The sequence below is a fragment of the Flavobacterium sp. UBA4197 genome (genome assembly GCF_002379575.1).
Classification (GTDB): Bacteria; Bacteroidota; Bacteroidia; order Flavobacteriales; family Flavobacteriaceae; genus Flavobacterium; species Flavobacterium inviolabile.
This window is the reverse complement of record NZ_DFUB01000018.1, coordinates 124,344-181,475: the sequence shown is the minus strand read 5'-3', so window position 1 is coordinate 181,475 and position 57,132 is coordinate 124,344. Positions and strand designations below refer to the sequence as shown.

The window sequence follows — 57,132 nt, the reverse complement described above, 5'->3', positions numbered from 1 at the left end:
AAGGATGGCTATCAGCCATGAATAATATCCGCTCTTTGTTATATTCTAGGACAAAGGCAATGCTAGAACCATTTTCCACTGAAGTGTCTTTCAATTCTTTACTGAGATCGAAATCTTCGATTTTTTTCTTATAGTCGTTCTTTCTCCCATCCTTTAAGTCCGATTCCTTTCTCTCACGAATTATTTTTTCTTTATTTTCCCATGATTTCAGCAATGCCTGCTCACTAATGTGATCAGGGGAAAGGATAAACGCTGTTGCTCCCCACAGGTCGACTTTATTTGAACTATCAGTGATGTTATTCACTACGTTGGAGTTTTGCATTAGGTACTCCCTGAGGGTGATCGCTTGTGCATAACTTTTGAGATTGTCACTACGTAAACCACTGTCATAATCCCAAATAGAATAATTAAACCAGAATTTCGTCCGTGAAAGATCAGTAGCAAGTAAAAGTTCAGTATCCTTCAGCAGTCGCAGAACACCTCCAATGTGGTCGTCATCAATATGGGTAATGATCCATAGATCGATAATTTCCTTTTTAATATTTACTATTTCGTTGATCCTAACTCGCAAAGAAGTTTCATATATATTACCTTTTTCACTACCCCCATCTATTAAAATATTATGGGGGTTGCCGTCATTCCCAATAAACCTGATATGTATGGCATCCGCACACCCAGCATCTAAAAAATCTATATCCATTGAAAGCGTTTTGATTAGTCTTGCTATGAGCTAAAATTACAAATATTTGGCATCAAAAATACTTTTTAAGGTTGATTCTTAGATAACCTATTAGATATTCCTCGCTATTACGATCTATGCTTTAGGAACCATTTAATTAACCCCAGATTCTTTCACTGTCAAGACCACTAAAAACGGTAAACTTTTCCAACAGAAAAGGATAAAAAGGCAGCTAAGTTACTACGGGCGATTTCCCACGCACCAGCCGCAAAAACAAAATTACTTGAACAGTTCACCCCCCAAAGGGTCCCCCCCATTAAATGCAATTTTCTTTTTGGCCAGGCTACGCCCGTAAACTAGGTCGCTTTCTTTTTTTCCTTTTTTTCTTTTGGAAAAATTCACAACAAAAAAAACAGGGAGCTGAGAAAAACAAGCGAAACAAAATTGTACAACTTAAAACACAAAAAGATGAACATTATCGGACGAGTGACAGCAGATGCAAGCGTGCAAACCCTGTCAAATGACAAAACAGTGGTGAATTTCTCAGTAGCTACCAACGAAAGCTACCGTAACAAACAGGGCGAAAAAATCGAACAAACTACGTTTTTCGATTGCTCGTATTGGCTAAGTGCCAAAGCTGCAAAAATCTTAACAAAAGGTGCATTGGTAGAACTTACCGGAAGGATAAGTGCAAGAGCATGGACAGGCGCAGACGGACAGGCAAAGGCTAGTTTGAATTTTCACACCTCCAATATCAAACTGCATCATAACGGAAAAAAAGCCGAAACAGGGCAGCAGCCCGCAAAAGAGCAAGCCGCTCACGAAAACTTTGCGGAGGATGACATCGACGATGATATGCCGTTTTAATAACCCTAGTTAGCCTAATATAAACCTATTTAACATTAAAAGCCATGACAACAATAAATATAGCAGATGCCGCAATCTACGTAGGAACGTATAAAAAATACAATGAGGGTTCACTTGGTGGAAAGTGGTTAAAACTTTCAGACTACGCAGACAAAAAGGAGTTTTACAAGGCTTGCAAAAAGTTGCATAAAGACGAACAAGACCCGGAATACATGTTTCAGGACTACGAAAATATACCGGAATCACTAATCAATGAAAGTTGGATAAGCGACCGCTTTTTTGAGGTTAGGGATGCAATAGAGAATATGGGAGAAAATCTAAAAGAGCCTTTTATGATTTGGTGCAATAACGGGTGCGGTGATTTGTCAAAGGAAGATATAGACGACTTAATTAGTGCTTTTGAAAGCGAATACATCGGCGAGTACGATAGCGAAGAAGATTATGCACGTGAACTTATCGAACAAAGAGACGATTTAACAGACTTCGCAAAGCAGTACTTCGACTACGAAGCCTATGCAACAGACCTTTTTTGTGGGGACTATTGGAGCAATGGCAGATATATTTTTCAGAATCCTTAAAAACATTTTTTAATCATCGGTAACCGCCAAATGGCGGTTGCCATAAAACAGTATAAATCAAAATTTAGCTTATGAAAACTTTAAATACGAAGGCAAAAACGATCTTTTGTGAGTTGATAGACAAAATGGAATCTTTAGATCACCTTAAAATCACAAATGAACCAATGATCCCATTGGTAATAGAATACCTACACGTAAACATTTCAACCCCTATCGGCATAGGAAAGCAATACAGCCTTTGCCACTATTTCAAACAAAACGGTGATCAGATGCAAGACCCGGAAATGTGTTTTATCGTTGTAGATAACCGAACGCAAACCAATTGCAACATTGATCTCGTTTCAATTGTACCCTATATGTTTCAACAAGCATCGGGCGGGATTTATCAGGAAAGCATTTTTTTTGAAAATTTCAAAATCGCTGAAATAAACCATAAGATACAACGAGATCACACGCTGTTCGCTGATTTTTGGCTGTCGAATATTCAACAATCAGGCTACCTAGATGAACAAATGTAAAAATTATGGGTAAGCCATTCACAGCAGAAAGATTGGAAAACATCCGTAGGATTCGCAAGGCAAGACGACTGTTTAAGCAACAACCATTATTTGCCTTTTTGATCATGCTCGAAAGTTATCCCTACTATAGCTATGAAAAATTCACAGACGATTTACGAATAAGATCAAAGAGGAAAAAGCGGAAAGGCAAGAGCAATCTCCAACGTTACGGGAGATACTTCAGAATGATGGAATTGATCGGATTATACAATAAGACAGGCAATGTAGACTTCGCAATTCAGTCAGCCAAATTACGGGAGCGATTAACAAAACCATATAGGGTACAATTTAAATTGAATAATGTTCGATTGGAGTACAGATTTGCGGCAACAATACCAATTCACCGGATTGAAGAATTGGTAAACAAGTTAAACGACTGCAAACAGGAGGAACAAGCAAATAAGATCGTAGCCCTTTTTCGGGAAACACTACACATTAACTAATACAAACGGATATGAAAGTAACAGACTTGAACGGTTGCGACCTTGAAGTAACTGACCTTGAAAATGCCATCGAAAAAACAGGATGGTACAAAGAATATGAACACATTCCGCCTGTAGAAAGCGACAAGCAGCGCAAAGCATACTGGTCGGATTTACATGATAAACTATTAAAACTAAAAGAGCAACAAAATGAGCAATCTAGCAGATAAAACGCAGTACAAAGCATTGAGCATCATCGCTAATATGGTCAGGGAATTTGAAAGGCTTCATTATTTAGACATGACCAAAACTGACGATTACGATGCCTGTCAAGCCCGCAACCTTTTAGAGGGCATCATTCAGTCCAACGGCTATAGAATAAATTATGACAACAAGATCAAACACCCACTTTTAAAAGATAGAGACAATGGAAAATGAAAAAGCACTCACCGATTGGCTTTACAATCGATTTGTAGAAGCATCCCGCAAAGGAAAGCATGAACAGACGGACATCTATTTAGAACTATTAAACAAATGCGTTAACACCATGACACAACGCAAATTCGGCACTTTAAGACGGTTTGCGCGGGGACGGTTAAAAACCATTTACACCGCACTCAAAAATGGAACAGTAAAAAAACTGCTCCTAACAGGTGACGAGGGAACAAAGGAATTTGAAAAGACGATTTCAGACTATGAAAAAAGTCTCCGGGAAATGAATTTCCCGGAAGAAACAATAAAGGAATTGGTAATAGAAAAACGAATTAACTATGGCAACGACTAATTTTTTCAGACAAGTAGCAAGATTAAATATAACAGGCTCCCTACTATTAAATATTGCTAAGGGCGAGGATGACAAGCTGATCGTTTCGGTACTGTTACAGAATCAAGGTTGCGGAGATAAGGCAAAAAGCCTTATCCCTCCTTTGACCTTTACCGAAATTCCTCAAAAAATTGATGAAGCATTTTTTGAGGACATAAAAAGCCCGATGGAACTGACTTCTGCCGTAATGGTTGATATGGAAAACTACTTAAAGCAAGTAGAAGCCGCCAAATCACAATCCGCATTGGAAAAATCAAAAGCTTCCAAACCTGTAACTGCACCTAAGACCGAAACCAAACAGGACAAATACAATGCAGCAATGCAAAAGGTGGACGAACTCGAAAAAAAAGGAGAATTTAAAGAAGCTTGGATTAAAGTCCCAATGGCAGAGGAATACCCGGAACACGCAGAGGAAATTCAAAACCGGAGAACCTCCCTATCTGCAAAGTTTGCCCCTGACCTATTTAACGCTCCGGCAACACCCAAACAACCGTTAGAAGAACCTAAAAAGGAAAATGACCCATTATATCCGGCTTATGCAACAGGCGAAATTGAGCAAGAATGGGAAGAAGAAGATCAAGATCAGAATAATTAAAACCGAAGATTATGTTATTAGCAACGCAATTAAAACGAGTTTTCATCCTAACAGAAAACGGACAGGAAATTAAGCTATCTGACCCCGAACCTCAATGGAGTTGTGAAGCGGTCATGAACTTTTACAGCAATATGTACCCTATTCTAACCACCGCCAAAATATCCGCTCCTCAAATCATAGGCGATGCCGTACAGTACCATTTTGAGAGTGCTATGGGGACAAAAGGTTAAACCATTAAAACAAATACGATGAAATATGCACAAACAAATTATAGCGGGAACAATTACCATACCCACACAACAGCAACAAAAACAGTTACACCGACAATTAAACGAGTTCGCAAATTGGATGCAACGACCAAAAGATGCAAACGAGGTTCTGCGGGACAAGCAGCGATCTGTCCCGATAGCAATGTTACCAATGGTTTTTTAAAAAGTTCATTTTTACCAAAATTAGAAGCACCCGAAAATTTTAAGGCTTGTAGTGAAAGCCAAAAAACAGAAAGTGATTTTTACTTGTCGCTCGACCACTTGGCTAAACATTATCATTTAACGCCAATGCAATCTAAACAGTACGGCTATCCATATAATATTGCTTTGGCTTTGAATGACATAGAAACGCAGTTATCTAGCAAAATCCGGGATTGGGAAGAACTCCGGTTGATACAACAGGATAAAAAAACGTATTTCACAACCGAAGAACGTTACAATACAAGAGCAACGCTTTATTACATTCCGGTAATACCACTTTTTGAAATGCTCAACGATTCCAAGCGAAAAAAGGCAGCGCAATTACTCCTTTCTGTTTGCTCCTATTTATACCATATTGCAGCCATTCCCTATTACAGACAGGAAGATAGTTATTTGTATTCCATGTATGAAATGATGACCGATTGGCTACTATGTGATGACCAGGACGAGAACATTTCAGCTTATGGTACTCAGATCACTCAAGCAGAAATAATTGGTGATCGTATGGAACAGAAAATATACAATCATCATAACCTGAGCCGATTTTCTGCCCGGCTGAATAGCTTTAAAATCACAAATCAATTTGAACGGGACTGCTTTAAATTGGCTAATGAATCCTTTGCCATTTATGAGCAATACCCTGACCAGAACATTTTTCGAAATGTTCCATCAGGCAAAGAAACAGAAGATGATGACGAGGAAAATAGTATCGGTATGGAAAAATATGTCTCCTTTTGTGCCGATGACAAAGGTTTACTTTTCGATACACTTTTTGAAAGTGTAAATACCGAATTCCAAGAATACGCGCAGACCGAAGAACCTATCATTTTCAATCGCTTTAATGGAAAAAATGCCAACATCAAATCCTTAGATTTTGAGACCCGTGTTTTTGCAATAATTGATGACCTAATTTATTTATTGAACAATTTTCAAACATGAAAGATATAACAGAAGCATTCGGAACACTTTACCACCCTTTATCGGCTTTGGTTTTTTATCAAAGTAAAGGAAAAGATAAACATATCTATGTTGAGCATTTCGACATGGACAAAAACGGCAATCCCATTAATGCCCACCCTTTGACAACCAAGGAAGCCAAGATATTGAGCAAGGCATTAAACACCGAAAAGGAAGAGAGCAGCGCATTTTTAAATCCAAAAGGCATACTCCCTACTAATGTTTTACATATCAATGCGAGCGAAAACGGCACTGTACTTTGGTTCACTAAAAAAAAGCAAGTCAAAATGTTTTTTACTGAAAATTTGGGAATACAGGATGGCATAGCTGAAATCCCTGCAATGCTTTGGTTTGCCAATAAGCAAAATCTTATGGTTTTTGCACTTGGAAAAGACCGCAGACCTACCGAAAAAACATCATTGTACCATGCTCCTTTTTTTAACATTTATGAGGATGGACACGTATGCATGGGAACAGTGGATATAAACATCAAAAATTCCGCTTCGATAGAGGAATTTATACAGGCATGGGAAAAATATTTTTTCAATAGCTATTTCAGTCATTTGTTGGACAAGCACAATCCAGTCAATGGAAATTGTGTAAGCCTTTGGAAAAATCAAATAGAAACGGGCTCTTCCTTTCCGAAAGAAGCATTAAAAAAGACAAACAGAACCCTTAAATATTTAATAAAATGAACACAGATAAATTAAAAGTTCACTTCACGCACAAAGACCTGATCAATCCAACTAACCCTGTTTCCGTAAATGTAATAGGTGCAGGAGGAACAGGCTCTAAGCTAATGACAGCTTTAATGGAAATGAGCCACAGTTTAATAGAATTGGGACATCCCGGTTTGTCTGTAAGACTGTGGGATGATGATATAATTACTTTGGCAAATCTGGGCAGACAACGTTTTGCGCATAGCGAACTTGGCTTACATAAGTCCGTTGCAATTATAAACCGTATAAATCGTTGGTCAGGGACAAGATGGAAAGCCGAAGCAAGGAAATTTGAAATAGGTAGTTTAGGCAAATTACCCGAAAGAGCGAGTATTTATATTTCTTGCGTCGACAATGTTAAGACAAGGTTTGAAATTGCCGACATACTGAGTAAGCAGAATAACGATAAAGCCTATTCAAATCGCCCTCTATATTGGTTGGATTTTGGAAATAGTCAAAATACGGGACAAGTTATTTTATCTACAATAGCGAAGATCACACAACCTGATTCCGAAGAATTTGAAACAGTCGCAACTATGCCATTTATTACCGATGAATTTGGAGAGTTATTAAAGCAGTCTGAGGAGCAAGACAACACTCCGAGTTGTTCTTTAGCAGAAGCATTACAGAAACAGGAACTGTACATTAATTCAACTTTAGCTCAAATGGGCTGCTCCCTGTTATGGAATTTATTCCGCAATGGGCTAACACCCTACAAAGGTTTTTTCCTAAATCTTAAAGATTTCAGAAGTACCCCTATACCAGTCAATTAATCAAACCTCCCAGTCCGATTTCCTAAATCAGAAAATCGGGCGCGAAAATCGGAACACCCCTTTCCACCAACCTCATCAAGCCGGAGGATTGGAACGAGGGGCTGAGCTGTTTGCGCTTCTTTTTTCATGAGCCTTCTGCGAAAAAAAAGAAGCAAAAAACCAGTGTTGAAACCTTATTTTAGTCAGTTTAATACTATTTACGTTAACGAAATCTGACAAAAGAGAAAACCCTATTCTATATTCGTTTTATTCGGGCGAAACAAGACTATCAGTCCGGATTTCGTTATGTCTGATTTCTCCGCCGGTTGTGCCTGTCTGCTTGGCAAAAAACAACACCACCAGAGCGAAAATCACTGTGATACCAGTAACAATCATATTAAAACTTTTTTGTTTAAAGCTTGACCATAGTCCAAATATGGAAAAGCCCCCCAATATATAAGACAACAAGGCAAAGGTCTCGGCAGTCTCTTCATGCCGTTCGATATAATCTTTGGTAACCCCACTTATTTTTTCTGCAACCTCTTCAGCACCATCACCTGTAGCCATAGCAGCCAGGACAGACAAAGCACCAATAATAAAGATTAAATAAGCAGTTCGCTTAACCGCTTCAGATTTGGATATGAATCCTGTAAGTATAACCACCAGCCCTGCAACAGGAAAAACGATCGGTAAATGATTTACCACTAAATGCCAATGTGCTCCGTTCATATTGTTTGTAATTTTATATTAAACATTGACTCCAAAAAGAGATCCTACAAATGCTGATAATCCCATCGCAATTGTACCCCAGATCGTAATTCTGACAATTGCTTTTAAAGCACTTGAACCACCTGTTTTTGCAGCAGTAGTACCTAAAATCATTAGAAAAACAATAGTAAAACCATATAACCAGTATTCCATACCTTTTACTGGTGCAAAAAGAATGACTAATAACGGTAACAGCCCTCCAACTGTAAAAGCTGCGCCAGACGCTAATGCCGCCTGAATAGGATTTGCTTTACTGATTTCATTGATACCCAACTCATCTCTGACATGAGTACCAAGGGCATCTGATTCAGTCAACTCAATCGCCACCTGCATAGCCGTTTCCTTCTTTAAACCTCTTCTTTCGTATATCTGTGCTAGTATTTTAAGTTCTTCTTCAGGCATATCTTTAAGTTCCTGTATCTCTCTTTCAATATCACCTCGCTCAATATCAGTTTGAGAACTCACAGAAACATATTCACCTGCAGCCATTGACAATGCACCAGCTACAAGCCCGGCCACTGTCGCCAAAACAATTGGCTCCCTTGTCGTACTTGCCGCGGCTACACCAATTGCAAGACTTGAAATAGAAATAATTCCGTCATTTGCCCCAAGAACAGCCGCCCTTAGCCAGTTGCTCTTATGGATGTAATGATTATCTAAATAGTTGTCAATTGTGATCATATCATTTGTATTTATTTAAAAATATCCAATTATTTCCTTTAAAATACCCCCTAATAAGTTAGTCTTATATTTTATCCATTCTACATGAATCGTTCAAATGATCTCCAATATTTGTCTTTGTAAATATCATAAGTCAAACTTATTCTACCATCGTATTTGTTTTTCAGACCATCAATAACCTTTGATGGCTTCCTAAAATCTTGGCAAGCAAAATAAACTAGCCGTTCATTATCGGCAGTCTGTCTACCAATATTAAGATAACCATCGGAATCTTTGAGTTCCAGCATTATTTCATCTTCAAATATATTAAGCAACTGATATGTTTCGCTGTCTGGCATTCCATTATTATCATCCCCCTCGTATTTGATCACCACCTCTAAAATCCACGGATGAGAGGCTTTACTATCCCACTCCAGTAATGTTGTGTTGATCACAGCGAATAGAGGTTTGCCGTTATTAAGTTCGGCCTCAAAACTGGAATAGGTATCATTTTCCGTATCATGTCGCTTCCCGTCATACTTCTCAATAAACTCTTTCTCCCTCCAAACCAAATAGTCATAAAGCTTATCTATTGAAATCAAATCCTGTTTTGCTTGCTCTTTAGGAATTACCGATACCCTGTCAATGATTGTTACTGATTTTAATTCTCCAAGATAATTGTCCAGGAAGATATAGGTCCCGTTTGTTATCATTGATTTATTTTCTTCACTATAATTTATGTGAACAATCTCTATTTCAATTTCATCCGGATAGTTTTTATGCTCAATTGGATAGAAAAACATCGTTTCACCATCAAACGTATATGGTTCCATTTCTATTCTTGCGCTATCCTTTCCAAGAGCAGGTTTTAATGCAGTAAACTTCCAATTTGGCATCACCGGGGCTGACTTCACAAGATCTTCTACAAACGCAATATTTTTTATGACTCCATCCGGTGTCAAAATCAGTTCCGCTGTATTATCATCAAACATTCCTGTCAAAAAATAAATACCATCTTTAAGCACTGATAATTTAGGAGACAATTCATCAAAGAAATCTCTTTCTATATTACTTCTATTCTTAACAACTTCAAAGAATTTTCTCTGGTTTTTTTGAAACCAGTCCCAGAAATCAATCTCAGTTTTTACAAAATCTTCTTTCTTTTTAAAAATGCTTTTTAAAAAATTCATATTTTCAATTACTGTTACTTATTAATATCAATTGCAATGATTTATGAAAGAAATACTCACCATTTCCATATCTGAGGTTCGTCTTTCCAAACTAAAAGCCTGAATTCTTCATAATGATTCCCATTACCAATAGTGTGGTTATCTCTATGTCCTTTTCCCAAAATGAGTTTATGTAAAATCCCACTTGAAGATCCCACCCATAAAATTTGCTCATCATCAGAAATTGTCATCCCACTTATTGTTGAACCTAAAAAATGTCTCCATATCTTATTCCCATTTTTATCAAATGCTTTTATATAGCCATAAGCATCACCAAGTATATAATATTTGCTTGTTGCTAAGCCAGTATACACCCGCATTTCTTCATCAATTATTTTATAGTCATCACTTTCAACATAGGCTTCAATACATATTCCATTTAATATATCAGAATCAACCCCAATAGTAACGCCATTATAGAAATGACAGGAATTCGTTATTAACTGGTCATCATCGTTTGAGAATAGGCAAAAATGAGGATAAGACGATTGCGGACCAATACTCCCTAAAAAGTTACCGTCTGAATCTAATACCCTATGGTCATACGTTTGATCTCCAGCCACAATGTATCTGTTATCATTGGATAATGTAGCATTTTCCATGCTCATATAAGGAGACCAGTCTTCTTCATTGTCTTCATTAACCGGATGAATGAGTTTCTCCCCATTTTGAGATAAGAGAAAAATCCCCTCTTCTGTCACTACTAAGACTTTATTTCCGTCATTGAATGGAATTAATTCCGTGATCCCAAGTTGAGCAATATAATGTAGCTTAAATTCTTGTATAAGCTCTCCATCCCAACCTTTAAAAGTTGATATTTTGTTTTCTGTAGCAATTCCAAAAATATTATTTTTCTTAGACTTACCAATCGCATGAATGCCCTCATCGAGTATTACTATTTCATCATTATTTAAGATATATGCTTGTCTTTTTTGATGTGCAGTGCCTGTTAAGAAAACAATTTTCTGCCCATCAACAAAATGGAATTGTTCTATGCTCTGTGCTTGCTTTTCCAAAAAAGATATTATGGGAGAATGTGATGGTGGAAAACGATTCCTGAAATCTTCCACACTATTATCAATGTTAGCTTTCTTTAACTGGCGAATTACTTCTTCAGCTAAATGTTCTCTCTTGTCTTCTGGCTCTTTATCCTTCCAATTTTCCCAACCGATTTTTTCGCCAACTTCAATCATTTCATTGATTTCTTCAGCATATTTCGATCCTTTGGAGTTCCATTCATCCTGTATGCTTGATTTATTCTTATTAAAAAGGTTCATTATCAAATTCATAAAATCATTTTGCATTAAACTTACTATTCAAACTCAGTTCTGTTTCTTATCCATTCTCCGCCCTGAGAATCCCGATCCGCAGCCTCTCCATATCCTAAATCAAACACATCATTTAAGGAGCAATCACGTTTTATCAGTTCTTCCAATGCTACTATTTTTATGTCTTCAGGCATTTGATCACCAGTTAGAAATTGCCAGTCACCATCCTCATCATGAACAACCCTTACTATCACCTTTTGTTCTTCAAGCCACTGACGAGTAGTAAAAACTGTCAAGTTTTTTGGTTCATTAAATTTAAAATCAGCATTTCTGTCAAGCAAAGGTTGTTTGTATAAAAACTCTTCTTCAAACCCTTCTTCCCAGGGAAATTTATCGTTCCGATCAGTCCATACAAGTTGTAAAGCTTCAAAATTCTTATCGCCATAATGGTTCAAAGCTGTACCAAAATAATCTTGAATATTTCTCTTATCGACTTTTAAAAATACTGCCCGGTTATCCTGAAATATTTCATTATAAATATTTTCACTTTTAATCTGCTCTCCCTTCTTAATCATAACCGCAACATCATTAATTATCTCATGGGCAATTTCATTAGGAAGTCCAAAGCAAATGATCTCCGGATGATTATAGGTCTCTGTCAGACCAATGCTGTAAGCAAATGAAGGTAAATAGCTGGTTGAACTGACATGAATTACCTGAAGTCCGAATTGATCGACATTTAATTTAATTTTCCGAAGAAGTTCCTTGTCTTCTATACAATTGTATTTTTCTTTTTTAGTCATCATTTAATTCCTCAATTGATTGCGCAATCTTTTCTGTTTCCCCGTTTTCATGGAACCATAAATATATTTCTCTTCCTAACACCTTTCGGTCTTGCTTTGATGGTAATAACACCAAAAAGTCACCACAACCGTTAGAAGCGATCGCTATCCCATTTGATGGAAAATTCCCCCAAACCTTCTCTACATATTTTACCTGTTACCAAAACTTCCACCAAGGCTTTCCACAAACGATAGTATTTATTTCCTGCTTATTTTTATTTAGCATCGTTTCTGAAATTTTTTCATATCTGTACCCCGATAATATTGTTTCAAAAAGTGAATCATCAGCACTATCTAATTCCTCATCAAAATATCGCTTGCAAATAGAAAACACAAAATTTTCACCTACTTGATCCTCACTAAATACCTCATCAGGGGAATCATCAAAAACATAAATTCGTTTTCCGCTGTCATCCAATCTAGACTTACTCAATAGATCTTTTTCTTCATCAAGAGGATTACCCTCTTCTATAAATGTTCCATCGTTAGCACTTCCTGCTCTCGTCCTAATTTTTTTTCCATTTTTTATCACTGAGTACCCCCATAAGTTTACTACACTATGAAGTACAAACGAGCAAATTTCGGAATTAGGAAAAAGACGGTTAACAGCATGTTCTGCTTGAGTTTCATAATCTTCAAAAAAAAGCATAGGAATTTCAGGGGTACACACCAGTAAATTGTCTTTGTATGAACCTATATAAACCGTATTATCGTCCGGATTTATAGCTACATCAAACTGCTCATCCTTAATTTTTGTTATACCTTCAAAGCATAACTCATTTAACAATATTTCATTGTCAACTTGTCTTGGTTTATTAATAATTATCGCAAATGCTTTCCATCCCATATCTTTTCTTAATTATTTGTCAGTTGCAACTCCGTCATTTGCTCCAAGAATAGCTATTCTTAACCAGCTCTCTTATGGATGTAATGATGTCTAAATAATTGTCAATAGTGATCATGACCTCTGTTTTAATATATTAAAAGTACTGATTACTATTGCGCCCCCACTAAAAACAGCTAATAAAACGTGAAGAAAGTTCAAACCAAGTGTCCAACCGCCTTTTCACAAATCACTACTGCAATATTTAATTGAAAATCTTTTTAAACTTGTCCCAAAATGTTTTTTCTGAATGTGTATTTGCTTGACTTACCATCGCAATCTCTTGAAGATTTTCCTTGCTTTGCTTGCTTAGTTCCTCCATATATTGTGGCATTTCTCCGAGCAACATTTCTTTTGTATATCTCATTTTATCATCCATATAGTAAACGAAAGCATTACTTAGCTCAATCAACGCAACTGAAACAAGCCCTATGCATGCACCTGCCACAAAGTCTCCACCCCAAACAAAGGAAATCGCCGTTTCCTGATTCATTAAATCAGACTCAATCCACTCTGCTTCGTTTTCCGATACTACATTCCTTGCAGCATCAACAAATGTTTCAAAATATACCTGCTTTCCGTTCAGACTACACATAATTCCCTCCTGATCTATTTGTTCATCAAGTCCGTTCAATATCTTGAAATCATACCCTAGTTGTTGTATAGTATACTGAATCTGTGCTTTGGTTGGTATAGTTGCTTTTTTTACAAAAGCTATTTGTGTCATAGACATAGTTGGTCTATTTTAAAATTAAAATAATGTTTTGTAAACTTACCACTGGTTAATCAAATCAAGCAAAAGCTACATTAAGGATTAAGTTCAATCGTATTAAATTTAGATAACAATTCATCTTCACTGTCCGGTTTATCATACGCATCGGCTTCTGTTAGATGCCCATCTTGACCGCTGATCCTGGTTAATCGCTTTCCTTGTCTAAAAACAAGTTGAAGTCCATGTTCCTCCTCCCAATCACATTCACAAGCAATTTGAAGGTAAATATCATTATCTCCAGAGTGCCGTCTTGAAATATAAATTTCTGTTGGCTGAATAAATTTCCAGATTTCATTTTCGTTTTTGATTTGCCTTAAAGCCTCATCAGCCTCATCAAATCCCACATCTGCCAAAAAGTTCATACAATTGTTAAAAACTAGTCCGGAAATTGATCTTCTATCGTTAGTTGTAAGTTTTAAAAAATTTGTCAAAGACTGATCTGCCTCTTGAATAAATGTTCTATCATATTCAGGCTCAAAATCCATAAATATAATCTCTAACTTAAGATTGTCTAAAAATGGAATTTCAATCGCAGAACTTTTCCACCAATCAGAAAAAGTTTCATCCTGTTTAAATTCTCCTATAATATTTGATTTAATTACATTTTCCATAATTACTGATTTTTACCAAAATTTCCACCAAGGTTTCGCTTTATTATGATTGATGTTCTTGTTCTGCAAATTCCTACTCCGGTATATCCAAGTTAATATTTTACCATTTACAATCTTATATATTCACAAAATATCACATTTTTTATTTTTTTGTTGTTTTTTTAAAGCGAAAAATAGAAATACTACCAATTCTCAAATATTTTCACATCTTTGCCAATCTCCCTATATCCCTTGATATTTAATAGCTAAATCGTTATATTTAGACTAAGAATACAACAATTGAAAGCGAAAGCCCTATATGATGAAAAGGAACTTCTAATTAAATTAGGAGAGGGGAAAGAAACTGCATTTAATACCTTATATGATCTTTATTCAAACCGGATCTACAACCGCTTATTAAAGCTTACTCAATCAGAACAACTGGCAGACGAACTCTTACAGGACACTTTTGTTATACTTTGGAATAAACGAGATACCATTAATCCCGACCTATCCATAAAATCCTGGCTTTATAAAGTAGCGGAAAATGAGGTTTATCAACTTTACCGAAAAATTGCACGGGACAAAAAGCTTCAAGAACATATTGTTTCAACTTTTTTAGAAAGTTACTCCCACACAGAAGAAGGTATTTACCTGAAAGAAAGCCAGGAACTACTTGACAAAGCTATGGATCAGTTATCACCACAACGCAAGCAAGCTTTTAAGTTATGTAGATTAGAAGGTATGAGTTACCAACAGGCAGCCGAAATTATGGGCGTATCAAGCTCTACAGTTAGTAACCATTTGGTACAGGCGACTAGTATGGTTCGTGACTATATCTTTAAATCAAAGGAAAGAATAGCGCTAATTGTTGTTGCACTCCTTTGGAATCCATAAAGCATTGATAAACAGCCAGATACCTTTAAACAACTCAAACTCCTTAAATAAATCGGGATTATTAAAAATATTATTTAGAATAATTCCGTCAAATGAAATCTTTTCAAAACCTAAATTTTGAACAGCATAGAATTGATTTTTACCCCATATCGGATAAGCTACTAAATGAAATGATTTATCACCAGGGTTATTAATATCAGTTTTATCGAAACTAACAAATCCTTTTCGAGCTTTATCAACAAAATCTTCTATATACAGTTCCCGATGGTATGCCGATTTGAAACGCTTTATCTCATTAAGGTTCGGATTAATCTTGCATTCAAATTGTTGCCTCGCTGCTCGAAATTTTGAAGCATTACCATTTAAAATATTGTCTAATTCCATTAATCGTTCAGGTAGTATGCCTCCGGCACTTGCGACATGTATTGCACATACATCAATCCTATTATCCAGAAACGGATAGATTATTTCGCCAACGATTGATATACTTTTTTCGCTCCGAATTATTTTATTAAGAGCGTTTTCGATTGGTATAAAAATATCCATGTCCGCCGTGAGTTGATCTTCAATAGAGAATGCCATAATTAAATAAATGTTTTTTTACAATTTTCACAGGTTTCGATTATTTCTGAAGTTCTTGGTCTATAAGGAGTACTAAATTTTATATCCGAAACTTCATAATTAGATCTACAATTCAATAGAAGATAATTTGCACAATCTACTTCCGCGCATTTTCCGACTGTATTTTCACCAACTTTCTTTCCAATTACACCAACCTTATTTAATGCTTTTTCTAATTTTGGAGCAATTGGAGGTTTTAAAAACCGAGTAATACCAATTTTTCTTTTGTTCCAAAGCAACCCGCCTATAATCACCGCTGGTAATTTAATAGCTTCTTCTAAAGAAATCTTGTTGCGTTTAATGTGCTTAGCAATTGTCTTACATTTCAAAAATACTTCTTTATCAAGATTCTCTATATCTCGGCTATTGACCCTGATTGCTTTTCTCACCAATTTTCTGAGGTCTTTTCTGAGGTCTTTTCTCATATTATACAAGTTTTAGTTCACAATCCATTTCACTCGCCGAACTCCCGCACGAATCCATCCCAGAATTAATATGATTTAACAGATCAAATAATTATCCTATTCGCTACAAAAACCTTCTATATTAGGTTGACCCAATTTAACAAATTCCATCTCCTCAACATTACGCATTCCCATAAAATCACATTTTTAAAATATTTTTCATTTTTTATCACATTTCACTAGTGTGTTTTTCTTTCCCAAGCATATAAGGAAGAAAAAGGCGAGTGAAAACATCACAAAACATACCACAACTATATAAACAGTTCCTATCCGGCAGGTGTACGCCCGAAGAGTTACAGGAACTGTTCCGGTACTTCGGAACTACCGATGAGGAAGTTTTACGCAACCTTATTAGTCAGGTTCCGGACGAAGAGGACGATCATGAGCCAATCACTGTAGCTAGAGCAGAAAAATTAGGTTACCTATACCAGAACATAAAGGCAAGAACTCATACATCGAAAGCCTATAAATGGAAGTATGCTGTAACTATTGCAGCTACATTGTTTATCATTTCCACATTTATCATTTACTTTTTAAAACGCTCCGATAACACAACAGTTCAACAAGCTCAGGTCTTAACTGAAGATGTTAAGCCTGGCAAGCAAGCAGCCACCTTAACTCTTGCTGATGGTAGAAAAATATTCCTTTCTGATGCCATCAACGGAAAAATTGCCGAAGAATCCGGTGTACGGATTACAAAGGATAAAAACGGACTGATAACCTATGAAATTTCCGGTGATCAGTCCGAACCAAATAGTACTAATACACTCTCGACTTCACGTGGGGAAACCTATCAGGTTATTTTACCTGATAAAAGTAAAGTATGGCTAAACGCCGCCTCTAGCATTACCTATTCCACTTCGTTAAAAGAGCGTGGCGAAGAAAGAAGAATTCTGTTAAGCGGCGAAGCCTACTTTGAGGTAGCGAAAGATAGAACCCGTCCTTTTATTGTAAAGACAAATGCTCAGGAAGTAAAAGTATTGGGTACTCATTTCAACGTGAATAGCTATGCAGATAAAAATCGCATTGTAACGACTTTGGAAGAAGGTTCAGTACAGATAAATCCTTTGGATAAAAGAATAAACCCGGTTGTTTTAAAACCCGGCCAGCAATCCCAACTTAGCGCTACATCACTTTCTATAGAACCGGCAAATATGGAGTCTGTATTAGGCTGGAAAAATGGATTGTTCGTTTTTGAGCAAGCAAGTGTACCTGATGTGATGAAAGAGATTTCCCGCTGGTACAATATTGATGTGGAATACAATGGCAAAATACCTGATGATAAAATTGGAGGTGGTATCTCCAGGCAATCAGACTTATCAGCCGTACTGCGAATGTTAGAACTGGTGAATGTCAAGTACAAAATTGTAAGTACAACATCCAGTGGCAGCTTAAAAATAGTGATCAACCCTTAACCTATAATAATTGACTAAATGTTTAACAAAATCCAAATCATGAAGTAGAAGAGAAAAAAAATCTAGGTAGTTAATAGCCCCTGCATAAAAAAGCCGGTAGCGTTGTTCAGAACGCTGCCGGCAATGTCTGGGGTTGTAATCATCCGTGTAAACTGTTTATCAACTAACCCAAACTATTCAAAAGTATGAAATTTTTCACATACGGGAATCTCCGTTCGCATCAAAAAATGCAGACAGTTTCCTGGCTAAAGGGACTTGACCCTGCAATCAAGAGAATGATCATCATGCGCATCAATTTATCGGTATGCTTTGTAGTGATGTGTATCATCAATGTTTATGCAAAAAATGCCACCGCACAAGGTATTTCACTAAAATATAAAAATGAATCTATAATCAATGTTATAGATGCTATAAAGAAGCAAAGTGGCTACCAGTTCCTTTACAATTACAAATCATTGAATAAGGCTAAAAAGGTTACTATTGAAGTAAAAGCTAAATCCCTACAGCAAACCTTAGAATTACTTTTTTCAAACCAGCCGTTCACCTTTGAAATTGTCCAAAAAACAATTGTCATCAAAGAAAAAGAGAACACCGATGAAAAAAATCCGCAGCAGACAAATATTGACGTTCGTGGCTTGGTCGTTGATCAGGACTCAAAACCTATGATTGGTGCTACAGTCAAGGTTAAGGGAGCTGCAAATGGGGTACTAACCAATCAGCAAGGAGAATTCTATTTAAATTCCGTAACTGAAGGTAGCATTATACAGGTTATATATATTGGTTATGCCATGCAAGAACTAACTGCACGAAAAGAACTTGGAACAATTCAAATGCAGGAAGCTGTAGGCGAGTTAAGCCAAATTGATGTAACGGTTTCCACCGGTTATCAGAATTTACCAAAAGAACGGGCTACTGGAGCCTTTACACAGGTTGATAATAAGACATTAAACCGTAATGTGGGTATAAATGTTCTGGATCGGTTGGAAGGTGTAACAAGTGGTTTGTTATTAAACCGAAACTTACCAACGGGAGAAGGTGCAAACAGTTCAAAAATAGCTATACATGGTCGTAGCACGCTTTTTGCATCGCCAGAACCACTCATTATTTTAGATGGTTTCCCTTACGAGGGCAACCTTGACCAGATCAATCCTGCCGATATTGAAAATATTACTATACTGAAAGATGCCGCAGCAGCCTCAATTTGGGGTACACGTGCCGGTAACGGAGTAGTCGTTATAACCTCAAAAAATGGCAGACAAAACCAACCACTTGCTATAAACGTAGCCTCAACAATTACCATCGGTAATAAACCAGATCAATATTATTTATTGCAGATTTCACCTAGTGACTACGTCGACCTCGAAACCTTTATGTTCTCAAAAGGTTACTATAACAGCGCCATAAACAGGCAATACTCTCCTATTTCTCCAGCTGTTGAACTACTTAAACAAAGACGAAACAATCAGATTACTGATACAGAACTCAATGAAAAGCTAAACCCCTTACGTAATCACGATGTACGCGACGAACTGGAAAGGTATTATTACCGTCCATCAGTATACCAACAGTACCAACTAAACCTAAACGGGGGTAGCACAAATAATTGGTATTACCTTTCTGCCGGTTACGATAAGAATTTACAAAACACCATTACCGATAAGTATGATCGTTTAACATTAACAGCCCGCAACACCTACACTTTTTTAAACCAACGCCTGAAAATTTCAGGTGATATGACGTACAATTCCAGTAATATTTTTAGCAAGTATGACACTTACCAGCCATACACTCCTTATGACCGTCTTGCTGATGAAAATGGTAAGGCACTATCTGTAGTAACATCATCTACTTTAAGCGAAGCTTACACAAGTTCGGCAGCGGTCGCCAGTTTATTAGACTGGAAGTTTCGCCCTTTAGATGAATTTATACCTAATCAACAAAGACAATTTAGTCAGATTAAAATTAATACTGCTGTAAATTTTGAGATTGCTAAGGGATTAAACCTAAGTGGAAGTTATCAATATCTTAAACAAACTTCGGATATTGACCGTAACAACCCACTAAGCAGCTTTTACACCCGCAACCTTATTAATACCTATTCTACCATTACAAACAATGTAGTTAATCGCGTAATTGAGCTGGGCGATATTCTTAATCTATCAAATTCAAAAAATATTTCAAAAATTGGCAGGGTACAACTGAATTTTAATAGAACCTTTTCTACCGATCATGAGGTAAACGCCATTGCGGGTTTTGAAGCAAGCGACTTGAGGTATAATTTATATAGCCAAACACTATATGGCTATGTTGAAGATACACAGGCAAACAGGAATTCCATCATTGATCCGCAGAAATTATATCCATATTTTTATGCTCCTGGTAGCAGTAGCCGTATAAATACAACACCTGGAACAGGTAACAGAACCGATATATCACAATCGCTTTACGCAAACGCTTCATATTCGTATAAACAACGTTATATTTTATCAGGAAGTGCCAGACAGGATAAATCAAATCTGTTTGGGGTAAATACCAACCAAAAGGGTGTTCCTCTTTGGTCAACAGGTTTCGCCTGGCTAATCAATAAAGAGAAATTTTACAATCTTACTTTGTTACCATCACTAAAATTACGTGCTACATTTGGTTATAGCGGCAATGTTGATCGTTCTGTATCAGGTTTACTAACCTCTCGGCAAAGTGGAGTGACAAATGAGTGGGGCAGTTTATATACTGACATAGTTAACCCGCCTAATCCTGATCTACGATGGGAGCAGGTTAAAACATGGAATGCAGGTATAGATTTTGGTTTAAAGGGCAACCGTGTTTATGGCAGTATTGATGTTTATCAAAAGAACGCTTTTGATTTAATTGGCAATAGTCTTATTGCAATGCAGAGTGGAGTAACACAGTTTAGGGGCAACAGTGCCAATCTACGTACACGAGGTGTTGATATTCTTTTAAACTCCCGTAACTTAACTGGTTTATTTGGATGGAACAGTAGTTTACTTTTCAACTATAATACAGATAAAGTTACCAGTTACAAAATTAAACAAGGTACTAATAATAATATTGTAAGCCGCAATTATGATAATCCGCTAGAGGGCTATCCCTATTATGCCATATATAGTTACCCTTCAGCGGGCTTAGATGCGACGGGTGCACCACAGGGCTACCTTAATGGCCAGGTTAGTAAAAGCTACTCAAACATCATTAACCTGTCAGACCCATCCCAAATTATCTATCATGGTTCTGCCTCGCCTAAATACTTTGGTAGCCTGCTCAATACTTTTAGTTATAAAAACATCGAATTATCTATAAATATCGCTTATAAACTTGGGTACTACTTCAGAAGAAAAGGAATATTTAATGGCACATACAGTACCAATTTGACTTTTTATGGAGATTATGACAAACGCTGGCAAAAACCAGGTGATGAACAAAATACCATTATACCAGCATTAATTTATCCTGCATCATCTGCTATATCCTCATTTTTCAATAATAGTTCTGATTTGATTGAAAAAGCCGATCATATTCGTTTACAAGACATTCGTTTAAATTATAACCTGACCAGCCTAGTATCTAAAGATTTACCTTTCAAATCTATATCTGCTTTTGCCTACCTAAAAAATACTGGTATCATTTGGCGGAAAAACAAATTAGGAATTGATCCCGATTATGGAACAAGATCCATTCCTGAACCTTTAAGTCTTTCATTTGGTGTTAACCTTAACCTATAAAAATTATGAAAAAGTTTTTTTTGATATTGGTACTAGGTATTGTTTTAGGTTGTGGCCAAAAACTTGATCTAAAACCCGATAGTGCGATTGTTATTCCTACCTCCATTGAGGATTTTGAAAAAATATTGGATAATAGTGATATAATGAACCGATCACCAGCTTTGGCCCAAATATCGGCAGATGAATATATTATCCCCACTATTCTCGATTATAATTCATTGTATGACCCTATTAATCGTAGCGCCTACATATGGCAAAAGGATATTTATGAAGGAAAAACGCAAGTTGCAGATTGGGTAAGACCTTACGCAAAAATATTTTATGCAAATAGCGTTTTGGGGGAAGTAGCAAAACAAGATATTAGCAATAATGCCGAACTAAAGCGAATTAAAGGTTGGGCTTTATTTGTTAGGGCTTACAGCTTTTATGAACTGGTAAGTATATTTTCAAAGGCTTACAATGAAAATACAGCCGCAACAGATCTTGGTATACCTTTAAAACTGAATCCAGCAATTACCCAAATTGTACCGCGAAGTACCGTAAAGCAAACTTATGATCAGATTATTGAAGATGTAACCCAAGCAAGTAACTTATTGCAAACAAATGTTATTCTAAACAAGCGTAATCGACCATCCAAAGTTTCCGCATACACACTATTAGCCCGAGTATATTTAAGTATGCGTAAATATACTGAAGCTGAAACAAATGCTGATAAAGCTCTGTCATTATTTTCTACGCTCACTGATTATAAGACTTTGCCAATAAGAGAATACACTTCTTTTGACTTTAATACTTCTGAAATCATCTACTTTTCAAACACCACCGATTACGGTGATACAACACTACCATACGGAGAACTATATACTATCTTACCTTCTATTGTTAACCTTTTTGACACTAACGATTTAAGGCGAACAATTTGGTTTGCACAAAATGACAACAGCAATTGGTACATAAAGGGGATAAATAATGGTTATGGCTATCCTTTTACGGGTTTAGCAACAGATGAACTACTTTTAATTAAGGCAGAATGTTTGGCTCGACGAAACCAAAGTCAGGATGCAATGGATCAGGTTAATCGTTTGCTTATTACACGCTGGGATGCTAACGCAAGTATACCTGCTAAACCTTATCAAAATGTTACAGCATCTAGCTCTTCCGATGCCCTTGATAAAGTGCTTTTGGAACGTAGAAAATCGTTGCTATGGCGAAGTGTAAGATGGACAGACCTGAAACGGCTGAATCTGGAAGGCAGAAATATTACCCTAACCCGTAACCTAGAAGGTACTATCTATACGCTAGAACCCAACAGTCCGCGTTACGTACTACCAATACCTGATGATGAAATCGGGTTAAGTGGCATACCTCAAAACATTAGATAAACAAATGAAAAAGCGAATAATTTTTAACCTGGCTATATTACTGTGTTTAACACTTAAAATTGCAGCACAAAATACTGTAAAATTAACAGGACATATTGATACTGTAATTATGAATAAATATAAGGCACAGGAACTTATATTAAGAGCAAAAGAAAACGCCAGTAAAGACAACGAGGGAATTACCTATAAAGTGCCTGTCACTGCAAACGGTAATTTTAAAACTGAAATTACCCTAAAAGATAGCCTTGCTTATTTTGCATTTGAGATAGCAGATCATAAAATTTCAAATTCAATTGGTAGGTATTATAATGTTTCGGATCCTGAACGCAGTACCACATTAAGCGAAGTTTACCTGTTTGAGCGTGGCGATAGTGTAAAGATGCAGTTAAAAAGTAATAAATCTATGTTGTTCTCTGGTAAAGGGAGTGAAAAATTAAATTGCCAATTTCAACTATATAATATTCCCTTATCCTTAAAAGCAGTTGCAGATAGAGTATTGGCGCTAAAAAATGAAAGCAAGTTAAAACAAGCAACTATGTTAGAGGCAGAAGTCGTAAATGCACAAATAGCACAAAGATTAATACTGCTGAAAAGTTATAAGGAAGTACTAAAACCTTATATATACGATTTACTATATCTCGATGCAGTAAACGGCTTACTATTACAGGCTTATTCCAGATTGCCCAACTACCTACTAATTTATACCGCTAAAAATGAGCTTTTAATTACACAGGAGTATTATAACACCCTTGTTGGTTTGGATTATGGGGAGAGTTTAATTCAGGATAAACTTAAAGCAAAATCAGCATTTTATCCGAATATGCTTTTGGAAAGAGAATTTATTAAGCTCATTGTATTTGAAAATAGCTTAAAGGATCATTGGGACTCTACTTTTACAAAACTGTATAATAGCTTAAAAAGCAATTTTATAGGCAATTTACGCGATAAACTGATATTACTTTGTTACGAGAATTTTGCTGCTCAAAGTACAGACAGTGCAAAAAAACTTTATACGGATGCAATTAATACAATGAAAAGCGATATAGATCAGCAGCAACTAAAACAATTAATGGTAAAGTACACCAGCCAAGCATATCCCTTTACTTTTTATGATGCTCTTGGAAAAGTTCATAAATTGAAAGACTATTCTGGTAAACTCATTGTAATAGACTTTTGGTTTACCAGTTGCGCTGCCTGCGCCATACTTGCCAAAGCTATGCATCCCATACATGAAAAGTTTAAAAATTATACAGATGTTGTTTTTATAACGGTTAGCACAGACTTAAAAGATAAATGGTTGGCAAGTCTTAAAACCGATTTATACACTACTAACAGATTGGTAAACTTAAATACCAATGGTAAAGGTTTTAATGACCCCATGATTGCTTATTATAAATTCAAAGCTTTTCCGCAACAAATTATTATTGGTAAGCAAGGACAGCTAATCACTGCATCACCACCTCGACCAGATGAAAGTAATGAGAATATGATTTCCTTTAGTAAACTAATTATAGATAATCTTTAAAATTATATAAGGGGAACTTAAAAAAGTTCCCCCTATTAAAACTCGTTACTTCCAAGAACTGTTAGGGTCTTGGAATGTAACTGTGTAATCTCCGTTAGATTGCGGCAAGTCATCTTCAGAAAATTGACCTGGTAAATTATTTCCGGTGATTGTTATTCGACAGTAAAAATCATCGGGCTTACAAGTTTTTCCTGACGGTGGACTTCCCATTGGAATGTAATCATTGCCTACGTGATAATACACTTGTGTCGCTAATACCGGTTTTTCAACTTTTTTTTCACCGTTAAAGAATGCGAATGCGCTTCCTGCTACCAACACGATAGCTAGTGAAGCAAATGATGTCATTTTTTTCATAATATAAAAATTTTGTGGATAGTCATGCCTACTCTGTTAAAGGTTTTCGGCTTCCCCTATTATTTTTTTGCCATAGGTATGGCTGTTCGGTGATGGTATGTTCTCACCAAAATGGTACTTTGAAATATTAAAATTGGCTGGTATAAGGCTATAGAAAATAGCGCTTCAGGAGTTGGCTATCTGCGATACAGATAGTTTTAGGTTTGACTTAGAGTTAACTATTTAAACGCTTTCTCTGTTTAGAGAAGCTTTTTTGCTGAAAAACTACTTTTTAAAACTCTTAAAAAGTTCATCGCGCCAATAATATTTTGGCGGGTCAACTACTCCTATCTCCATCAGATAAAACAAAAGAGAATAATAATAAAACATAGCGGTAAAGACAAATAAAAATATCAAAAAAGTCAAACTTGGTATATCGTCCTGTATACTGTCAAATGACCTGCATCTAAAATAAGCAGTTAACCAGGCGATAGATAGGACTACTGTACTAATGGCTATATAAATTTCCAGACTGGCTTTTTTAGTAATATCCAATGCCATAAGATTGAAACAGATGGAAAACACCATAAAAGAGACAAAGATGGCAAATAGCAAAATGCCCCTATTTTCCCTTAACCACCCTAAACCCAATATAAGGTTCTTGTTAAGTACCAAATTCATCATTAAATCAATTGTTTTAAATTTTATAGGTCACTTTATAAAAAGATTTGGGATTGTTATGGATATAGTCTAACCATTTGGTTAGTAATCCCGATACAGACTCTCATTTCTGAAAGTTTTAGTTCTATACTTGATCGCATAAAAGCCACCAAAAACACAAACGACTGATTTACAAATCATTGTAGCATTGTAAAGATATAATCAAATTGCGATAAAAAGCAAGGGGTAAATCCGTAAAAAGTCTCAAAAAATCGCATTTTGTTCGAAACATACATTTTTATGTATCGAAACATACACTTTTATGTATCGAAATGACAAAAAAAATTTAGCGGATGTCAAATTTTGACTTAAAATCATCGATATTTTCCCCTGTTACGGTCAAATTTGGACGCTTGTCTTCGTCAATTTCGTCGAGATCAGTAACGATAAACAGTTCTAACGTATTTCTTTTTGCTCCTATTTTATATCCTTTTACCGCTTCAAGGTTGACGATTGTACTGCGGTTGATCTGACAGTATCCTTTATCTTCAAGTTGCTTAATTAGGTTTGCCAGCTTATCTTTTACAGGATAAATCTTTCCTTCCCGGTCATAGACACGTAACTGTCGGTTGATATAAGCAAATAGAATAATATCCTTTCTCAGGTCGAGATTAACAGTAATACCGCTGTTACTCACTTTGAAAATTTCTTCATCGGAGTTGGTCTGTTCCGGCTTGGAGTACCAAAGATTGTAAGCGAGGTAATACAAATTGATAATTACCAGAAAAGCAGTGATCAGGTATATATCGAAGCGGAGAAAACCATTAGTACGGATGTCCTGACCGATGCTATTGAAATGAATTGCATATGCAATCACATCGATAGTTAAGGGAACCAAAATCCCTAAACCAATCTGCCTGATAGCTCTTTTAGAGAATTGGCTACGCCAGGAAAATCTCCTATCCAATTTAACGCTGCAATAATGGATAAACTCAACCATAGCGAATGCCATTAATGTACTCTGTAATAAAATAGGGTAGAATTCTGCACTGCCAAAAGCATCAGGAAGATCAAGTGGTCTGCCATAAAAAAGTATGCATAATGAGCTGAACAAAGAAATTATGATACGTACCCAGATATTATGGTATTGCGCAACATTCATGATAAACAATTTTCAATATTTCACACAAAATCTAACAAAGAGTTAAAATACAACAATTATTTACATATTAATTAAATTCCATGACAAAACAACCACTTACACCAGTAGGTGTACAAAACAAACTAACTGAGCTTTATGCATTAGCTGACCTAGCTTTGCAAACCGAAGCATTGACGATCCAATCTTTCTTTAAAGAATGGGTAAAAGCAAATTTTACCTTGAACACAAAACAAGATGAATACCTGGATAATCTCAATGATCAGATTGCTGCTTACTTCGGTTCTCAATGTTCCCTATGCTTCTCCAGCAAATTGCCTATTGACTTAATTTACCCTGCTCCACCATCCGGAGAATACTCCAAATGGACTGGCTCATCAAATAATCTGGCTGTTAAATCCGATGGTAAAGAAAAACCAACAGCTACAGGTTCGCTAACATTCGAGTTCACCTACACAGTTTAACCTCTCATAAATCTATATTTTTTTATTATTTAACAACAATTTTATGCCATTAGAGCCAATGACACCGACCGGTGTGGAAGACAAAATCAAAGCCCTTTATTTATTATCAGACACCGCTTTACAAGTTGAAGCGTTATCCATTCAAGCAGATTTTAAAGCATGGGTAAGAGCTAACTTTATCCTAAGTACAAAACAAGAGGATTACTTAGATGATTTGAATGCCCAAATCTCAACTTACTTCGGTTCACAATCATCAATCTGTTTTTCAAACCGATTACCGATTGAACTCATCTATCCTGCTCCTCCAACCGGAGAATACTCTAAATGGACAGGTTCATCCAACAACCTGGCTGTTAAGTCCGACGGTGGCGCAAAACCTGTAGCAACAGGTACCCTAACATTTGAGTTTAGCTATACAGCAAAGTAACTTAAAAAATATCCCTACAGGTTTCAATAACTTGTAGGGACTTTTGCTTATTGGGAGGAAAGTCACTAATGATTTTATTAAAATTAATGATTATTCAGCTATCGTTTTAGCGTAGAAATACTCAATATTTACCTTACAAAAAAGGATTCTTAATATTAATTGAGTAACTGATTTCGATAGATGGAACATCTAAGACGTGTTCAGTTATTGGAATCAATATGACAAAAATTTTATGATATGAAAACTCAGAAAACAGATAAAGAGGTACCTAACCTTCATCCGAAATTCTTTTGGGAATATGATTTTGACGAAATGGATTGGGATGAAGCTTACAAGATGGTAATTGGTCGAATCATAGAACGTGGCTCACAGCAGGAAGCTGATGAACTGGTTCGTTTTTACGGCTATGAAAAGGTAATAAAAGCATTACGTGATGAAATCTATTTTTTGCCGAATTATGGAATTGATAGCGCTATAAAATTTTTTCCGGAATTAAAAAAAGAGGAAATGTACTGCTACCTGAACAGGCTAGGCAAACCTTATGATTGGCTTTAATCTATGAAATACCAATTTAGGAGACATAAAATAAATAGCCCGTACCATTAATGAAAATGATACGGGCTTCTTTTTTTGGCTGTAACGCAGCTTTGCTATTTACCCTGAGCTACTTCATTTTCAGGCATGAATTTGACCTTCTATTTTTTGATATTCCCAAAATTGTCTTTGATGGTAAATGTATCGTGCTTCTATAAGATATATCTACAGCCTTAACGTTAAGAGTGTTGCTGATCCCCCCTTCATTCGAGTTATTTAAAAAAGATGAACTTTAAAAAATAGGCCCCCTTTTTGTATGCTGTACAATTAATTTTAAAGCGGCTCCATAGGAATTTGTAATTCTAGCGGTTATTTCTTTTCGATACTGATCTGTCTCTGTAAAATCAATTGTACTACTAGTTAAAGCTACGCTCAAATCATCAATTAAATTATCAGCATTTCTTAACATTTCATCGTGAACAGTCGGAATAAGCTTTTGAAGAAGCACTAAAAATTTAACTCTATAATCTGCAGCAGATGCTTTAAACTCGTTAATCAAGTCAATAGTTTCCACTTGGGATAAAGCTCTTTGATTTACACCGCTGGAAATACAAGCATTCGTAATTTCAGAATAAAAGTCATTGATCTTATCCAAATTAGGTTCAATTACCAAATCCTTAAACCATAAAGTATCAATATCCTTAGCATCCTTTTGTTTCTGATATATGAGGACATAATACCCCATGCCTAATGTAAAAAACCCCACAAATATATTCGCTATTTTTTCAAAGGGGTCTAAAAAGCTATTAAATTCAGTAAAGCCACGACAAACTTTTAGGAACTCAATCACTTTTTCTAGAACAAAATAAATATTTAAAGAAAAAATAGAGCTCAAGTTTATTTTGCTAAAGCATTATTACTTCTTAATATCCTATCAATCGCCTCATCAACATCAGATTTAACGTCATATCTAGTACTTCCATTTTTGAAAATAACCTTTTCATTAAATCTTTCTTTTCCTAATTTTTTAACCGCATTAAATAAAAATTCTTCCAAAAAAGAGGGATTAACAGACATTACCTCTTCAGGTACTATTATTTCAATAGTACCTTCATTGTCTATCAATTCATCGAGTTTTGACTTTATTCTGATGTCTCTACCTCTATCTCTACCGATAAACACTTTTGAGCCAGCAGTTCTATACTGTTCTAAATTAATCGTTGCTTTCATCATCACCCTTTAATGTTAAATCTGTTGTGTTTTCATAATCAAGTTTCAATCTCACGGAAATCATAGTTCCTGGAAAATAATTTTCTTCATACATCACGTACTTCTCGTCTGGTAAATCCTCTATACTTCCTGATTCGTTGAATGTCATCATTTTAAATTCGTTCCCATGCTTCCCCCTAATCCCTTTCGTTATCTGATAACCTCCATCGAAAATAATTCTGGTATGCCCAGATATTATCACCATTTTTGAAACCTCATCGCGTTCACTATTTCCTTTCAAACCAAAAAAGTTCTCAATAAATTGTATTGCTCCATTTCCGCGTTCTCTGTGATTTACACTTGTAACCCCCTCCTGTAAAGCATACAAAGTCCAAAGTGTTTCTTCTTCAAACTTTCTCTTTTTAAAGAAATTTTTAAATGAAAAAGTACCACTTAGTTTCTCCATTTGCCTAACTATCCGTTTGGGAGCATTTGGACTTTTAAAAGTTTCATATATAGTGTTCCCAAAATTTAGAATGGATAAATTAAATACTCCATATCCTGCCTCATTTTGCTCATCTCCATTATCTTCAAAATGTCCAATTAAATAACGCATTTGCCTACCCGAATGATCTTCAGAATTTAAAAGCATTTCACCTATCACCTTGTAAAACTTTGTCTCAGCTTGATCAGTAAGCGTACGATTTACTTTCCCCAAACATTCCTTAATATAATCAACCGTTTCAGTAGTATGAAGATCTCTTCTTACTTGGTAATCACTTTTGTTTCTATCTCCAATTCGGATAGCAAAGGGAATTGCACCTCTAAATACTTGAGATTCATTTCGAAGATTTTTATATGCTCCTACAGAATACAAGATTTTTTTGATTTCGTATTTATCATTATTGCTTGTTCTAATAGCTTCAATTTTCGCTGGTTTTCGAGCTTGCTCACAAGCATTAAAATAATTGATAAAATCAGCTAAAATAATATCCATCACAAGAGAAGCACTTACATCAATTTCATTACATTTTCCATAATTAATAACCACTTCATCAACTGTCTCAAAATACAATAAGTTAAACAGACGCTTCAAAAAATCTAGACTATCATCATAGTTATCAACTAAAGAAAAATGCTCCGGCACTTCAATATCATTAGTATCAAAACAGTATAAACGATTACAGAAATCATGTTCTTCTAGCGTTTTAAAGTATTCTATATTGTCCGAATAATTTGGAATGAATCTATAACGACGTCTTTTCTCCAAAAATTCATGCAAAGGATAATTCTTAAATAATGCATCAGGGTTTTTTAAGCGCACATCAGCTTTATACTTTAAGAATCCTAACTTTAATCGATGGAGTTTACTATTTCTTCTGAAATTCAATACCGCATATATTAACTGGCATTAATACTAATTTTTTGGCGTACACAAAGTAGCTGAGCTAATATTTAAAGGTGTAAATTTATTGAAATTTAATTTAACAGTAATTAAATAAAACTTAATTTATTGAAACAATAGAAAATACTAAGCCCTAACTAAACAGACTAGGCAAACCTTATGATTGGCTTTGATCTATGAAAACCCGATATAGAGGATTAAAAATAAGTAGCCCGTACCATTAATAAAAATGATACGGGCTTCTTTTTGGCTGTAACCTTTCTGTGCTATTTACCCATTGCTACTTCATTCTCAGGCATAAATTTGACCTTCTGCTTTTTTATGTTCCCGAAATTATCTTTGACGGTAATTTCAAAGAAATGTTCAGTATCAGTAAATGAAGTATATTTCAATATGAACGTCCTGTCATTCAAATCGTACTCAATGTTCTGACCTAAAAAAACACCTGATTCATCTTCTAGCATTCCGCTGCCTAAAAATTGAACATAGCTTATTTTATATTGGGTAGCAGGCTGCTGTCCTGATGGTACAATTCGTAAATGCAATGCCAGGGGCGTGTACTTTGCAATGATAAAAGGTACGCTTTCCATTGTTAGTGCAAAATCATGACCGGTTGTTTCCGGCGTTTGCGGTTTAAAAATATCCAGATCCTTTTTATTACATCCCATACAAATCACTGTCATGAGCAGTACTGCAGCTACAATTAATTTTTTCATTTTTTTATTCCTCCTATTTATTTTTTATCTGATCATTACTTTTGCGCCAATTCCTATCTGGCTGTTAAACTTATCATGCGCGTTGAAAAGCAATCTTTCTTTCCCGTTTACAAACAGGATTAGCTTGTCATTAACGAAGAACTCTGCTTCCAGACTTGCTGCACCGCCCGCTATAAACTTATCCTGATTGAGCAAGATTCCGCCATCATACAGCTCATGGACTCCCCAGTTCAGCCTTTCATATCCGGCTATTCCCGATGCTCCCGCTGATACAATTACATTTCGCCCTCGATCTGTAATTAGCGGGAAGTAATGCCCGATTTCCCCGGTAAACTGAGCCAGGCTCACCGAACGATCTTCATAGGCATAACGCTTATGGTAATACTCTGCTCCTAACACCCAGCGGCTACTGATTGCGGTGTAGTGATTGAATGCCGCACCCAGGTAATAAGCCTGGTTCTGATCTTTTGCAAAAAAATAGCCATTGGCTAAACCTCCGCGGATTTCAATGCCCTGTTGTCCTTTAAAAAAGCGCTGTGCATTAGCTGAATTTGCTGCCAGTAATAATACCAGCAGACTGTAAACAATCATGTGTTTTTTCATGTGATTTTATTTTAATTTGTGAATAGACTTTGTGTGATTGACCAGATCGTTATTGTCGATCAGGAATTTGAGGTTACGGCCTCCGTTTTTTTCAAAGAGTTCTACAACCAGTAGCTTGTCATCGGGAATGGTGAATCTCTCCAGAACGAATACGCTGCGCTCAGTACTTTGCCCGGAAACGAAAGTGGGCTGGTTAAAGCTTCTTACTGGTTCCAGAACACGCTCTTGAATGGCGGTACGTTTGATGAGTTTTTTATCGACTATCTTAATGGTCATGAAGTCAATTTCATGGGGAATGTTCGACAGGTTTTTCAATTGGGTATGAAAGAAAAAAAGTCCGTTATGTGTATATATTCCCCTTAGCGAGAACTCAACACCAAATTTCTTATCACCGATGTGTTTGATCTCCTTTTTGTTATTGGTGTAGATCGTATTGACAATTTGTTTCACCAGCATAGGTGACTCCTCAGCGAGTTCTTTTAAGTACACCGGAGAATTTTTTGCAGCCGGATTTGAAGCCTGATCTGTCTTTAACAGGTTTCGAACTTCAATATTCAGTTTCTCCGGCTCATCGGCATATTTGACGTTAAAGGTGAAGAAATTGCCGTCTTCAGTGATCACAGCAAAGTTTGTCTCAGGTTTGAATCCTTTTTGACTGGCTTTTATGCGCAATACATTTTCCGCGCCGTCAGCTTTACCGGCTATGATACTTGGTGATCCCAGGTCCACATAGCGTATTGCAGAGGGGAAAATAAGGTGTACCGTTTTTTCAAAGGTCACTTCCACACCATAGACTGGAATGACTTTATCAAAGTTGATTTTTTTACTCATCCCCTGATAATAATCACCGGTTGTAGGTTGATCCTGGGCAAAGGCATTGCCTGTGGCTACCAATAAGGCAACCATTAATAATAATTGTTTCATGATTTTGGATTTGATTATGGTCTGTTAGACCGGTTTGCTATTATTTTGATTTTGGTAATAGAAATACTTTGTAGCCCGATTTTAAATGGACTTTTACTTGTTTCACTTTTTTTGAAAGGTAAGCCGAGGTTCCCTGAATGATTCCTTTGCTCAGATCAGCAGCAACCTGCTGTCCCGCGTTTTGAGTAATGCTGAAACTACTCCCCATTCCCTGCCCCATTCCGGCTCCGATTTCTTTGAGCGCGCTGTTTTCCATAGAGGCTGGAATATAAATCCCCGGCTGTCCATCGGTATCATACACGATAAGGTCTACCGCTGTAATATTGCCTTGATATTCTATCGAACTGATAAACAGCGAAAGTCTGTCACCGCCAATTGCAGCAGTTCCGCTGATCAGTGTACCCTTTGGTACAAGCTGGTTTCCAATCTTAACAGGTTCCAGCAGTCTAAGGCGAACACTTTGTCCAGAGGTCAAAGTCTGCTGCTCATGTACGCAGGCTGTAATTGTATTCTTTAAAGGGGCATCCTGTTCATTACCAACAGGCGTAATAAAATCCACCTGTTCTGGTTTTTGGCTCTGATCCAGTCTTGACACAATTTGCTCTTTGAGTTTTCTAACAGGCGCGGCAATAACTTTTTTACCGGTTTTGGGCTGAATACTATCCTCCGCTTTTTGGAAATCAACCGTATTTGTGTTTGGGCTCTTCGGCAAATATTTCGCAGCCATTTCATACGATTTTTCCATTAGCTTAACCTGCTCATCCATAACATTCGCCGTTGAATTTTTAGATTCCAATTGCGCTCTTAGCCTTTGGTTTTCATCTTTCAGCCGTTCGGTTTCCATATCCACCCTTGGATGATCATAAAAATTATCCATAGTACGATTGATATCCCTGTAAGCCGCAATTGAACCTTTAACACCCGCTTTCTCCCGAGCTACTGATCTTCCGCTAAAATGGTTTTCTGTCTTTGACTGAGGCTGCACCGCTGCATTTTGATCTTCATCCCTTTGCTCATTCTTACCCATAAGGTCTTCAAAATCCTGTAAAGTTCGCATTTTACTTTCCGCCCTTTCTTTGGACTGCTGCTGCTCATAGGCACTTTTCTTGTCGCCGATGATACTTTCGTCCTTTGGTTGCGGTATCGTTGTATTTAAACCTTTTTGTTCCGCCTGCTTAGTACTTTCAGAAGGGACAAAAATTAACCACATACTCAGCGCAAATACGACAGCTAAACCAATGTAAACACCAACCTTCTTTAGATTTTTTAGCATTGCCTGCTTGTTTTTATTGTTTTCCATCGCGCATTTGTTTTTTAAGATTGATACTATCTGCTGTCTCGATTTTCAATGCCGGGCTTTTTATATGCTTCATCTGGAGCTGTTCCCCATCTTTTAAACCGATATAATAGATCCCCGAAACAATCGTGTAGAATGATATAAATGCCATGAACAAAAAGGCGATCCCTACGACCATAAGTTTAGTTTCCGGTTCTATCCGGTCAATAAGCTGGACAAACTTACTTTCAGAAGCAGTCCATATTTTTAAGATTTTCTCTTTCATCATTTATCTGTTTAAGGTTCTTAAATCTTTATTCTCAATAACCTCGAATGCTTCAATAGTAAAGCCATGCGGGTTATTGTCCGATCGTACAGAATTGATCAGATTACACCTGGTCACAAGGCTCCGTTCAGTAATATTACTTTCCCTGATAATTCTTTGCCTGGCATTTACCCTTACCTGATACGGATAGCTATCCATTTTACAGGAGATGCTATCAACTGCAATCGTTTGATTGATATTACCCGATACAATGCGGTTATAATATCCCTTCTCACTCAAATCCTGATAGTAATTAAAGGCGCTTTTATCCGTTAAAAAAAGTGCTCTTTTTATATTACTCTCGATCGCATTTTTATCAGGTGAAAGCGTAAAGAACAATTCGTGAAACCTTTTCACGTGTTCTTTAGCTTCCACTGGTCTGTTTTGCGACATATCTTGCGACAAAGCCACCATCAGCGATTTACCTTGATCCAAAACATATATTTTTTGGCGTTGGACTTCTGCAAACTTAAAGGCGCTGAAAACGGAATATCCTGTAATTCCGGCACAAAGGCAGATAAACACGATTCCAAAAAAACGGATCTGCTTAAAACTGCTTTCAATATTTCTTAGTGTTTTAAATTCCATAATCTTGTTTATTACTTCATTAATCGTCCTGTAATGTTCCCGCTGGCTGCTCCGGCAGCTCCGCCTACTGTGGAACTTTCCTGCATTAATTTCCCATACACGTTTCCGGCAGCAGCTCCACCTACACCACCAACTACCGAGGTACCTTTTGATGCAGTATTGGTTACATTTCTTCCGTAGTTACTTAAGCCTCCAGCCTGTATGATCCAGCCTGCTACTGTAGGAATAGTGAAATACCCAATAATACCAATGATCATAAAAATGATGTAAATGGTATTGGAGGCTTCCAGCGAAAAATCAGGATTGCTTTCCAGTGCTGCGATGTCGTTTTTAAGCATGAGAATTTGAACACGGGCAAGGATTGCGCTGAAAAGATCCGACACTGGCAGCCATAAATACACGCTGATGTACCGGGTTAGCCACTGGGCTAAGTTTGCCTGAAATCCGTCCCAGACCGACACAGCAAATGCAATCGGTCCGAGAATTGCCAGTACAATAAGAAAAAAAGTTCGTATCGTGTCAATGACTAGCGCGGAAGCTTGAAACAAGATTTCCAGTAACTCCCTGAAAAAATCCCTGAACGATTTTTGCATATTGTACATTCCCCTTTCCAAATACATTGTTGCCATCGTTGCCAGATCAGTCGGACTCCATCCCAATTCTTCCAATTGCTTGTCGAATTCTTCATTGGAGACTAAATAAGCTGTCTCGGGGTTCCTGCGCATCACTTCCTGCTCCAACCTGTCCTTTTGCTCCCGGTAAGCATTCATATCGAATGTTTGGGTTTCTAGCATTTGATGGGTTCCGCTGACAACCGGAGAGAGTATTGCATTTAAAGTTCCCAATACCAGCGTAGGAAAGAACATGATGCAAAGCCCAATTGCGAAAGGTCTGAGCAGTGGGTAAACATCAATCGGCTCTGCCCTCGATAAAGATTGATAGACTTTGTTTGCCATGTAAAACAGCGCACCTAAACCGGCAATCCCCTTTGCGATGCCGGCCATATCAGAACATAGCGGCATCATTTCCAGATACAGATCCCGCAGAATCTGGTGTAAATTTTGAAATTCCATGACTACCAGTATTTTTCAGAAGCTGAACCATATAAACCAATCACCCTGTTCAGATCGCCTTTTTTCTTAGCACGTAAAAACGACACTGAAATGTTTTTCCTGGTGTAATAAGCGACTAAGTCACGTTGCTTTTTCACCCTGTCATACACCCTGTCTATGATGCCCATACGTTCGCTGTCACTCAGCGAAAGTCCATTGGTATTCACCACCGTTCGTAGTTCCAGAAGCATATCTGCTCCACCTTCCAGTAGTTTTGCATATCCGGTCGCAATTGCCACAAGTTCCTCAACCGAATAATTGGGATCTTGCAGCATCTTTTGAAAGTTCTGCACATACAGATCGGAGATATCACCTACCATGAGAATGGTATTTTGCACCTTCCGCGCATCCTTCACCAGGTTGTGAACCGACTTCAAGGCATCATAGTACTGCTTACCCTGCTCATAAATTTTCACCGTTTCATTAAAATTCTTAATCATATTTGAAGCAGTGGTCGAGGTTTGAACAATCTGTCTTGTCGTGTTGACTATTCCCTGAGCCAGGTTGCTGGGATCACTTACTACCCATTGGGCTTTCACCGGTGCAGTAGCCAAAACTGTGGCTACAAACACCATATAGATTAGTTTTTTCATTGCTTTAATTTTTAAGTTGATTTCCTATTTGTTATCCACTGCCAATTGCTTAATCGCAGCCTGCATATCCCCTCCCAGCTTTTCACTGAGGTTCATCACTTCCAGTTTTTCCGATTCTTCGGTGGTATAGGTGTAATATTCCGATTTGCTAACTTCAGTCGCATAAACCGCAGACTGGGTCCCGCCCAATCCGATCCAGACTTCCTTATAAAATCTGTTTGTAGCATTGTTCAAATTGATCGAAAGTACCTGTGCTTTTTCCTTATCGGTAAGTCCAAGCATTTTCTGGATGTCATCAAATTTGTTCATGTACTTTCTTTGATCCAGCAATATCTTGCAGTCTGAGTTGTTGATGATACTTTCCCGCACAATCGGCGAATGGATAATATCGTCCACTTCCTGAGTAACAATAATCGCCTCACCGAAAAACTTTCTCACCGTTTTAAAGAGGTATTTTATGTACTCCGCCATACCTTCCTTAGCGATCGCTTTCCATGCCTCCTCAATTAAAATGAGCTTTCGCACACCTTTCAAACGTCTCATCTTATTAATGAAAACTTCCATCACAATAATGGTCACAATCGGGAATAATGTTTTGTGATCCTTTATGGCATCGATCTCAAACACAATAAACCGTTTAGAAAGCAAGTCCAGCTGCTTGTCGGAGTTCAGTAAATAATCATATTCGCCTCCTTTATAGTACGGCTCCAAAACATTTAGAAAATTGGCAAGATCAAAGTCTTTCTCTCTGACCTGTTTTTCCTCCAGTACCTTTTTATAATCACCCTTCACGTAATCATAAAAACCGTTGAAAGAGGGCTGTTCATTACCTTGTTTGATACGGTCGATATAACCACTTACTGCATTGGAAAGCGCAACTTCTTCCGACCTGGTTGGCGGCTCATCATCACGCTTCCACAATGTCAAGATTAAAGTCTTGATGCTCTCCCGTTTTTCGATGTCAAATACACCATCTTCAGTGTAAAAAGGGTTAAAGGCAATCGGATTATCTTCGGTATAGGTAAAATAAATCCCGTCTTCAGCTTTTGTTTTTGCCTTGATGAGTTCGCATAATCCCTGGTAGCTATTTCCGGTATCTACCAACAACACGTGCGCCCCCTGCTCGTAATATTGCCGAACCATATGATTGGTTAAAAAAGATTTCCCACTACCCGATGGGCCTAATATGAACTTATTACGATTGGTAATGATCCCTTTTTTCATCGGCAAATCAGATATATCCAAATGGATAGGATTACCGGTTAACCGATCACTCATCTTTATTCCGAAAGGAGATAATGAACTTTTATAATTGGTTTCAGCGCTGAAAAAGCACAATGCAGGCTCAATAAAGGTGTAGAAACTTTCTTCACTCGGAAAGTCAGCTGCATTACCGGGAATAGCCGCCCAAAACAGTGTTGCAGCATCAACAGTATTATGCCTTGGTTTACAATCCATGAGCGCAATGGCACTTCCCGTATCATTTTTGATCTGCTTGAATTCATTCGCATCTTCTGACCAGGCTACCACATTAAAATGCGCCCTGATCGAGGAAAGGCCATAAGAATGCGCCTCATTCAGGTAACGCTCGATCCACTCTTTATTAATCTGATTACTTCGGCTATAACGGGACAAGGAATGCATATTCCTGGCGGACTTTTCGAACCTTCGCAGGTTCTCTTCGCTGTTGTCAAGAAACAGGTATTGATTATAAATATGATTACAATTTAGCAGTAGCCCAACAGGTGCAGCAAACGACAACCTACAATCACTACGATCAGTAGATAATTTTTCAAAGCGGGCATCATCGGATACAGAATTTGCAAGATCATCCGGATCAGATAAAGTATGAACAACAATCCTTTTATTTCCCACCCGAACCTGATCAGCTCCAAATGCAATATCCTGCATCGTTACCTGTTCATTAGTATCTAAAGTCAGGTACTGTTCGAGCAGTCCGGACTTTTTTTGCTCCCCTGCAATCTCTGATTCAGTAAGTCTTTCCAACCTGACAAGCCCGGAATCGTTTACAATCCGTTCAAATTGGGCAACAGATTCGATGAACCTGCCCATTGTTTCCTTGTCACTTATTTCCTTTGGAACTAAAACACCCCGGCAAAGCGTTGAAAAATCACTTTTGCTGTTCATTCTTTCCTTAGTCGTTTTAGTCAGAAACAGATAACTATAATGGTTTAAAAACGGGCGTTCATTGAAATGTTTGTGGTAGGATTTCGTCAGAAAACTAAATTCCCCTTTCTCAAAATCAGTTTGATGCGCTTCATTGATGTACCAGTCCTGTTTGTGGACAATACTAAAATCAGGTAAAGTCTTAATGGCTTTATGCCAAGCCGCGTGCATCGCTTCATATTCCGGCGAAGAGACCGTAAACAGCTCAGGTAAGTGAATACGAAAACAAACTGTAATATCTCCACCTTTGGAAACGATACAATTATTCTCCACCCCAAGGATTGGAAACTTACTTTCCAAGGTAGTTACTCTCGAATGGTTTCTCATTTTACGACGGTATTACGTGATTGCAGTAATTGGGCAATTGGTTTTCGACAAGTGATGTATTGCGGGTGTTTTCGTTTAGCCAGTAGCTTCATTAAACCATGCTCACCATAATTCCTATTCAGGCTGAAAGTCCCCCAGACAATACATCCCGAACCTATCCCTGCAACAGCCAGACACAGGTAAGAATTTGCCCCGGCCATATACAGAATCATTACTAAAACCAATGTTGCGAGCAATCCTCCTGTAAACAAAAACAGATATTGCGTCTTTAACCCCTTGAACTCGGCTGACCTGCCGATACCCTTGTTAATGTTATAATTAATCATTGAAGTTGTTTTAAGTGTTAATCAGATAAGCTTAGAATAGCTTGGGAATACCAATTGGATTGGATAAATCATAGTTCGCCGTCAATACCTCTATCTTTCTTTTCCTTGTCTTTGAATTAGCTGCAGCAACACTTACTGTTTGTTCCAATTTGGTTGAGAACCATTTGTTGACACGGATGTAATGACTCAGCTGCGAACTTGGATAGCTGCTCAGTAAAAAACGTCCCTTAACAATTGACAGCAGTTTTAATAAATTTTCAAAATCTTCCTTTGAATAACCATTGTAGTGCCCGCAGTCACTATTAAAATAAGGTGGATCGCAATAATGAAAGGCTTCCTTATAGTCACGGGAACTAATGATCCTAAGCGCATCGGTATTTTCAATCTGAACATTCTGAAGTCTGATCGCATAAGCCTCTGTAAAGGATTCTCGTTTCTTGGTCATCTTTTTTCCCGTTGCTCCTGTTGTTTTATCATATCCCCAGGCATCATCTATGATTGAACTAAACGATTGAGAACATAATACCCACACCGCCCAGGCTCTTTGTATTTGGCTAAACATATGCGGGTTATTATAAATTACAGAAGCATCACTATGAAGTGATCTGCTATGAAGGGTAATCCTGATCATCTTCTCCAGATCAACAAACTGATTCTGCACCATTTCATAAAAATTGATCAGCTCCCTGTTGTAGTCATTGATCACTTCAACCTCAGAAACAGGTTTGGACCAGAATATAGCTCCACCTCCAACAAAAGGTTCAACATACGTGGTATGCCTGGGAATTAAGGGTAAAATAACACGGACAAGATTCTGCTTCCCTCCATAATAGGTTAGTGGTGTAGCGACTATCTTTTTTTGACGGTTCGATGGATTATTCATAGCACATTACAAGAAGAATGATCGAAGAATAGTAGCTGCCACAATCAAAAAGATACAGGCACCAAACCAAGATGCAGCGGTCTTACTGGTATCGGGATCACCGGAACTAAACTTGCTGTAAACTTTCGCTCCGCCAATCAGTCCGACTACAGCCCCAATCGCATAAATCAATCTCGTAGCAGGATCAAAGTAGGAAGTAACCATATCTGTCGCTTCAGTGATACCCGCTACCCCATTTCCTTGGGCATAGGTGTTCCAGGCCGCCAAACCCATAAGGGCTGTCAGCCAAAATCTTTTTTTTAGCATAATAGTTTTGGAATTAGACCACCAAGAGGGCTCTCACGGAGTTCGCTCACTTCAGACCTTTTCGCCCTCCGGTGGTGTTTAACATTTTTTTTGTGGATATCTAGTGGCTCAGACCTGTATTATCCCGAATCAACTTTTCTCATAAGTCACGTTTTTATAAATAGTTATTAATATCAAAATCACTGTCAATGGAATCCATTTCATTTTCATTCTGGTCAGTTTCCGGCGGAACATAACTGTCGATTAAGTGCCTGATCCGGCTTGCATTTGCCGATTTCTCATTCATTAACTGTTCAAAGAATTCAGCACTTTCTAAATCTTTAATGATCTCCAACGTTCCGGCCTCCGCCACCATTTCTACACTTTGGTCTGTTTCAAATAATTGGACAATCTGGCTCATCTGCTCAAAACTATACCCGTTTGCCACATCGAATGGAATCTCATCATCATCATCAAAAACCTCATCCTCTCCTTCCGAACTATATTCCAAACTAACCTCAACCTGCTCACAATCGAAGACCGGTTCCGTTGAAGAATTCATGCTACTTCCAGCAGCATTCTGATCAAAAGTAGTAGGAGTTTTTATAGATTTATCAGCTTGTGTCACCCTGTCCGGCAGTGGCTTAAGTTGGCTTAAATCAACTTTACTTTTACCCATAATTTGCTCTGAATCGATACCATTACCATGTCCCTTAATAGGGCTTTGATAATTTTTAGTTTTACATTTTTCAGTTAAATATTTGCGCCAGAAATAGAAACATACGCCAAGTCCGGCTAACAAAAAAACAGCGATTACATACCTCATTTTATAAGTATTAATGGTTAAAAAATATCACTGTTCTTACTTTGGTAACTCTCTTTGATTTCCTTTTGGAAACTTTCAAAATGATGCGCCAGGACATTATCGAGATAACTGAACAGGCTCAGCTCATTACCACCAATAACCTGCACAATCTTTAGCAGCCGATCATGAAAATCCTTCCTGATATACACACTCTTCCCTAATCTTGCAGTCAGATTAGATTCCTTAATAAATAGGTCAAAGTATCTATCCAACTCGGTCAGTTCAACTTCTTTCTTATTAACCTTAGTAGGAAGCTTTTCTGTACCTCCACCGGTGCTTTGTTTATTTCCTTTGATTGAGGACAGGATAAAGCTTTCATCAATATCCTGATCATTCGTTCTTTCCTTTGCCATCGTTTCCTATATTTTAATTTTTTGAAAAAACTCACTCATCAAGGCATCAAACTGGCTTCCCTTTATCAATTGCTTATCGATGGGAAAAAGCGTGGAACGAAAAACGCCTCTGTTATCCGAACCGATCTCCTTTCGAAACCTTTTGCTGTCCGGCAAAGACGTTTTCAAAACTTCAAGCCCCAGTTCAGCGATAATTTTATTGTACTTCACATATAGGTCCGACTTCTCTCTTCGGTCAACCATATTCCAGATGATATACATTCCCTTGATTTTTGCCTTTCCCGGAGTTATAATACTGTTCTGAAGGGTGAGCGTAAATTGTAAGGTACTTTCCAAGACCACCCGATCAGCACTGACCGGGACAAACAGATAGTCCATCGAAGCCAGGGTTTTTAATACACCGTTACTATTGAGTGTTCCGGGCAGATCGAAAAAAACAATATCCAAGGGCGGTTCACTTTTTTCAATAAGCTCCGTAGCGATCTTAACCGCATCAACCGAATTACTTTCAACAACCGGGTAAGCATTGCGTTTTAACTCAGAAAACTGTTTGTGAGCCATGCGTTTATATAACTCGCTATTCATCACCAAATCCACATCGCGTTCGCGCATTTCAACAATACTATGTTGTGGATAATCACAATCAATAACAGCAACATTTAGCCCCTTCACATAATGAAGGTAGCTGGCTGCAAGTACGGTTAATGTCGTTTTTCCAATACCTCCTTTTTGAGTACTGAAAGCAATTTTTAAAGTCTGTTTTTCCATGATCATTTTTTTAATTGTTAATTCCTATATCCATTTATCCATACATTTCTTTAGTTATTCGAACTGCTATTTACGCGCTGTTATGGTTTTCCATCTCTCTGAATAAACATGGAATCACACGACCGTAACTAAGGCCAATGATCCAGGCGATTAAGCGTATCGCCGTTTGTACAGCCAAACGTAGCTACGGCGATACGTTTGTACAGTCCTTTAGTTTGGTTACTAAACATTCCGATCACCAGCAGGTCATAAATCCTTCTATTTATCTGTAAAAGCAGTCTTACAGTTGGAATCCAAACCAGTTGATTACCGGTATTTAAGTATCTCCATTTCATTGTTTTTCCACTCATCAATTCGTTTATCTCACAAATGAACCCTAAAAAAAAGTGTGTTTTATCCTGTTCCAGTCCACTGGTAACAGCAGTCCTTAACTGACTGTCTTTGACCGGGTAGCACGCTATACAAGCAATTGCACCGGCTCTTAACTTTGTTTCCGGTAAAAAAGCTATTTAAAAAAGATGATCAGGCCTCGGTTCCAAACACCTACCGATCAATTTTTAACTGAAGAGCATTTCCGTCGGGAAATAGCAAGGTGTGTTTTGAGCAGCTTGAAATACTTTCTGATGCTCAAAACGCCTTGCCCTAACGGGAGGGTTTTGGCTCCGAAGTCGCAAAACCTGTAAGTTCTGATTTGATTACTATGGATGAAATTCGTTGGTACTATGAAGCAAGATGATGAAAGAAAAAGAAGTAAGGGAGGCCGGAAGCCAAAGAAAGATCCAGCGGTATTCCGCTATTCAATCAGCTTAAATGAAGTTGAAAATGCTCGATTTTTAGCAATGTTTGAAGCTTCCGGCATGAAAGTTAAAGCACACTACATCACAGCATGCATTTTTGATCGTCCGGTCAAAGTCGTAAAAATCGACAAAGCCATGCTGGACTACTATACCCGGCTGACCACATTCTATGCCCAGTTCCGGTCTATAGGGGTGAATTACAATCAGATCGTTAAGGCATTAAACACACATTACACAGAACAAAAAGCACTTGGTGCAATCTACAATCTGGAAAAACTGACTATTAAGCTTGTAGAACTCAACCAAAAAATAGTGGCTTTATCAAATGAATTCCATCAAAAATGGTTGCAAAAATAAATATCGGCAGTTCGATGTTTGGAGCTTTATCCTATAATCAAACTAAAGTTGATCAGGGAACTGCAAAAGTTCTCGGCGATAATCGCATGATGCAATCAGCCGATGGCACCTATACGATTGGAAGATGTATGGAATCATTTGAACCTTATCTGGCTGCAAATAATAAAACCGAAAAACCGGTAATGCATATTTCATTAAACCCACATCCGGATGATAAACTCAACGATGAACAACTTTCTGAATTAGCAAAAGAATACCTGGAAAAACTGGGCTACGGAGATCAGCCTTATATGATTTACAAACACGAAGACATTGATCGCCATCACATCCATATCGTTACCGTTCGGGTTGATGAAAATGGTAAAAAGATAGATGATGCATTCCAGCATCGCAAATCAAAGGACATTACCAGAGAACTGGAACAAAAGTATCAACTCCGGTCAGCAGAACGGCAGCAACAAAAGGATCTGTTCTGGATGAAAAAAGTTGACCCTAAACAGGGCGATATAAAAAAACAGGTGTCCAATACCATCAAGACACTTTCAAGTACTTACCACTTCCAGAGCCTTAATGAATATCGCGCTTTACTTTCCCTTTACAATTTATCCGTCGAGGAACTCAAAGGAGAACAAAATGGCAAGCCGTTTCATGGCCTTGTCTACTGCGTTACCAATGATAAAGGAGAGAAAATTGGAAATCCTTTCAAATCCTCATTATTTGGAAAACAAGTCGGTGCCGCAGCGCTCAATAATCACATCGAACAAAGCAAAAAGCATATCAAGGAAAAGGACCTAAAATCCAGAACCCGGACTATCATAGATCGAGAAATGAAAGCCTGTAAAAATCAAAAGGATTTTGAAAACAGACTAGCCAAAGAAAATATTGAAGTGGTTTTCCGAAAAAATGACACCGGAAGGATTTACGGTGTAACCTTTATCGACCACCAGCAAAAAACAGTATTGAATGGTTCAAATTTTGGAAAATCGTACTCCGCAAATGCTTTTGAGCAATTATTTAATGGTACTAAAGATCAACTTGCTACTGCTGCTGAAAACACTTCTGTAGAAATACAACCTACTACCACAAGCGAGCAATTACTTGAAAGTACACTGGATTTATTTTCATTGGAAACCCAGGGCGAAGATGTCCAAGAAAATGCCTTCACCAATAGATTAAAACGAAGAAGAAAAAAAAGAAGATAATTAACCCCTTATAGAAATGGCACAGGAAGATGATTTAAGAGGACTTGCGAAAGTCATGGAGTTTATGCGCGGGATCAGCATATTATTTCTAAGCATACACCTTTATTGGTTTTGCTATGAAGATCTACAATCCGGAAATTTTATCTTTCGGACAGTTGATAAAATACTGATCAACTTTCAAAAAACGGCAGGACTGTTTTCCAATTTACTATACACCAAATTCTTTGTGATACTCTTTTTGGCGCTATCCTGTTTAGGTACTAAAGGTGTAAAAAATGAAAAGCTCACCTGGTCAAAGATCTACCCGATCCTAATCACCGGAATGATTCTGTTCTTTTTGAATTGGTGGTTACTGGACTTATCTATTAAGTCGGGCATAAGAACTTTGCTTTATTCAATTACGCTCGTTGCCGGTTACATAATGTTATTGGTTGCCGGACTTTGGATGAGCAGGCTATTAAAAAGCAATCTGATGGAGGACGTATTTAATAATGAAAACGAGTCCTTTATGCAGGAAACTAAACTCATGGAAAACGAATACTCGGTAAATCTCCCGACTTTGTTTTGGTATCAGGGAAAGCAGCATAACGGTTGGATCAATATTGTAAATCCCTTCCGGGCGACAATTGTCTTGGGAACTCCCGGAAGTGGTAAATCCTATGCAATTGTCAACAACTACATTAAACAGCATATAGAAAAGGGGTTCGCCATGTATATCTACGATTACAAATTCCCAGACCTTTCTACCATTGCCTATAATCACTTATTAAAACATAAAGACAAGTATAAAATCCTACCTAAGTTTTTTATGTGATCAACTTTGATAACCCGGCTGGTAGTCATAGATGCAATCCCATAAATCCTGTTTTCATGACCGACATATCCGATGCCTATGAAAGTGCTTATACCATACTCTTAAATCTAAATAAAACCTGGATTCAAAAACAAGGGGATTTCTTCGTGGAAAGTCCAATTATCTTGCTTGCAGCTATAATTTGGTATTTGAAAATGTATGAGAATGGCAAATACTGTACGTTCCCTCATGCGATTGAGTTCCTGAACAAACGTTATGAAGATATATTCCCAATTCTTACCTCCTATCCGGAACTGGAAAACTACTTATCCCCCTTTATGGATGCCTGGCTCGGAGGGGCAGCTGATCAATTACAAGGACAGATCGCTTCCGCCAAAATACCGCTATCCAGAATGATCAGTCCACAATTGTACTGGGTCATGACCGGTGATGATTTTACCTTAGACATCAATAATCCAAAGGAGCCAAAAATCCTATGTGTGGGAAACAATCCGGACAGACAAAACATTTATTCCGCAGCACTAGGTTTATACAATTCCAGGATCGTTAAAATGATCAATAAAAAAGGGCAGCTAAAAAGTTCAATTATTATAGACGAATTGCCCACAATTTATTTTCGGGGCCTTGACAATTTGATCGCAACCGCCAGATCCAATTTTGTAGGAATTTCCTTAGGTTTTCAGGATTTTAGTCAATTATACAGGGACTATGGAGATAAAGAAGCGAAAGTTGTAATGAACACTGTGGGTAATATATTTTCCGGACAAGTGGTGGGTGAAACAGCAAAAACACTATCCGAGCGATTTGGAAAAATCCTTCAGAAAAGGCAATCCCTAACCATTAATCGCAATGATAAATCCACTTCCATTTCAACGCAGCTAGATTCGCTCATCCCTGCTTCAAAAATAAGTAACCTTTCACAAGGAATGTTTGTTGGGGCTGTTTCCGACAACTTTGATGAGCGAATTGAACAGAAAATCTTCCATGCATCCATCGTAGTGGATAATGAAAAAGTCGCAGAAGAAACAAAGAATTATGTCCCTATCCCTCAGATCATCGACTTTACAAATGAAAATGGAATAGATACCATGAAAGAGGTAATCGAACAAAACTATCACCAAATAAAGCAAGAAGCTACTGCAATCGTATTATCAGAATTAGAACGTATTAAAAACAATCCTGATTTAGCACATCTAATTCAAAATCAGAAAAAACCATAAGTATCCAAGTCCCTGAAAATGATAATCAGGGACTCGTAATTCAAAAAGTTACCTTCTAAATCTATCATAGCTCTTGTTATCAGTATCATCCATTTTGATGGTTAACATCCGAACCATTTCATCAAGAAAAATGGTCCGGCTTCCCTTTCGCCTTCGTATTTCTATAAAAGTGTCATAAAAATTGCCTAGTGAAACCTCAAAAGTTTCCGAGAGAAAACCCAGTAACTCTTTTATTTCAACATTTCCATGATTAAAACTACCAGACGCCACCGCAGCGTAAGCAAACTCTACTAGATCAGTTTTGGATTTAGTCCACTTAATAGGCTTTTTTCTTGTACTTTCTATGTTGCTGATATCTCTTGTTATATCTCTATCTTTCCTAATTAACCATTTCACAAGCTTCAATTGCGATTTGACATACGCAGATGCATTCTGAACATAATTTTGGATCACATCTTTGCCCTGATCAGAATAAAGCATTCTATCAATATCATCTAACTGTAACTGGCTATAGGTCAAACTTTGATACAGTCGTAACAAATCGGGTTCTTTAATAAACTCATCAGAAAGTTTACTTAAAAATTCTTCGTAGGCAGCCTGGAAATCCATCAAATTAACTTCACTTCCTGTTGCCTCCAAATACTCAAACAAACGCATTTTGGTGAATCTCATCATTTGGTTTAAAATTTAGGGGTGAATAAAAGTTTAACGAGAGCATAGGAGTTGATGGGTTGGTAAGCGACACGCTCAATTCGTTACACTTAAATTTAAAAAATTAATACTTTTCTTGCAAAGCATTTAGCGCAAGATCAATACCACATTACAGACCAAACAGTTAACAAAAAAAACACACATTACGGCCAACCAGATCCCTAGTCCAGACAACCACTTCCAGGACGGCCTAAACTGACTATATCGAACATTTTTTCAATTACTTTCAATCATGTTTAATCAAAAATCACAACAAAATGGAAGAGAAAATTAATGATCAGCAAGAAGTATTACTGGTTAAAAATGGTAATCGAAAAAAGCTTGAAGTTGTAACGGGTATTGATGAAAAAGGAAAAATTAAAACTGCTCCTCCAGAGCAAGAAAATCAAAATGAGTTTTTAAAAATCAACAAAAATGAAAATGCTTTGGAAAATTTCTTTTCCAATTTCCTACGCCAGGTTAAAAACCCAACACAGTTTAGGTTTTTTAAAATCCCACTTTTAAAGATTAAGGCAGTCCCTAATCTTGAAGATATATTAAACAATCCTAAAAAGCATGTTAATGCCCAGGAGAAAATCAACACGGTCGAAGTAAATCCAAAAGACTATCAGAAACTGGTCTACGTACCGATAGATATTTCACGAATTGATTGGGAGAAATTAGCTAAAAATGGAATAGATCTCCAACTATTAAAAGATACCAATAGTTTAGATCGAATGTTAAACTGGAATAAATCACCTGTTTTATTACCGGTAAACCTAAATTCAAATGATATACAGGTTACAATCAATGCGCGCCTCTCCTTTCGGGAAGTTGAAGGTAAAATAGTTTTGAATATTCACCCGCTTCGCGAAAAGCCAAATTTAGAAAAACAGTTCTACGGTATCAATTTCACCGACCAGGACAAGCATAACCTGCTGACCACAGGTAATGCCGGAAGGGTTATCAATATCAAATCTCAAAATTCAGAAGTCCCGGTTTATGTGTCAATTGACAAACTTACCAATGAACTGGTAGCCATGAATACCAATAAAGTTAAAATTCCTAAAGAAATCAAAGGTGTCAAATTAAATAAAGAGCAACGGCAGCTTCTTCAGGATGGTGAAGCCATTTATTTAAAAGGGATGACCAACAATAAAGGTGAGACATTTAATAGTTTAGTTCAAATCAATGCTGATAAAAGAGGCATATCCTATCGATCAGCCGTTTCAGAACATAATAATAAAGAAATCCTGAATAACAACCGTACCGTTAACATACCATCTCAGCTATTAGGAGTCACACTATCTCAGGAACAGCAAAACTTGCTTAAAGAAGGGAAAGGTATAAAAGTGCAGGGTATGCGTGATCCAAAAACTGGACAATTATTTAATTCATATGTTAAGGTCAATCATGAGAAAAAAAAGCTTGACTTTCCTAAAAATGATCCGGACCAGCCGATAAAGCAAAATACCCAGAATGAAAGGGTAAATAATCAAAGTACAGCACGTCGCAACGGCCCAAAAATCTAGTGTTGATCTAAAAAAAAATTAACTTAAATCTAATACCATGATAGTAATTATAGCAGAGAAGCCCTCAGTAGCGCGCGAGATTGCGGCGATCGTTGGGGCAAATGAGAAAGAGGATGGTTACCTGAGTGGAGATCATTATACGGTTACCTGGGCATTTGGGCATTTAATAGCACTGGCAATGCCTGAAACTTATGGAATCGCCGGTTATCAAAAAGAAAATTTACCTATTATTCCGGAAACATTTATCCTTCAACCAAAACAATTAAAAATACAGAGGGAATATAAAGCAGACTCCGGAGCATTAAAACAATTAAATATAATAGCGAAATTATTTAAAAGCTGCGATTCCATTATAGTAGCAACAGATGCCGGTCGCGAAGGAGAACTGATATTCAGGTATATTTACCAGTACTTAAATATCATAAAACCCTTTCAAAGACTATGGATCAGCAGTCTCACCGAAAAAGCTATTCGTGCCGGACTTGAAAACCTTAAAGCTGGCAATCTATATGACAGTTTATACTTCGCAGCAAGAGCAAGAAGTGAAGCGGACTGGTTAATCGGGATCAATGCAAGTCAGGCTTTGTCCATTTCTGCCGGACAAGGTAGTTATTCTTTAGGGCGGGTGCAGACACCCACACTTAAGATGATTTGTAACCGTTACCATGAAAACAAAGATTTCAAGTCGAGTAATTTTTGGCAGCTGCAGTTAAAAGGAGCTAAGGATGTTGTGGAGTTTAGCTGTAATTCCGAATTAAAATTTGATAACGAAGCTACAGCAATGGAACTCCAGAACAAGATTACCCAGCAAGGTGATTTTTTGGTTCAAAGCTTAGAAACAAAAGAATCAAAACTCCTTCCCCCCTTGTTGTTTGACCTGACAACCCTTCAAAAAGAAGCCAATAAAAAACTTGGATATACCGCTGATCAAACGCTTTCGATTGCACAAGCTTTATACGAGAAAAAATACATCACCTATCCCAGAACAGGAAGCCGGTACATTTCCCAGGATATTCTTGAAACAATTCCCGATCTGATTGTCAATTTGGCTGCAAATTCAAGATTTACCACTCAGGCTATATCATTAGCTTCATTAAATCATCTACCGGTAAATGATAGTAAAGTAACTGATCATCATGCGATTTTAATAACAGAAACAAATCCCAGTACACTTAAAAATGAGGAAGAAGCTATCTATAACTTGATTGCATCACGGCTTCTTGAAGCCTTTTCACCCGAATGTATTAAAGACATCACAACAGTAAAACTCAAATCTGCCGAGGTTTTATTTGTTCTAAAAGGCGCAAGCGTTAAGCAAATCGGTTGGAAAGCCGTATTAAATGAGACCGACGAACAGCAGGATGAAGATTTTACGTTGAATATGCCTTCTCTTGTTGAGGATGAAACTCTACCTTTATTAGCAATTACCACATTAAAGGGACAGACAAGACCTAAACCATTATTGACCGAAGCTTCTCTGCTCTCGCAAATGGAAACAGCCGGTAAAGAACTTGACAATGAAACCGAAAGAGAAGCCATGAAAGGCATCGGCTTGGGAACACCGGCCACTCGTGCCGCTATTATCGAAACCCTGCTTACACGGGAGTACATTAAGCGTGAAAAAAAATCGCTGGTTCCAACAGAAAAAGGCTTGCGTGTCTATGAACTGGTCAAAAATATGCGAATTTCAGATATTTCAATGACCGGGGAATGGGAAAGTACCTTATCCCGAATCGAATCCGCTGATATGAGTCCAGAAACATTTCAGTCAGCCATTGCTATTTACGCAAGACAGATAACAGAAGAGCTTCTAAGTTCCAACATAACAACCCAACAGGATTGTCCAAAATGCAAAACTGGCAAGCTAAGAACTTATTCAAAAGTAATTAAGTGTACAAACGAGCAATGTCAGCTTCCAATTTTCAAGGAAAAAAGCGGCAAACAAATAACTGATCTGCAAATTTCTGATCTTTTAACCAAGGGAAAAACAAGTGTAATTAAAGGATTCGTAAATAAAACAGGAAAAAAATTTGATGCATCCTTAGCATTTGATGATCAATTCCAGGTTGTCTTTGTCTTTGATAAAAAACCTTTTAAAAAGAAAGACAAATAAAAAATCCCGTATTTTCGCTATTGGAGTCCAGGTCAAATGACAACATATCATTTGTGGATTTCTAGTGGCGGCACTGCGGTAGGGATACTGTGGTGCCATTTTTTTACTACACCTACCGCACTGCCACAAAAATAATTTCTAATCAAAAAAATCCAATCATGAATAATAATGAATTATCATATTATAGGCTTGCCCTATTGTCTTTTTTAAAAGACAACCATCCTGATCTTTTCAGCGATGGTGACTTTGTAACTGAACGCGTGGAACTCGCGATTGCTACCTATGCCGATTGCATGAAAGGCGGCTTTGACCATTCCCAAGCTGAGGCATTGGCAAATACAAACCTTTTCAATGGCCTTCAATTTTCAAAATACAACACCTTAAAAAAATTAATATGGGAAGAGTTTGAACAGGAAATCAACACTGACACACTGGCTACAGAACTGCTACCACAGTGTGATGAAATATTCAGTCAATATGAACTCAATGATGAATTCTCATATACTGCTGAGTTCGATCAACTTTATAAAGAACTCACAGGAACAGTTTTAATCTGGCTTGAAAATGAGTTTTAATATAAAAACTGGTGGATTTTGGTGGGAATCAGCGTTATTTTGATCCCACCGAATCCATATAGACTTTAATTATTCTATTTAATATTTTTAACATTTACACACACTTGTGTGTATATCAATTTTACTTTTATTGTACAAATTTGTGGTTGATGAAACAACAACTACGAGACCCTAATTTTTTGATAGCAACTGGTGCCAAATTTAGACGAGTGAGACAAATGCGGGGCTTAACCATTGAGACTGTACTTGAGGATACTAAAATAAATGTTAACAGAATAGAAAAAGGTTACGTCAATATTACTATCTCTACCCTCTCTGCTCTATTGGTTTATTACGATGTAACACCAGCTGAATTCTTTTCAAATGGTTTTGAGGACTACATTAGTTCTTTTATCAATAAAGAATCGGAAGAGCAATAATCGCTTTTTTACCAAACAAGCTATTTCACAATCGAACAATCTGAAAAAACCAGATTACCATATAATTTTCCTTTAAATTGGCCTCGTATTCGAATCTTTGTTTCTGCTTTTACTTTATCGTGTAAGTAATTTGCATGTTCAACATCAAAAAAACAGCCTAACCCCTGAAACTTGCCAATTCCCAAACCAATATAGGGTCGATCCCCAATAGATGTCCCACATTCTAAGACTTCACCATCAAGAATCACCCATTGTCCAATACCAAATTGTTCATTTATCCCCTCTTTATAAAAATCTGAAATATTGTACCTATTTACAATCAAATCATCTTCTGTAATGTCTTCCGAGCTGATAAACAGTTCATGCCCACCAAACCATTGCAATAGCTCATCTTCATTACGCGCTGCGTACATTAATATCAAACTACAAATAGTTAATAGCATCAAGATTATGCCAATTACAAAACTTACTTCAAACCGTGTTTTTGCATTCATAATAAATCTTTTTAAAAGAACAGGGCATTTCTGCCCTGTTCACAACCAAATAGAGAATTATTTGCTTTAGTAAGCAAAAAAAGAATCCACCCCAACCAAAAGGTGGATTTACATTAAATATTATAGATAAACTAGTATATGAAGACCTTTATTGACAATAACCTAAGTTGATCCTTAGGATTTCATTTATTGAGCAATAGATAATAGTTCTTAGTTCTCAATAGAAAAGAATTTGGCTTGGCAGTCAAAAAAAAGTTAAGATAGGACGTTACTCCGCTACTTGTGCAAAGTAACGTTCTTATTGAAATACGGTTATTTATTTAGGCGAATTACAAGACCGCAAACAAATTACCAACCAGTTTTATTACAAGTTATATTCTTAAGTGCAATACTTTGAATTTCCTCGTGAAATAGATCTCGGGTTTGTTCATTCGGAAAGATGAAAACAAATCTATTCAATATATTTCCGGTCTCAGAAAGGTAAATTATCGATGTCAGGTAATCGTTACTGTGATACTTGACAATTACTTTTAAGATGCCCTTTAGTTGCTCTACGCTAACAACTTTAATATCGTCTCCTAGGTCGGATAAGTAACTATCCAAATTTTCTTCGACAATAGGAGAATGTCCTTCATTCAACTTATTCGACAAAAGATATAATAGGTACTTTGGTTTTTTATCTAAAGTAAACTCATAAACATCAATATTAGCGGTTTCTTCTCGTGATTTCGCAAAAACTTTAAAATCCGTCCCCTTTGGTAAGTCAACCTTATAAAATTCTGTAGAAATATTGGTTTGCGCAAAAAGTGCATTAGTACCCAAAAAAGTGAAGAATATTATCCAAATAAAATAATTACGCATAAAAAATCCTTTTTATTAATCTCAACACAAGATTTCCCATCATAAAATAAATCCAAAATGTAAATGACACTAACAGAACAATTAGTGGTGAGAAACAAATTATTATAGCTACACCTTTTACTCCATAGACATTTTCATCATTAAAATTCACCGGCATAATCCCTAATACATTTAATATTGAATGAAGTACAGCAAATGGCAAATAACCAAAGAAGAAAGTTACAAATATCCTCTTAAATAAACCTTTCGGCTTGTCTGCATAGTTTTCGATAATTTTTTTCATTTCTTATCTTAATAAGGTTTAGAAACTACATTTCTAACAATGTTCTATCCTCCCACACATCGACATGATTGCCATTTTCAGCAATTAAAATACGAGATGCTGGTGGAAGATCGAGGTACGGCAATATCAAGGGACACCAGTTAACTAAATGGACTACATTCCAATATCGAATAATTTTCCATATATCTATTTTCCTATGCTATCAGTATTATATACTTTTCTCTTTGAGCTTTAAGTCGTAATAATCCCGCTTTAAGGTTCATCATGACCATTTTATTTAACTGGAATATGAAATACATGTAAGATTGCTCCCCCAGTATTTTTCTATGAAACTCTTAGCGGAATTTTATTATTAACGACATCTTCCTTCTTGGCTGTTAGTTCAAGCGTTATTTGATTCTCTGGATTTGACTCCCTTAAACATTATCATGATTACTTCGTTACCCTTCCTAAAGATTAAACTTTGATCGTCATATTGTACTCTTTTTTGAAGAACATCCAAAAAGAATCAAGACACCTAAAATGATTATAGTTTTATTCATATCTATCTTTTAAATATGTAACTCGTTAAAAGTGCAACTCCACCTAATATTGCTATTGATAATGTAGCATTTATATAAGGATCTTCTTTTAGCAACGAACCAAATGTTCTTCGCTTATGAAGAAATATCCATCTTATAAAGGCACCTGGATACCTAAAAAGCAATACTATCACGACTTCTAATATTAGTTCCATAATTACTATTTATTTTTCTAAAGATTTCATGCCATTTTATACCATCATCAGTAGCTTTTATCATTATGGCATTTTGCCCAGATTCTTTTAATAATACATCAATACCAATGGCTCCAATCAGAATTTTATCGTTTTCTATTTCCTTTACAATTTTATCTGAAAAAACACTTATAGCTTTTTCTGCATTGAAATCAGGGTCATCATCATTTATGATTCCTAAAGTTTCAATTGTACAATCAGCCGTCAAAACGGAACCGTATGGAAAAAACTCACCTAATTCACCTAAAAACACTTTAGCTTGATCAAGCATAATGTTAATTAAATCATTGAATGCCTTGTAACGATTCTCCATGTAATGATAATTACATTTTTACGAACCAAGTCCCCAAACACATTCTCCATTAACGATCCTATATGGATAGTTATCTTCTGACCAGTTTTCTCCATCGGTTGATAAAATCAGACATAAAACATCAATCATCCCTGTATCAATCCTATCGATAGTTACATCGTATGCAATTGCACCTGCTTGAATATGATTGCTTTTAATCTCTTCTGAAAAATTATTTTTTAAAACTGTGATAACATTTAATATATCCTCACTATCGTCCATTATTACTACTGGCTTAATCTCAGAATCGATTAATTTCGAACCGAATGGAGCAAAAAGTCCCATATCATCTATAAAAAATTTAGCCCTCTTAAAAATATCATTTTGTAGTTCCAGTAACAGTTCCTCTGATACTATATTATTTGACATATTTTTTATTTTTACTTAAATTAACAATCAAGTTTTAAATGTCTAATTGTTTCGTTTTTCCAACCAAATAAAATATTATGAAGTTCGTTCTTATTTGAAATTTGATCCCTTAGTAGTTTGGCTTGTTCAAAAATGTTACGTTTCCAATTAATACTCATATCTTCTTCCTCTAAAATTGAAATATATTTTGTCATTAATTCAAATCGTTCATCTAATAAGTCATAGCAAGAAGATAGCACAACAGCCTGTACCATCCTTAAGTTTACACACTTGTCCTCATAATATTTATAAAAAGAAGTTGGCGAATTAAAAATAGACAGAAAAGTGTCTATGCTTCTATTCATCTCCATTTCCAATGATGAGAAAAGTAATCTATTCTCGCTTTCAGGATTAATTTCCCAAAAATCACTTACAGTATTTGTAACTCTGTAGCCAAAAGTCAAAGATATATCCTCAGAAGGTACATAAAGAGGCTGAACAAATGCATTTAAATAAAAGCCATTGCTATTAAGCCCAGATCTTTCGAAACAAAAACCAACCAATAAACTATCTATTGGTTTTTTGTATAAAATATCTCCTTTCAATATATAATCCGTTGGCATTTTATCTTTTAGATACAGATTGTAGATTGTCTTAATTTCAGAATGCTTCATAATTACTTTTTTGGTTTTATCTCCAAGACTTGTGTTTTATCTGGAAGATGTTGGTTATACTTTTTAATATTTTTATCAGTAAGTTTTGCGTCCCCAGTTTTTAAGTCATACACTGCTTTTGGTTTATCAACATTCCCATAAATGGCATCAGCCCGAACTGATCCTTTAGTTCCATATTTTACCCTAACACCATCTTTATAAGACACTTCAGAAGTCACTCCTTTTATTTTACTTACATTTTTTGCAAACTCTGAATGCACCTTAGTACTGTAAACAGCTCCTTTTCCTTCACCAACTGTTTTCACGGCTGAATCAGCAGCCTCTTGTAACTGTGTTGATACACTTACATTTTTTGTTATACCAGAAGCTTCGGATTGGGTCACCCCTTTTACACTTCCCCCTTTAACCGCTGCAGCTCCAGTTACAATCGTTGCAAAGTTAGCATAATCAGCAGCCGCAGCTACAGCCTCCTGAAAGCTTATGCTTTCACCGCTTCTATATCTATCGTACGTTTGAACAGCCTGAACACCTGGGAAGTTATCGGCAATGGAGTTTGCAGCAGCCCCTCGTTCACCCGGATTATCGCTGAACAATCCTTTAATGGTATTGACTACTCCTTTGAAAGCTGAATATTCATCTTTCATATAGTTTTCTCTACCTCTGTTAATCACCAATTCCAGTCCTTCAAGTTCTACACCCAATCCAAGTTTATTTTCCTGGAAAGCGTAAGTAGAATTGTAGGCATATTGTTCAGCAAGCGGATCAATAGACATAAACCTACCGATTGCATAATCATAATTGCGCCACTTAAAACTATCCCAATTAAGCC

Annotated in this window: 66 protein-coding genes and 3 pseudogenes (1 of these 69 cut by a window edge); 27 read left to right on the top strand and 42 right to left on the bottom strand. The window is 36.9% G+C overall.

What is annotated here, in order from left to right; translation table 11 throughout:
- Nucleotides 1–700, bottom strand: the 5' portion of a protein-coding gene (locus tag B3394_RS10895; protein ID WP_286920422.1) for a ComEC/Rec2 family competence protein. The gene continues 347 nt to the left of window position 1, outside the view; the window shows 700 of its 1,047 coding nt (coding positions 1–700); its start codon is at nt 698–700; the stop codon falls past the left edge of the window.
- 447 nt (nt 701–1,147) lie between these two features.
- On the opposite strand from B3394_RS10895, the gene B3394_RS10890 reads away from it, so the two are divergent.
- The 12 genes from B3394_RS10890 (at nt 1,148) to B3394_RS10835 (ending at nt 7,440) form a co-directional block, all read left to right on the top strand.
- Nucleotides 1,148–1,546, top strand: coding sequence for a single-stranded DNA-binding protein (locus tag B3394_RS10890; RefSeq protein ID WP_286920421.1), 399 nt, complete (start codon nt 1,148–1,150; stop codon nt 1,544–1,546).
- Between the two features lie 44 nt (nt 1,547–1,590).
- Entirely contained in the window at nt 1,591–2,124 is a 534-nt protein-coding gene (locus B3394_RS10885) for an antirestriction protein ArdA (RefSeq protein ID WP_286920420.1), read from the top strand.
- 71 nt (nt 2,125–2,195) lie between these two features.
- The gene (locus B3394_RS10880) at nt 2,196–2,642 is read left to right on the top strand and encodes a DUF6908 domain-containing protein (RefSeq protein ID WP_286920419.1); all 447 of its coding nucleotides are present in this window, start codon (nt 2,196–2,198) and stop codon (nt 2,640–2,642) included.
- Between the two features lie 5 nt (nt 2,643–2,647).
- Nucleotides 2,648–3,124: a hypothetical protein gene (locus B3394_RS10875; protein WP_286920418.1), complete on the top strand. Its 477-nt coding sequence runs from the start codon at nt 2,648–2,650 to the stop codon at nt 3,122–3,124.
- An 11-nt stretch (nt 3,125–3,135) separates the two neighbouring features.
- A complete protein-coding gene (locus B3394_RS10870) occupies nt 3,136–3,333 on the top strand; it encodes a 3-isopropylmalate dehydratase (RefSeq protein ID WP_286920417.1) in 198 nt (65 codons plus the stop codon).
- Complete coding sequence (locus B3394_RS10865) at nt 3,314–3,541, top strand: hypothetical protein (RefSeq protein ID WP_286920416.1); 228 nt, start codon at nt 3,314–3,316, stop codon at nt 3,539–3,541. Before B3394_RS10870 ends, B3394_RS10865 begins: the two co-directional genes overlap by 20 nt.
- Nucleotides 3,531–3,887: a hypothetical protein gene (locus B3394_RS10860; protein WP_286920415.1), complete on the top strand. Its 357-nt coding sequence runs from the start codon at nt 3,531–3,533 to the stop codon at nt 3,885–3,887. The genes B3394_RS10865 and B3394_RS10860 overlap by 11 nt, the downstream gene beginning before the upstream one ends.
- On the top strand, nt 3,874–4,521 hold the full coding sequence (locus B3394_RS10855) for a prtrc system protein e (protein WP_286920414.1): 648 nt from the start codon (nt 3,874–3,876) through the stop codon (nt 4,519–4,521). The genes B3394_RS10860 and B3394_RS10855 overlap by 14 nt, the downstream gene beginning before the upstream one ends.
- 11 nt (nt 4,522–4,532) lie before the next feature.
- A complete protein-coding gene (locus B3394_RS10850; RefSeq protein ID WP_286920413.1) occupies nt 4,533–4,751 on the top strand; it encodes a PRTRC system protein C in 219 nt (72 codons plus the stop codon).
- Between the two features lie 18 nt (nt 4,752–4,769).
- Nucleotides 4,770–5,930 carry a hypothetical protein gene (locus B3394_RS10845; RefSeq protein ID WP_286920412.1) on the top strand — a complete coding sequence of 387 codons (1,161 nt, stop codon included), beginning with the start codon at nt 4,770–4,772 and terminating at the stop codon, nt 5,928–5,930.
- A complete protein-coding gene (locus B3394_RS10840) occupies nt 5,927–6,643 on the top strand; it encodes a PRTRC system protein B (protein WP_286920411.1) in 717 nt (238 codons plus the stop codon). Before B3394_RS10845 ends, B3394_RS10840 begins: the two co-directional genes overlap by 4 nt.
- Nucleotides 6,640–7,440, top strand: coding sequence for a PRTRC system ThiF family protein (locus B3394_RS10835; protein ID WP_286920410.1), 801 nt, complete (start codon nt 6,640–6,642; stop codon nt 7,438–7,440). Before B3394_RS10840 ends, B3394_RS10835 begins: the two co-directional genes overlap by 4 nt.
- Nucleotides 7,441–7,686: 246 nt before the next feature.
- On the opposite strand, the gene B3394_RS10830 is transcribed toward B3394_RS10835, so the two are convergent.
- From B3394_RS10830 to B3394_RS10795, 9 genes and pseudogenes are all read right to left on the bottom strand, one after another.
- Nucleotides 7,687–8,148, bottom strand: a complete 462-nt coding sequence (locus tag B3394_RS10830) for a hypothetical protein (RefSeq protein ID WP_286920409.1) — start codon at nt 8,146–8,148, stop codon at nt 7,687–7,689.
- A gap of 18 nt (nt 8,149–8,166) precedes the next feature.
- On the bottom strand, nt 8,167–8,868 hold the full coding sequence (locus tag B3394_RS10825) for a VIT1/CCC1 transporter family protein (protein WP_286920408.1): 702 nt from the start codon (nt 8,866–8,868) through the stop codon (nt 8,167–8,169).
- A gap of 80 nt (nt 8,869–8,948) precedes the next feature.
- Complete coding sequence (locus B3394_RS10820) at nt 8,949–10,037, bottom strand: DUF695 domain-containing protein (RefSeq protein WP_286920407.1); 1,089 nt, start codon at nt 10,035–10,037, stop codon at nt 8,949–8,951.
- Nucleotides 10,038–10,093: 56 nt separating this feature from the next.
- Nucleotides 10,094–11,380 (bottom strand): hypothetical protein, encoded by a 1,287-nt coding sequence (locus B3394_RS10815; RefSeq protein ID WP_286920406.1) that lies wholly within the window; start codon nt 11,378–11,380, stop codon nt 10,094–10,096.
- 8 nt (nt 11,381–11,388) lie between these two features.
- Nucleotides 11,389–12,150: a DUF4262 domain-containing protein gene (locus tag B3394_RS10810; protein ID WP_286920405.1), complete on the bottom strand. Its 762-nt coding sequence runs from the start codon at nt 12,148–12,150 to the stop codon at nt 11,389–11,391.
- A pseudogene (locus B3394_RS18170) lies at nt 12,140–12,307 on the bottom strand (SMI1/KNR4 family protein); the annotation flags it as partial. The pseudogene B3394_RS18170 and the gene B3394_RS10810, both read right to left, overlap by 11 nt.
- A 36-nt stretch (nt 12,308–12,343) precedes the next feature.
- A complete protein-coding gene (locus B3394_RS10805) occupies nt 12,344–13,033 on the bottom strand; it encodes a DUF6928 family protein (protein WP_286920404.1) in 690 nt (229 codons plus the stop codon).
- Nucleotides 13,034–13,274: 241 nt separating this feature from the next.
- On the bottom strand, nt 13,275–13,802 hold the full coding sequence (locus tag B3394_RS10800; RefSeq protein WP_286920403.1) for a hypothetical protein: 528 nt from the start codon (nt 13,800–13,802) through the stop codon (nt 13,275–13,277).
- Between the two features lie 74 nt (nt 13,803–13,876).
- Nucleotides 13,877–14,452 carry a DUF6985 domain-containing protein gene (locus B3394_RS10795; RefSeq protein ID WP_286920402.1) on the bottom strand — a complete coding sequence of 192 codons (576 nt, stop codon included), beginning with the start codon at nt 14,450–14,452 and terminating at the stop codon, nt 13,877–13,879.
- Nucleotides 14,453–14,731: 279 nt separating this feature from the next.
- On the opposite strand from B3394_RS10795, the gene B3394_RS10790 reads away from it, so the two are divergent.
- Nucleotides 14,732–15,328, top strand: coding sequence for an RNA polymerase sigma factor (locus B3394_RS10790; RefSeq protein ID WP_286920401.1), 597 nt, complete (start codon nt 14,732–14,734; stop codon nt 15,326–15,328).
- Here the strand turns inward: B3394_RS10790 and B3394_RS10785 are convergent.
- Nucleotides 15,296–15,910, bottom strand: coding sequence for a hypothetical protein (locus B3394_RS10785; protein ID WP_286920400.1), 615 nt, complete (start codon nt 15,908–15,910; stop codon nt 15,296–15,298). The genes B3394_RS10790 and B3394_RS10785 overlap by 33 nt on opposite strands.
- A gap of 2 nt (nt 15,911–15,912) precedes the next feature.
- Nucleotides 15,913–16,374 (bottom strand): hypothetical protein, encoded by a 462-nt coding sequence (locus B3394_RS10780; protein WP_286920399.1) that lies wholly within the window; start codon nt 16,372–16,374, stop codon nt 15,913–15,915.
- Nucleotides 16,375–16,637: 263 nt separating this feature from the next.
- On the opposite strand from B3394_RS10780, the gene B3394_RS10775 reads away from it, so the two are divergent.
- From B3394_RS10775 to B3394_RS10760, 4 genes are all read left to right on the top strand, one after another.
- On the top strand, nt 16,638–17,828 hold the full coding sequence (locus B3394_RS10775) for a FecR family protein (protein ID WP_286920398.1): 1,191 nt from the start codon (nt 16,638–16,640) through the stop codon (nt 17,826–17,828).
- A 185-nt stretch (nt 17,829–18,013) separates the two neighbouring features.
- Nucleotides 18,014–21,568, top strand: a complete 3,555-nt coding sequence (locus B3394_RS10770; protein WP_286920397.1) for a SusC/RagA family TonB-linked outer membrane protein — start codon at nt 18,014–18,016, stop codon at nt 21,566–21,568.
- A gap of 5 nt (nt 21,569–21,573) precedes the next feature.
- Nucleotides 21,574–22,950 (top strand): RagB/SusD family nutrient uptake outer membrane protein, encoded by a 1,377-nt coding sequence (locus tag B3394_RS10765; protein WP_286920396.1) that lies wholly within the window; start codon nt 21,574–21,576, stop codon nt 22,948–22,950.
- A 4-nt stretch (nt 22,951–22,954) separates the two neighbouring features.
- Entirely contained in the window at nt 22,955–24,475 is a 1,521-nt protein-coding gene (locus B3394_RS10760; protein ID WP_286920395.1) for a TlpA family protein disulfide reductase, read from the top strand.
- A 45-nt stretch (nt 24,476–24,520) separates the two neighbouring features.
- Here B3394_RS10760 and B3394_RS10755 read toward each other — a convergent pair whose 3' ends face one another.
- Nucleotides 24,521–24,829 carry a hypothetical protein gene (locus B3394_RS10755; RefSeq protein WP_286920394.1) on the bottom strand — a complete coding sequence of 103 codons (309 nt, stop codon included), beginning with the start codon at nt 24,827–24,829 and terminating at the stop codon, nt 24,521–24,523.
- A gap of 985 nt (nt 24,830–25,814) precedes the next feature.
- Complete coding sequence (locus B3394_RS10750) at nt 25,815–26,480, bottom strand: LytTR family DNA-binding domain-containing protein (protein WP_286920393.1); 666 nt, start codon at nt 26,478–26,480, stop codon at nt 25,815–25,817.
- 230 nt (nt 26,481–26,710) lie between these two features.
- Between B3394_RS10750 and B3394_RS10745 the strand changes: the two genes are divergently transcribed.
- The 3 genes from B3394_RS10745 (at nt 26,711) to B3394_RS10735 (ending at nt 28,073) form a co-directional block, all read left to right on the top strand.
- A complete protein-coding gene (locus tag B3394_RS10745; RefSeq protein ID WP_286920392.1) occupies nt 26,711–27,091 on the top strand; it encodes a hypothetical protein in 381 nt (126 codons plus the stop codon).
- A gap of 43 nt (nt 27,092–27,134) precedes the next feature.
- On the top strand, nt 27,135–27,518 hold the full coding sequence (locus B3394_RS10740) for a hypothetical protein (RefSeq protein WP_286920391.1): 384 nt from the start codon (nt 27,135–27,137) through the stop codon (nt 27,516–27,518).
- A 237-nt stretch (nt 27,519–27,755) separates the two neighbouring features.
- Nucleotides 27,756–28,073, top strand: a complete 318-nt coding sequence (locus tag B3394_RS10735) for a DUF6922 domain-containing protein (protein ID WP_286920390.1) — start codon at nt 27,756–27,758, stop codon at nt 28,071–28,073.
- Nucleotides 28,074–28,344: 271 nt separating this feature from the next.
- On the opposite strand, the gene B3394_RS10730 is transcribed toward B3394_RS10735, so the two are convergent.
- From B3394_RS10730 to B3394_RS10640, 19 genes are all read right to left on the bottom strand, one after another.
- Complete coding sequence (locus B3394_RS10730; RefSeq protein ID WP_286920389.1) at nt 28,345–28,947, bottom strand: hypothetical protein; 603 nt, start codon at nt 28,945–28,947, stop codon at nt 28,345–28,347.
- Between the two features lie 2 nt (nt 28,948–28,949).
- Entirely contained in the window at nt 28,950–29,285 is a 336-nt protein-coding gene (locus B3394_RS10725) for an STAS-like domain-containing protein (protein ID WP_286920380.1), read from the bottom strand.
- A complete protein-coding gene (locus B3394_RS10720; RefSeq protein ID WP_286920342.1) occupies nt 29,266–30,651 on the bottom strand; it encodes a hypothetical protein in 1,386 nt (461 codons plus the stop codon). The genes B3394_RS10725 and B3394_RS10720 overlap by 20 nt, the downstream gene beginning before the upstream one ends.
- Before the next feature lie 281 nt (nt 30,652–30,932).
- Complete coding sequence (locus tag B3394_RS10715; protein ID WP_286920341.1) at nt 30,933–31,382, bottom strand: TraQ conjugal transfer family protein; 450 nt, start codon at nt 31,380–31,382, stop codon at nt 30,933–30,935.
- A gap of 24 nt (nt 31,383–31,406) precedes the next feature.
- Nucleotides 31,407–31,985 carry a conjugal transfer protein TraO gene (locus B3394_RS10710; RefSeq protein WP_286920340.1) on the bottom strand — a complete coding sequence of 193 codons (579 nt, stop codon included), beginning with the start codon at nt 31,983–31,985 and terminating at the stop codon, nt 31,407–31,409.
- A gap of 6 nt (nt 31,986–31,991) precedes the next feature.
- Nucleotides 31,992–32,909, bottom strand: a complete 918-nt coding sequence (traN, locus tag B3394_RS10705; protein WP_286920324.1) for a conjugative transposon protein TraN — start codon at nt 32,907–32,909, stop codon at nt 31,992–31,994.
- Between the two features lie 40 nt (nt 32,910–32,949).
- Entirely contained in the window at nt 32,950–34,209 is a 1,260-nt protein-coding gene (traM, locus tag B3394_RS10700) for a conjugative transposon protein TraM (protein ID WP_286920323.1), read from the bottom strand.
- Nucleotides 34,196–34,474, bottom strand: a complete 279-nt coding sequence (locus B3394_RS10695) for a TraL conjugative transposon family protein (protein WP_286920322.1) — start codon at nt 34,472–34,474, stop codon at nt 34,196–34,198. Before B3394_RS10695 ends, traM begins: the two co-directional genes overlap by 14 nt.
- A complete protein-coding gene (traK, locus tag B3394_RS10690; RefSeq protein ID WP_286920321.1) occupies nt 34,475–35,098 on the bottom strand; it encodes a conjugative transposon protein TraK in 624 nt (207 codons plus the stop codon). It abuts the gene before it with no gap.
- Nucleotides 35,099–35,109: 11 nt separating this feature from the next.
- Nucleotides 35,110–36,171, bottom strand: a complete 1,062-nt coding sequence (gene traJ / locus B3394_RS10685; RefSeq protein ID WP_286920319.1) for a conjugative transposon protein TraJ — start codon at nt 36,169–36,171, stop codon at nt 35,110–35,112.
- A gap of 2 nt (nt 36,172–36,173) precedes the next feature.
- On the bottom strand, nt 36,174–36,803 hold the full coding sequence (locus B3394_RS10680) for a DUF4141 domain-containing protein (RefSeq protein WP_286920291.1): 630 nt from the start codon (nt 36,801–36,803) through the stop codon (nt 36,174–36,176).
- A gap of 24 nt (nt 36,804–36,827) precedes the next feature.
- Complete coding sequence (locus B3394_RS10675; protein WP_286920289.1) at nt 36,828–39,317, bottom strand: TraG family conjugative transposon ATPase; 2,490 nt, start codon at nt 39,315–39,317, stop codon at nt 36,828–36,830.
- Nucleotides 39,314–39,643, bottom strand: a complete 330-nt coding sequence (locus B3394_RS10670; protein ID WP_286920284.1) for a DUF4133 domain-containing protein — start codon at nt 39,641–39,643, stop codon at nt 39,314–39,316. The genes B3394_RS10675 and B3394_RS10670 overlap by 4 nt, the downstream gene beginning before the upstream one ends.
- A gap of 31 nt (nt 39,644–39,674) precedes the next feature.
- On the bottom strand, nt 39,675–40,526 hold the full coding sequence (locus B3394_RS10665; protein WP_286920250.1) for a DNA adenine methylase: 852 nt from the start codon (nt 40,524–40,526) through the stop codon (nt 39,675–39,677).
- 6 nt (nt 40,527–40,532) lie between these two features.
- On the bottom strand, nt 40,533–40,832 hold the full coding sequence (locus B3394_RS10660; RefSeq protein ID WP_286920246.1) for a DUF4134 domain-containing protein: 300 nt from the start codon (nt 40,830–40,832) through the stop codon (nt 40,533–40,535).
- Nucleotides 40,833–40,986: 154 nt separating this feature from the next.
- Entirely contained in the window at nt 40,987–41,637 is a 651-nt protein-coding gene (locus B3394_RS10655) for a hypothetical protein (RefSeq protein ID WP_286920242.1), read from the bottom strand.
- A gap of 17 nt (nt 41,638–41,654) precedes the next feature.
- Nucleotides 41,655–42,029 (bottom strand): DUF3408 domain-containing protein, encoded by a 375-nt coding sequence (locus B3394_RS10650; RefSeq protein ID WP_286920226.1) that lies wholly within the window; start codon nt 42,027–42,029, stop codon nt 41,655–41,657.
- Nucleotides 42,030–42,035: 6 nt separating this feature from the next.
- Nucleotides 42,036–42,797: a ParA family protein gene (locus tag B3394_RS10645; protein WP_286920212.1), complete on the bottom strand. Its 762-nt coding sequence runs from the start codon at nt 42,795–42,797 to the stop codon at nt 42,036–42,038.
- Between the two features lie 128 nt (nt 42,798–42,925).
- Nucleotides 42,926–43,132: a hypothetical protein gene (locus tag B3394_RS10640; RefSeq protein ID WP_286920211.1), complete on the bottom strand. Its 207-nt coding sequence runs from the start codon at nt 43,130–43,132 to the stop codon at nt 42,926–42,928.
- 387 nt (nt 43,133–43,519) lie between these two features.
- On the opposite strand from B3394_RS10640, the gene mobA reads away from it, so the two are divergent.
- From mobA to mobC, 3 genes and pseudogenes are all read left to right on the top strand, one after another.
- A complete protein-coding gene (gene mobA, locus B3394_RS10635) occupies nt 43,520–43,951 on the top strand; it encodes a conjugal transfer protein MobA (RefSeq protein ID WP_286920210.1) in 432 nt (143 codons plus the stop codon).
- Nucleotides 43,936–45,153 (top strand): conjugal transfer protein MobB, encoded by a 1,218-nt coding sequence (mobB, locus tag B3394_RS10630; RefSeq protein ID WP_286920209.1) that lies wholly within the window; start codon nt 43,936–43,938, stop codon nt 45,151–45,153. The genes mobA and mobB overlap by 16 nt, the downstream gene beginning before the upstream one ends.
- A gap of 16 nt (nt 45,154–45,169) precedes the next feature.
- Nucleotides 45,170–47,187: pseudogene (mobC, locus tag B3394_RS10625) on the top strand (conjugal transfer protein MobC).
- Nucleotides 47,188–47,235: 48 nt separating this feature from the next.
- Here mobC and B3394_RS10620 read toward each other — a convergent pair.
- The gene (locus tag B3394_RS10620) at nt 47,236–47,862 is read right to left on the bottom strand and encodes an RteC domain-containing protein (RefSeq protein ID WP_286920208.1); all 627 of its coding nucleotides are present in this window, start codon (nt 47,860–47,862) and stop codon (nt 47,236–47,238) included.
- Nucleotides 47,863–48,155: 293 nt separating this feature from the next.
- On the opposite strand from B3394_RS10620, the gene B3394_RS10615 reads away from it, so the two are divergent.
- The 4 genes from B3394_RS10615 to B3394_RS10600 all read left to right on the top strand — a co-directional run bounded on the left by B3394_RS10615 (nt 48,156) and on the right by B3394_RS10600 (nt 52,516).
- Nucleotides 48,156–49,409: a DUF3945 domain-containing protein gene (locus B3394_RS10615; RefSeq protein ID WP_286920207.1), complete on the top strand. Its 1,254-nt coding sequence runs from the start codon at nt 48,156–48,158 to the stop codon at nt 49,407–49,409.
- 37 nt (nt 49,410–49,446) lie between these two features.
- Entirely contained in the window at nt 49,447–51,522 is a 2,076-nt protein-coding gene (locus tag B3394_RS10610) for a type IA DNA topoisomerase (protein ID WP_286920206.1), read from the top strand.
- A gap of 158 nt (nt 51,523–51,680) precedes the next feature.
- Nucleotides 51,681–52,097: a DUF1896 family protein gene (locus B3394_RS10605; protein WP_286920191.1), complete on the top strand. Its 417-nt coding sequence runs from the start codon at nt 51,681–51,683 to the stop codon at nt 52,095–52,097.
- Between the two features lie 149 nt (nt 52,098–52,246).
- Nucleotides 52,247–52,516 carry a helix-turn-helix domain-containing protein gene (locus tag B3394_RS10600; protein WP_286920189.1) on the top strand — a complete coding sequence of 90 codons (270 nt, stop codon included), beginning with the start codon at nt 52,247–52,249 and terminating at the stop codon, nt 52,514–52,516.
- 20 nt (nt 52,517–52,536) lie between these two features.
- Here B3394_RS10600 and B3394_RS10595 read toward each other — a convergent pair whose 3' ends face one another.
- From B3394_RS10595 to B3394_RS10565, 8 genes and pseudogenes are all read right to left on the bottom strand, one after another.
- Nucleotides 52,537–53,010 (bottom strand): hypothetical protein, encoded by a 474-nt coding sequence (locus tag B3394_RS10595; protein ID WP_286920178.1) that lies wholly within the window; start codon nt 53,008–53,010, stop codon nt 52,537–52,539.
- A 348-nt stretch (nt 53,011–53,358) separates the two neighbouring features.
- Entirely contained in the window at nt 53,359–53,871 is a 513-nt protein-coding gene (locus B3394_RS10590; protein WP_286920177.1) for a hypothetical protein, read from the bottom strand.
- Nucleotides 53,864–54,154 carry a hypothetical protein gene (locus B3394_RS10585; RefSeq protein WP_286920176.1) on the bottom strand — a complete coding sequence of 97 codons (291 nt, stop codon included), beginning with the start codon at nt 54,152–54,154 and terminating at the stop codon, nt 53,864–53,866. The genes B3394_RS10590 and B3394_RS10585 overlap by 8 nt, the downstream gene beginning before the upstream one ends.
- Before the next feature lie 25 nt (nt 54,155–54,179).
- The gene (locus B3394_RS18225; RefSeq protein WP_422653557.1) at nt 54,180–54,326 is read right to left on the bottom strand and encodes an immunity protein Imm33 domain-containing protein; all 147 of its coding nucleotides are present in this window, start codon (nt 54,324–54,326) and stop codon (nt 54,180–54,182) included.
- A 523-nt stretch (nt 54,327–54,849) separates the two neighbouring features.
- The gene (locus tag B3394_RS10580) at nt 54,850–55,242 is read right to left on the bottom strand and encodes a hypothetical protein (protein ID WP_286920175.1); all 393 of its coding nucleotides are present in this window, start codon (nt 55,240–55,242) and stop codon (nt 54,850–54,852) included.
- Nucleotides 55,243–55,260: 18 nt separating this feature from the next.
- Nucleotides 55,261–55,650, bottom strand: a complete 390-nt coding sequence (locus B3394_RS10575) for a hypothetical protein (protein ID WP_286920171.1) — start codon at nt 55,648–55,650, stop codon at nt 55,261–55,263.
- Between the two features lie 20 nt (nt 55,651–55,670).
- Entirely contained in the window at nt 55,671–56,303 is a 633-nt protein-coding gene (locus tag B3394_RS10570; protein WP_286920167.1) for a hypothetical protein, read from the bottom strand.
- A gap of 2 nt (nt 56,304–56,305) precedes the next feature.
- Nucleotides 56,306–57,132 (bottom strand): annotated as a pseudogene (locus tag B3394_RS10565) (hypothetical protein); the annotation flags it as partial.

What these genes read in the sequence shown, in the direction of transcription:
- B3394_RS10890 (WP_286920421.1), top strand. Translation starts at nt 1,148, where the DNA reads ATGAACATTATCGGACGAGTGACAGCAGATGCAAGCGTGCAAACCCTG.
- B3394_RS10885 (WP_286920420.1), top strand. Translation starts at nt 1,591, where the DNA reads ATGACAACAATAAATATAGCAGATGCCGCAATCTACGTAGGAACGTAT.
- B3394_RS10880 (WP_286920419.1), top strand. Translation starts at nt 2,196, where the DNA reads ATGAAAACTTTAAATACGAAGGCAAAAACGATCTTTTGTGAGTTGATA.
- B3394_RS10875 (WP_286920418.1), top strand. Translation starts at nt 2,648, where the DNA reads ATGGGTAAGCCATTCACAGCAGAAAGATTGGAAAACATCCGTAGGATT.
- B3394_RS10870 (WP_286920417.1), top strand. Translation starts at nt 3,136, where the DNA reads ATGAAAGTAACAGACTTGAACGGTTGCGACCTTGAAGTAACTGACCTT.
- B3394_RS10865 (WP_286920416.1), top strand. Translation starts at nt 3,314, where the DNA reads ATGAGCAATCTAGCAGATAAAACGCAGTACAAAGCATTGAGCATCATC.
- B3394_RS10860 (WP_286920415.1), top strand. Translation starts at nt 3,531, where the DNA reads ATGGAAAATGAAAAAGCACTCACCGATTGGCTTTACAATCGATTTGTA.
- B3394_RS10855 (WP_286920414.1), top strand. Translation starts at nt 3,874, where the DNA reads ATGGCAACGACTAATTTTTTCAGACAAGTAGCAAGATTAAATATAACA.
- B3394_RS10850 (WP_286920413.1), top strand. Translation starts at nt 4,533, where the DNA reads ATGTTATTAGCAACGCAATTAAAACGAGTTTTCATCCTAACAGAAAAC.
- B3394_RS10845 (WP_286920412.1), top strand. Translation starts at nt 4,770, where the DNA reads ATGAAATATGCACAAACAAATTATAGCGGGAACAATTACCATACCCAC.
- B3394_RS10840 (WP_286920411.1), top strand. Translation starts at nt 5,927, where the DNA reads ATGAAAGATATAACAGAAGCATTCGGAACACTTTACCACCCTTTATCG.
- B3394_RS10835 (WP_286920410.1), top strand. Translation starts at nt 6,640, where the DNA reads ATGAACACAGATAAATTAAAAGTTCACTTCACGCACAAAGACCTGATC.
- B3394_RS10830 (WP_286920409.1), bottom strand. Translation starts at nt 8,148, where the DNA reads ATGAACGGAGCACATTGGCATTTAGTGGTAAATCATTTACCGATCGTT.
- B3394_RS10825 (WP_286920408.1), bottom strand. Translation starts at nt 8,868, where the DNA reads ATGATCACAATTGACAACTATTTAGATAATCATTACATCCATAAGAGC.
- B3394_RS10820 (WP_286920407.1), bottom strand. Translation starts at nt 10,037, where the DNA reads ATGAATTTTTTAAAAAGCATTTTTAAAAAGAAAGAAGATTTTGTAAAA.
- B3394_RS10815 (WP_286920406.1), bottom strand. Translation starts at nt 11,380, where the DNA reads ATGCAAAATGATTTTATGAATTTGATAATGAACCTTTTTAATAAGAAT.
- B3394_RS10810 (WP_286920405.1), bottom strand. Translation starts at nt 12,150, where the DNA reads ATGATGACTAAAAAAGAAAAATACAATTGTATAGAAGACAAGGAACTT.
- B3394_RS10805 (WP_286920404.1), bottom strand. Translation starts at nt 13,033, where the DNA reads ATGGGATGGAAAGCATTTGCGATAATTATTAATAAACCAAGACAAGTT.
- B3394_RS10800 (WP_286920403.1), bottom strand. Translation starts at nt 13,802, where the DNA reads ATGTCTATGACACAAATAGCTTTTGTAAAAAAAGCAACTATACCAACC.
- B3394_RS10795 (WP_286920402.1), bottom strand. Translation starts at nt 14,452, where the DNA reads ATGGAAAATGTAATTAAATCAAATATTATAGGAGAATTTAAACAGGAT.
- B3394_RS10785 (WP_286920400.1), bottom strand. Translation starts at nt 15,910, where the DNA reads ATGGCATTCTCTATTGAAGATCAACTCACGGCGGACATGGATATTTTT.
- B3394_RS10780 (WP_286920399.1), bottom strand. Translation starts at nt 16,374, where the DNA reads ATGAGAAAAGACCTCAGAAAAGACCTCAGAAAATTGGTGAGAAAAGCA.
- B3394_RS10770 (WP_286920397.1), top strand. Translation starts at nt 18,014, where the DNA reads ATGAAATTTTTCACATACGGGAATCTCCGTTCGCATCAAAAAATGCAG.
- B3394_RS10765 (WP_286920396.1), top strand. Translation starts at nt 21,574, where the DNA reads ATGAAAAAGTTTTTTTTGATATTGGTACTAGGTATTGTTTTAGGTTGT.
- B3394_RS10760 (WP_286920395.1), top strand. Translation starts at nt 22,955, where the DNA reads ATGAAAAAGCGAATAATTTTTAACCTGGCTATATTACTGTGTTTAACA.
- B3394_RS10755 (WP_286920394.1), bottom strand. Translation starts at nt 24,829, where the DNA reads ATGAAAAAAATGACATCATTTGCTTCACTAGCTATCGTGTTGGTAGCA.
- B3394_RS10750 (WP_286920393.1), bottom strand. Translation starts at nt 26,480, where the DNA reads ATGGCATTCGCTATGGTTGAGTTTATCCATTATTGCAGCGTTAAATTG.
- B3394_RS10745 (WP_286920392.1), top strand. Translation starts at nt 26,711, where the DNA reads ATGACAAAACAACCACTTACACCAGTAGGTGTACAAAACAAACTAACT.
- B3394_RS10740 (WP_286920391.1), top strand. Translation starts at nt 27,135, where the DNA reads ATGCCATTAGAGCCAATGACACCGACCGGTGTGGAAGACAAAATCAAA.
- B3394_RS10735 (WP_286920390.1), top strand. Translation starts at nt 27,756, where the DNA reads ATGAAAACTCAGAAAACAGATAAAGAGGTACCTAACCTTCATCCGAAA.
- B3394_RS10725 (WP_286920380.1), bottom strand. Translation starts at nt 29,285, where the DNA reads ATGATGAAAGCAACGATTAATTTAGAACAGTATAGAACTGCTGGCTCA.
- B3394_RS10715 (WP_286920341.1), bottom strand. Translation starts at nt 31,382, where the DNA reads ATGAAAAAATTAATTGTAGCTGCAGTACTGCTCATGACAGTGATTTGT.
- B3394_RS10710 (WP_286920340.1), bottom strand. Translation starts at nt 31,985, where the DNA reads ATGAAAAAACACATGATTGTTTACAGTCTGCTGGTATTATTACTGGCA.
- traN (WP_286920324.1), bottom strand. Translation starts at nt 32,909, where the DNA reads ATGAAACAATTATTATTAATGGTTGCCTTATTGGTAGCCACAGGCAAT.
- traM (WP_286920323.1), bottom strand. Translation starts at nt 34,209, where the DNA reads ATGGAAAACAATAAAAACAAGCAGGCAATGCTAAAAAATCTAAAGAAG.
- B3394_RS10695 (WP_286920322.1), bottom strand. Translation starts at nt 34,474, where the DNA reads ATGATGAAAGAGAAAATCTTAAAAATATGGACTGCTTCTGAAAGTAAG.
- traK (WP_286920321.1), bottom strand. Translation starts at nt 35,098, where the DNA reads ATGGAATTTAAAACACTAAGAAATATTGAAAGCAGTTTTAAGCAGATC.
- traJ (WP_286920319.1), bottom strand. Translation starts at nt 36,171, where the DNA reads ATGGAATTTCAAAATTTACACCAGATTCTGCGGGATCTGTATCTGGAA.
- B3394_RS10680 (WP_286920291.1), bottom strand. Translation starts at nt 36,803, where the DNA reads ATGAAAAAACTAATCTATATGGTGTTTGTAGCCACAGTTTTGGCTACT.
- B3394_RS10675 (WP_286920289.1), bottom strand. Translation starts at nt 39,317, where the DNA reads ATGAGAAACCATTCGAGAGTAACTACCTTGGAAAGTAAGTTTCCAATC.
- B3394_RS10670 (WP_286920284.1), bottom strand. Translation starts at nt 39,643, where the DNA reads ATGATTAATTATAACATTAACAAGGGTATCGGCAGGTCAGCCGAGTTC.
- B3394_RS10665 (WP_286920250.1), bottom strand. Translation starts at nt 40,526, where the DNA reads ATGAATAATCCATCGAACCGTCAAAAAAAGATAGTCGCTACACCACTA.
- B3394_RS10660 (WP_286920246.1), bottom strand. Translation starts at nt 40,832, where the DNA reads ATGCTAAAAAAAAGATTTTGGCTGACAGCCCTTATGGGTTTGGCGGCC.
- B3394_RS10655 (WP_286920242.1), bottom strand. Translation starts at nt 41,637, where the DNA reads ATGAGGTATGTAATCGCTGTTTTTTTGTTAGCCGGACTTGGCGTATGT.
- B3394_RS10650 (WP_286920226.1), bottom strand. Translation starts at nt 42,029, where the DNA reads ATGGCAAAGGAAAGAACGAATGATCAGGATATTGATGAAAGCTTTATC.
- B3394_RS10645 (WP_286920212.1), bottom strand. Translation starts at nt 42,797, where the DNA reads ATGGAAAAACAGACTTTAAAAATTGCTTTCAGTACTCAAAAAGGAGGT.
- B3394_RS10640 (WP_286920211.1), bottom strand. Translation starts at nt 43,132, where the DNA reads ATGAAATGGAGATACTTAAATACCGGTAATCAACTGGTTTGGATTCCA.
- mobA (WP_286920210.1), top strand. Translation starts at nt 43,520, where the DNA reads ATGAAGCAAGATGATGAAAGAAAAAGAAGTAAGGGAGGCCGGAAGCCA.
- mobB (WP_286920209.1), top strand. Translation starts at nt 43,936, where the DNA reads ATGGTTGCAAAAATAAATATCGGCAGTTCGATGTTTGGAGCTTTATCC.
- B3394_RS10620 (WP_286920208.1), bottom strand. Translation starts at nt 47,862, where the DNA reads ATGATGAGATTCACCAAAATGCGTTTGTTTGAGTATTTGGAGGCAACA.
- B3394_RS10615 (WP_286920207.1), top strand. Translation starts at nt 48,156, where the DNA reads ATGGAAGAGAAAATTAATGATCAGCAAGAAGTATTACTGGTTAAAAAT.
- B3394_RS10610 (WP_286920206.1), top strand. Translation starts at nt 49,447, where the DNA reads ATGATAGTAATTATAGCAGAGAAGCCCTCAGTAGCGCGCGAGATTGCG.
- B3394_RS10605 (WP_286920191.1), top strand. Translation starts at nt 51,681, where the DNA reads ATGAATAATAATGAATTATCATATTATAGGCTTGCCCTATTGTCTTTT.
- B3394_RS10600 (WP_286920189.1), top strand. Translation starts at nt 52,247, where the DNA reads ATGAAACAACAACTACGAGACCCTAATTTTTTGATAGCAACTGGTGCC.
- B3394_RS10595 (WP_286920178.1), bottom strand. Translation starts at nt 53,010, where the DNA reads ATGAATGCAAAAACACGGTTTGAAGTAAGTTTTGTAATTGGCATAATC.
- B3394_RS10590 (WP_286920177.1), bottom strand. Translation starts at nt 53,871, where the DNA reads ATGCGTAATTATTTTATTTGGATAATATTCTTCACTTTTTTGGGTACT.
- B3394_RS10585 (WP_286920176.1), bottom strand. Translation starts at nt 54,154, where the DNA reads ATGAAAAAAATTATCGAAAACTATGCAGACAAGCCGAAAGGTTTATTT.
- B3394_RS10580 (WP_286920175.1), bottom strand. Translation starts at nt 55,242, where the DNA reads ATGGAGAATCGTTACAAGGCATTCAATGATTTAATTAACATTATGCTT.
- B3394_RS10575 (WP_286920171.1), bottom strand. Translation starts at nt 55,650, where the DNA reads ATGTCAAATAATATAGTATCAGAGGAACTGTTACTGGAACTACAAAAT.
- B3394_RS10570 (WP_286920167.1), bottom strand. Translation starts at nt 56,303, where the DNA reads ATGAAGCATTCTGAAATTAAGACAATCTACAATCTGTATCTAAAAGAT.